We start from the raw sequence: 57281 nt of genomic DNA on the forward strand, positions 1-57281 counted from the left end.
TTATTAAAAGAAGATGGTGTTATAAATTTAACTAAATCATCGAAATATTTAATTGAATTAAACTAAAGCGATGGAGGGATTTTTTTGATAGCAGCAGGTGATTTCAGAAAAGGAGTAACTATTGAGGTTGACGGACAGGTTTTTACAGTTGTGGATTTTATGCATGTTAAGCCAGGAAAAGGTGCAGCTTTCGTGAGGACAAAACTTAAAAATGTGATGACAGGGGCTGTAATAGAGAAAACTTTCAGCCCAACAGAAAAGTTTGAGGAAGCAGTTATAGAAAGAAGAGAAATGCAGTATTTGTACAATGATGGAGAACTTTATTATTTTATGGACACAGAAACTTATGAGCAAATTCCTTTAAATTATGATAAAGTTGAGGACGCAATTAAATACATAAAGGAAAATATGGTTGTTACAGTAAAGTTCTATAAAGGCGAAGCCTTTTCTGTTGAGCCTCCTACTTTTGTTGAGCTGGAAGTTGTAGAAACAGAGCCTGGATTTAGAGGAGATACTGCAACGGGTGGTTCCAAACCGGCAACTGTAGAAACTGGTGCTGTCATCCAAGTCCCATTGTTTATAAACGTTGGAGACAAAATAAGAATTGACACTCGAACCGGAGAATATTTAGAGAGGGTATAAACGCAGCAATTTGTCAAATACTATTTTGTAAAGGAGGGTATGTGGAATATGGAATACTTAAATGAAAGGGTTTCCTACTTAAGAGGGTTAGCAGACGGCTTAGGGATAGATGACAGCACAAAAGAAGGTAAAATAATTTTGGCAATTTTAGATACTTTAGAGGATTTTGCAGATGCTATAAATGAGCTGGAAGCTTCCCATTCCGAATTAGATGATTATGTGGGAGAAATAGATGAAGACCTTTCTGAAATTGAAAACCACATATATGGCGATGAGGACTATGAGGATGAGGATGACGACTATGACTATGATTATGACGATGATGAGGAATATGAGGATGAAGACGAGGATTATGAAGAGTATGTAGAGGTAGAATGTCCTAATTGCCATATGTTGATGAGTGTGGAAGAAGAACTTCTAGAAGATGAAGATGCTGAGTTGGTATGTCCTCATTGCAATGAAACCCTAAAAGTAAAAAATTTGAAAATTGTAGATGATGATGAAGATTAATTTAAAATACCCACTAACGAAAAGTTAGTGGGTATTTTTTATTCATAAATATTTAGCCTTATAAATATAATTTTACAAGAGGAGGGACAGGTATATGAACACAAGAAAAAATTTTGAGGAAGTACTTTATGCTCTTCCTCCGTCAGTAAGAGAGGTAATTACAAAAATTCCTGATGACCTGTTGCAAGAAGTAGAAGAAATACGTCTTAGAGTAAATAGACCTCTCACAGTTTATTTAAAAAATGAAGAAAAGTTTGTGTCAAAAGAAGGGACTATTTCTTTTTCACCTTCTTTGGCCTATATTGTTACTTCTGAAGATTGTGAAAAAGCTCTTCAATTAATATCTAAATCTTCTCTTTATGCTTTTGAAGAAGAAATAAGAAATGGATATATTACTTTAAAAGGTGGTTACAGAGTAGGTATAGTTGGAAAATGTGTGTTAGAAAATGGTTATATAAAGACTTTAAAGAATATTTCTGGATACAATTATCGAATATCAAAAGAGATAATAGGAGTGGCAGAGGAAATATTAAAATATTTAATTACTCCTTCTAACGGTGTACATAACATTTTAATAATATCACCTCCTCAATGTGGCAAAACAACTCTCTTAAGAGATATTACAAGATGGATAAGTAATGGAATAGATTTTTTGGGATTTAAAGGTAAAAAAGTAGGCGTAGTAGATGAGAGGTCAGAAATTGCCGGCTGTTACAATGGTATACCTCAAATGGATGTGGGACTTAGGACTGATGTGTTAGATGGATGTCCTAAGGCTTATGGCATGATAATGCTTATAAGGTCTATGTCTCCAGAAGTAGTAGTGACAGATGAGATAGGTAAAAAAGAGGATATAGAAGCGATTCATGAAGTGCTGAATACTGGTGTTAAGATTATAACTACAGTTCATGCAAATGACATTGAAGACCTTATGAAAAAACCTGTTTTAAAAGACGTTATTTCTTTAAGATATTTTGAACGTTATGTAATTTTAAGCAATCGTTTAGGGGCAGGTACAGTAGAAAAAATATTAGATGAGAATTTTAATACTTTGTTTAAAGGGCCATATAGGAGAGGAAGGACTGAAAAATGAAATTACTTGGAATAGTTTTAGTTATTTTTTCTACCAGTAGTTTAGGGTATTTGTTTGCTTTGAAATATAAAATGAGGCATTGGATACTTAAAAGCATGATATCTTCATTAAATCTTTTTAAAATAGAAATCACATATTCAAAAGCTCCTTTAGGAGAAATACTCATGGCAATTTCTCGCTCTTCAGATAAAAGTGTAAAATTTGTTTTTTCTAAGACAGGAATGATATTATCACAAAATGAGGGTTATACTGCAGGAGAAGCTTGGGAGATAGCTTTAAAGGAATGGGACAATGGCTATCTTAAAAAAGAAGATATAGAAATTTTGAGGTCTTTTGGGTTTGGACTTGGCAATTCTGACGTATACAATCAAGAAAAAAATTTTGATTTAGCCATTGAGCTTTTAAAAAGGCAACTTAGTAACGCAGAAGAAGAGAGTAAAAAGAACGAAAAGCTGTACAAAAATATTGGAGTTTTAGCAGGACTGGCGATAATCATATTGTTTTTATAGAGGAGGATTATAATGAACATAGATATAATTTTTAAAATTGCGGCAATTGGCATTCTGGTAACAGTATTAAATCAAGTATTAATCCGTTCAGGGCGAGAAGAACAAGCAATGATGGTGACACTGGCAGGAATAGTAGTGGTTTTGATGATGGTGATAAATATGATAAACAATTTGTTTAATGCAGTAAAAACAATATTTCAACTTTATTAGGTGATAGAATGGAAATATTTCAAATTGTTATTTTAGGAATAGTGGTTTTGATTATTTTGACAGTTCTAAAAGAAACAAATCCTGAAATGGCAATAATTTTAAGTTTGGTAGCCGGAGTCATCATCTTTATGATGATTCTTCCAAAACTCAGCGCAATTGTAGAAGTCTTGAATACTCTTGCTAGAAAAAGTGGACTTGACAATATTTATTTTATGACAACTTTAAAAATCATTGGTATAGCTTATATAACGGAATTTGGAGTTCAGCTATGTCTCGACGCAAATGAGAAAAATTTGGCTTCCAAAATAGAGATAGCAGGAAAGGTAATCATAATTTTTTTATCAATACCTATAATTGTTGCATTAATGGAAACAATTCTTTCAATAATGCCGTGAGGTGTAAAAGATTGAAAAAGGTACTTTTTATAATTCTAATGATTATGACTTTATTAACAACTGCCAAAGCGGATACAGGACAACAAGATATAGAAAACCAATTGAAAGACATTGATACTTATCAGATTGACCGCTTTGTAAAAGAAGCTAATCAAAAAAATGGCAATATACTTCCCTATGTTGATATAAAGACTTATATACAAGATGTGATATCAGGAAAACAACCTTTTAATATAAAGGAACTCTTTGAAAATTTATTAAAATTGTTTTTCAAAGAATTATATTCCTCTGTAAGACTTTTAACACAACTTTTAATTTTGGCTGTAATTGGCGGCATATTAATGAATTTGCACAGTTCCTTTGAAAATGAAAATATAAGTGAGATTGCTTTTTTAGCGGTCTATATGGTTTTTATAGTAATAGCGGTTAAAAGCTTTACAGAAGCTTTAGGAATTGGCAAAGAGGCAATTGACAGTATGATTGATTTTATGCAATCGATGCTGCCTGTACTTATAACTTTACTTGTTTCAGTAGGTGCTTTTACCTCTGCAGCGTTTTTTCACCCTGTTGTCATTGTGACAGTTGAGTTTATAGCCCATCTGATGAGGGATTTTGTGTTGCCTATTATTTTGCTCATGACAGCTGTAAAAATTGTAGGAAATATTTCTGAAAAGTTTAGCTTGAATAAAATGGGGGATTTTTTTAAGACTTTGTCTACAGCTTCTATTTCAATTTTATTGAGTATTTTTTTAGGAGTAGTAACTATACAAGGTTTATCTTCTTCAATGGCAGATGGTGTCATATCGAGAACGGCGAAGTATACAGTTGGTGCTTTTTTGCCAGTAGTAGGAGGGCTTTTATCTGATAGTGTCGATGCAGTTATAGGGGCATCATTATTGATAAAAGGAGCAGTAGGCACTTATGGGCTTATAGCAATTGTGATAATTTCTGCAGTACCTTTAATAAAGCTTTTTTCTCTCATAATCATTTATCGCTTTGCAGCAGCAGTGATTGAACCAATCTCCGATAAAAGGATAGTAAATTGCCTTTCAGATGTGGCAACTTCTTTAACTTATGTTTTTGGGGTATTGGCTTCTGTTACTGTGATGATGTTCTTTACAATAACAGCTATTATAGGAACAGCTAATATTACCACTATGCTGAGGTAGGTGAAACAATGGAGTTTTTAAAAGACTGGATAACACAGATAATTTATATTGCAATCCTTTTGATAGTTTTAGAACTTTTAGTTCCTTCCTCCAGTTTAAAAAAATATGCTAAAGTTGCGATAGGGTTTGTAATCATGATTACTATCTTAAATCCTTTGATAAATTTTTTAAAAGGAGGAGCAAATATAGAAGCCTACGTATTTAAAAATGATTACTTTTTAAAAAACATAAATATTGAGCAAATCTCAAAAGAAGCAGAAAAGCAGAGGGATAATCTAATTGTGGCAGAATATAAAAAAAGGCTGATTGAACAGATTAAGGAAAAGCTTTTAAATCTGTATGAAATTGAGGGAGTGGAAGTAGAGGTTTCTTTTGTAGAAGACTTAAATGACAAAGAATTTGGGAAAATCAAAGAAATAACCTTATCTTTTAGAAATGCGAGAAGGGTTTCTCAAAATTCAGAAAAAATAGCAAAACCGACAGAAGATAAAAAATTTAACTATGAAGAGATTAAAAAAACAATAAGTGCATTCTATAATGTACCATTAAAGAATATATCTATAAAAGAGGAATAAATTGAAAGGAGGTACTTGAGTGGATTTTGATAAACTTAAAGATAAGCTTTTAAAAGATAATAAAAAGTTGGTTGAGAATTTGACTGTTATCTTTTTAATAGGTTTAATTTTGTTAATAGGTGCGAGTGCTCTTTCAAAACCTCGCCCTTCAAATAACAACGATAACAAAGAATTGGTATTAGCTCAAAAAGAAAGTAGTAGTGAAGATTATGCTCAAAAATTAGAAAAGGATTTAAAAAATATATTGTCAAAAATTGAAGGGGTGGGAAATGTTGAGGTCCTCATAACACTAAATTCAGATGAAGAGGTAGTAGCGGCAATGGATGTAGTAGAATCCAGTACTACTACAAATGAAAAAGATAGTAGTGGAGGAATACGAGAAACCATTCAAACAGAATCAAACAACAGAGTAGTTACCTCTCAAAATACCTCTGGGCAAAATGCTCCTATTGTATTAAAAAGAATAATGCCAGAAATAAGGGGAGTGATTGTAGTTGCTGATGGAGCAAAAGATCCAAGATTAAGATACGAACTTTCTTCGGCAGTTCAAACTGCTTTGGGGATTCCTGCCTATAAAGTAAAGGTAATATCTTCAAAATAAAAGTGGGGAGGAGTTTTTATGGTCTATATGGGAAAAAAGCTTGTGGCGATTATATCCCTTGTCTTGCTAATTGCTATTGCTTTTGTTTTAAACTATGGGTATACCAATAAAAAAGAAGAAGCTGCTAAAAATGAGTACAGTCAGAATTCGCAAGTTATTCAAACAAGTACTTCTTCTGCAAAGGAAACTAGTACAGAAAAAGATAAAGTTTTCACTGGAATATTTACCATTTATAGAGAAGAAAGAGAAATAAATAGGAGCAGAAGTATTGATGCTTTAAAAGAAATAGTAGAAAATAAAAATACCAGTGAAGCGACAAGAGACGAAGCTCAAAGGCAAATAATAAAACTTACAGAAATAACAAATCAAGAGATGATAATAGAAAATTTGATAAAAGCTAAAGGGTTTCAAGATGCAGTTGTGATGATAGATAATGGTATAGTAAATGTAATTGTACAGACAGATAAACTGTCAGAAGAAGAAGTGGCACAAATTGTAGATATTGTCTCCAGACAAACAGGAGTTTCATTAGATAATATAAAAATTATGACGAGACTGGAATAAGAAAACTTAATTGTTTTTGTATCTACAATTATGATATAATTTATTTGACAAATATTTATTTTCTCTAAAAATTTTTGCTTTTTAAGGGGGTGAAAGAATCAATGGAAGAAAATTTAAATGCAAATAAAAATCAAGAGCTAGGAACTATTAAAATCTCTGAAGAAGTAGTTAGTGTAATCGCAGGCTTGGCGGCAACGGAAGTACCTGGAGTAGCTGGAATGAGTGGGGGAGTTGTAAACGGCATTTCTGAAATGTTAGGAAGAAAGAATCTAGGTAAGGGCGTAAAGGTAGAAGTAGGAGAAAAAGAAGTATCAATAGATTTGTATTTAATTGTGGATTATGGTGTTAGAATTCCTGAAGTAGCTTGGAATGTACAAGAAAATGTTAAAAATGCTGTAGAAAATATGACAGGATTAAAAGTTGTTGAAGTTAATATTCACGTTCAAGGGGTAAATATGGATAAGGAAAATAAAAAGCAAGAGCAACAAGTTAAAGAAGAGGAAAATTAAAACATCTACTTAAACTAACCCTCTGTTAGACAGAGGGTTAGTTTAAGTAGAGTTATGGTACAATATATGTAAGAGGTAAAATTCAAGGAGTTGGGACAATGAACAGAACAGAAGCTAGGGAATGGGTTGTAAAAATGCTTTATCAATACGACGTTTCAAGGTTACCTATAAGCAAAATACTTGAAAATTTTTATAAAGAAAAGGACCCAGGCGAGCAAAAAGAGTATATAGAAAATACCGTAATAGGGGCTATTGAACATTTAGAAGAAATTGATAAGGAAATAGAAAGATACTCTCAAAATTGGGCTCTTAACCGCATGCCAAAAATAGATTTGGCTATTTTAAGGTGCAGCATTTATGAGATGCAATACGGGAATATTCCTGTAAATATTTCTATAAACGAAGCAGTAGAAATAGCCAAAAAATACAGCACAGAAGATTCTCCTGCTTTTATAAACGGTTTGTTGGGAGCATTTGTAAGGGATGAAGGATTGGAGGAAGGTGAATCAAATGATAATTGATGGTAAGGAGATTTCTAAAAAGATAAGAGAAGAGGTAAAAAGAGAGATAAAGAAGTTTGGCTACAAGCCCAAATTAGCGATATTGATGGCGGGAGATGATGAGTCTTCAAAGGTTTACGCAAACTCTAAAGTTAAAGCCTGTGAAAATGTGGGGATTGAAGCTAAAATCTATTATTTTTCAGAAAGTGAAGAGTCAAAATTTTTTGACACCTTAAAGTTTTTAAATGAAGATAAAAATACTCACGGCATAATGATAGAAATGCCCCTTCCTAAAAACTTTAATGCTGAGTTGGTCTACGATACTATAAACCCTTATAAAGACGTTGATTGCATATCTAATTATAATATGGGAAGGCTATTTGCAGGGAAACCACTTTTTGTACCTTGTACTCCTAAAGCAATTTTACATATACTGGAAGGTATTAATACTCAATTTGAGGGAAAACATGCTGTTGTAATAGGAAGAAGTAATATCTTAGGAAAACCTGTAGCTAAGCTTTTATTAGACAAAAATTGTACGGTTACTGTGTGCCATTCAAAAACAAAAGACTTGGCTTATTATACTAGACAAGCGGATATTTTAGTGTTAGCGGCTGGTAAGATGAATTTGGTCAAGGGAGATATGGTTAAGGAGGGAGCAATACTTATAGATGCGGGTATAAACGTTTACCAAGATAATATATATGGAGATGCAGACTTTGAAAGTGTAAAAGACCTGTGTTCTTACGTAACACCAGTTCCAGGAGGAGTTGGACCTGTGACGACAGCTATGATACTTAAAAATACCCTGGAGGCTTTTAAATATGCAGTTAAAGGCGCTTGAAGTCAGAGAAATTACAGACTATATCAAAAAAATGATGGATAATGATATAATTTTGAGAAATGTGCGGGTTAAAGGAGAAATTTCTAATTTGAAATACCATAGCACAGGAATATATTTCACTTTGAAAGATGAAATAGCCTCTTTAAAATGTGTGATGTTTAATGAATATGGAAAGCTTTTAAATTTTACTTTGCAAGATGGTATGTCAGTGATTGTGACAGGTAGAATATCTGTATATGAAAGAAATGGAACTTATCAACTGTACGCTCAAAGTATACAGTCGGATGGAATTGGAGCTTTATACTTTGCTTTTAATAAACTTAAAGAGAAACTGCAAAAAGAAGGACTTTTTGATTCTGATAAAAAGAAACCTATCCCTAAACATCCTAAAAAAATTGCTGTGGTGACTTCTCCAACAGGGGCTGTAATACGAGATATAATAACAATTTCGAGAAGGAGAAATCCAACAGTAGACATTTTAGTAGTTCCAGTTTTGGTACAAGGTAGTTCGGCAGCGGATGAAATATGCAACGCTTTTCGAATTTTGAACAAAAGGGAAGACATTGATGTAATTATTTTAGCAAGGGGTGGAGGTTCATTAGAAGAAATTTGGCCTTTCAATGAAGAAAAAGTGGCAAGATGCATTTATGCATCTCGCATACCAGTTGTTTCTGCAGTAGGGCATGAGACAGACTTTACTATTTCTGATTTTGTGGCGGATTTGAGAGCTCCTACCCCTTCTGCAGCTGCTGAAATTGTAGTACCAGACATAAAAGTTTACCAAAGGGAATTGTTTTTATTAAAAACGAAATTATTAACATTGATGACTGCTGAATTAAATCGCAAGAAAAAAGAATTTGAAGGGCTTAAAAGGGCTTTGTATCTTAATAGCCCCACTAAGAAAAGTGAAATTTTAAGGCATAAAGTTGAAAATTTAACAGCCTCTTTATACAATGAAATGCTTTCTATATACCAGCATAAAAGAAATGATTTTTTAATTTTAGCAGAAAAGTTGAATTCTTTAAGTCCTTTAAAAGTACTTACAAGAGGTTATACAATTGTTTTAGATAAGCAAGAAAAAGTTATTTCTTCTGTGAGAGATATAAAACCTTATGATGAAATAAAAATCTTATTTAAAGATGGCAAAGCTAAAGCGATTGTACAAGAGGTGAAAGAGAATGAATGAGGAATTGACTTTTGAAGAAGAAATGATGAGATTAGAAGAAATTGTAAATACACTAGAAAAAGGAAATTTAATGTTGGAAGAGTCTTTTAACTTGTTTAAAGAAGGTGTTGAAATTTCTAAAAGATTAGAAAAAAGGTTAAGTGAGGTTGAAGGAAAGATAACCCTTCTCATCAACGAAAATGAAGAAATTGATTTTAAAGAGGAGGAAAAGGATGTTTAAAGAAAAGTTAAGAGAAAAACAACAGCTTGTTGAGAAAGAACTACACAGAATACTTGATATAGAAGAAAAACCAGAGATAATTTATGAAGCAATGAGATATAGTGTGTTTGCGGGAGGGAAAAGGTTAAGACCAGTTTTATGTCTTTCTTCTTGTGAGCTTTTAGGAGGAGATATAAAAAAAGCTCTTCCTGTAGCTTGTGCGATTGAACTTATTCATACTTATTCTCTGATTCACGATGACCTTCCAGCCATGGATAATGATGATTTAAGAAGAGGAAAGCCCACGAATCACAAAGTTTATGGAGAAGCTATAGCAATTTTAGCTGGCGATGGTCTTTTAAATTTAGGGTATGAAGTGTTAGTAAGACATGCTTTAGAACATCCGGAAGATTATGAAAGAATATTGAAAGCTACCAATGAGATTGCGACAGCCTCAGGATGTAAAGGAATTATTGGTGGGCAAGTGGTAGATATACTTTCACAAAACACGAAACTTACCTATGAAGAATTAAAATTCATTCATGAACACAAAACAGCGGCTTTGATAGAAGCGTCTGTTTGTGCAGGAGCTTACATTGCTGGTGCTACAGAAGAAGATGTTCATGCCTTAAGGGAATATGCACGCTTAATAGGTTTTGCTTTTCAAATAAAAGATGATATATTGGATGTAATAGGAGAAGAGGAAAAATTGGGTAAAAAAGTGGGCAGTGATAGAGAAAAAGGTAAGTTTACTTTTGTCAATATTTTTGAATTAGAAAAATCTCAGGAGATGGTTGTAGAACTTACACAAAATGCTGTAAAGATTTTAGATAGATTTGGGGAAAAAGCGCTCTTTCTTAAAGAATTGTCTAATTATTTAATTGAGAGAGTAAACTGAAGAATAGAGGAGTATTGACAATACTTTTCAAAAGAAATGAGTTTTTTGACATTTAAGGGATTGTAGCAACCTTCTAACGACTTTGTAGCGGTTTGATATTGTCATTTTTATTATGTTATAATTAATATACCTTGAAAAGAAAGGCAAAGTGGTGCAGTATCCTAGTCAGAGGTGCTAATTCCGAAGACGGGCCTAAAAATCCGTCAAGGGCACATCGATGAAGTTCCTGGTGCTGGCTTTCAACGCCCAGTTGGGGGCTGGTGCTGGGAGTTAAGGAGGGGGGGCGATCCACAATGGCATGTGGGCGTTGACCCTTCCTCCGCGGAGACCTACCTGCGTGGCTTTTAAGCTACGGGGTAGGATGAACCTGTCTCGCGGCCATAAAGCTGCGGACAGTGTAGCCTGCCTTGAGTGATTCGGGTGGATATCAGTTGTAAGCCGTAATTCAAAGAGCTCTTGAATTACTGGCTATTGCTGATGAAACCCGAATTGCAAAAGAGGATAGGGGTTAGTCCCTCTGTTGAGGAAAACTCCTAGGCTGCGCCTTGCCGGGCGGCATATTGGGGATTACAGTGCGGACTAAGTGGTAATCCAGTCTTACCTTTGGTGACAAGGTAAAAGCGGGCTTAAAGGGGAACCGCTGAACGGCGACGTTCAGTGCCCGCTTGGGAAATCCTACTGGACCTAAGCCGCAAAGTTTACTCAATATGCTACCACTTTGCCTATATATTACATAGGAGGTTCTTTTTTTTATTATGAAAAACAAAAACATAAATACGAATTATAAGTGGATTTTACATATAACTATTATAACCTTTTTTCTTGCCACTATATTAAATTTTTTTTCTGATGTTGCATTAAAAGAGAGCAATCTCCTTGTAGCCTTTTGTATTCTTGGTTTTATAGTGTTAATTGGTATAATTTTTGATATAATAGGTACAGCAGTAATTTCAGGCAGAGAAGAACCTTTTCATGCAATGGCGGCTAAAAAAGTATTTGGAGCAAAGGAAGCCATAAAACTTCTTAGAAATGCTAATATTGTGGCTAATTTTTGTAATGACGTAGTAGGAGATATTTCTGGAATTGTTTCTGGTGCCGCTCTGATGGCAATAATTGTAAAATTAGCTTTTGAGGGGCCCAAAGGTTCTATTTATACTGCGATTTTAGGAGGTTTATTATCTGCCATTACAATTGGAGGAAAAGCTATTGGTAAAAATATAGGTATAGCTAAAAGACAGTCTATTGTTTATGCGGTTGCTGTGATGCTGGCTTGGATAGAAAAAAACACGGGTATAAAGATTTTGCCAGATTATAAGAATAATAATAAGAATAATAAAAGGAAGAAAAGAAAGTGAGGGTATTTAAATGCTGGAACAAATTGATAGCCCTTATGACTTGAAAAAATTAGACAAAAAGGACTTTCCGCTGATTTGTGAAGAAATACGCCAGTTTTTAATAGAAAAAGTGTCTAAAACAGGTGGGCATTTAGCATCAAACCTTGGAATCGTTGAACTTACAATTGCACTTCATTATGTTTTTAATTCGCCAGTTGACAAAATAATCTGGGATGTAGGACATCAGTGTTATGTACATAAAATGCTTACAGGTAGGAAAGACCAGTTTGATACTTTGAGGAAATTCAATGGCCTTTCTGGTTATACTAAAAGAACGGAAAGTGTGCATGATATATTTGGAGCAGGACACAGTAGTACCTCTATATCTGCAGCATTGGGCATTGCCAAGGCAAGAGATTTAAAGGGCGAGAAATATTCTGTTGTAGCGGTAATTGGGGATGGAGCTTTAACTGGTGGCATGGCTTTTGAAGCATTAAATAATGCAGGAAGGTCTAAAACAGATTTGATTGTCGTGCTAAATCACAATGAGATGTCTATTTCGGAAAACGTAGGTAGTTTATCTTTGTATTTAAGTAAACTTAGAACTGACCCTACTTACAACAAATTAAAACAAGAGGTTGATAATTTACTCAATATTGTACCTCCAATAGGAAAAAGCCTTCATAAATACATTGAAAGAATTAAGGATTCTGTAAAACAGTTAGTAGTGTCAGGAATGTTTTTTGAAGAGATGGGTTTTACATATTTAGGACCTATTGACGGACATGACGTTGGTAGCCTTATAGAGGTTTTAGAAAGAGCGAAGAAAATAAAAGGACCTATTTTAGTACATGTTATCACAAAAAAAGGCAAAGGTTACAAATTTGCAGAAAAATTTCCTGATAAATTTCATTCTGCAGCTCCTTTTGACATACAAACAGGTAAGTTTGTAAATGAGGGGCAGGCGACTTATTCTGATGTATTTGGGAAGACTCTTACTGAAATGGCCTTGCAAGATGACAAAATTGTTGCAATAACTGCTGCCATGCCAGAGGGAACAGGGCTTATTCATTTTGCAAAATTGATTCCTGAAAGATTTTTTGATGTAGGAATAGCAGAGCAGCATGCTACTACCTTTGCAGCAGGAATGGCAGTACAAGGATACAAACCTTATTTTGCAGTGTATTCTACCTTTTTACAAAGAGCTTATGACCAGCTTATACACGATGTATGTATACAAAAATTACCTGTTGTTTTTGCAATTGATAGAGCAGGAATTGTAGGAGAGGATGGAGAAACCCATCAAGGAGTTTTTGATTTGTCTTATTTAAGGCCAATTCCTAATATAACGATTATGTCTCCAAAAGACGCAAATGAATTAGTTGAAATGGTTAAATTATCAAGAAATCTTGAGTTCCCTGTTGCCATAAGGTATCCAAGAGGAAAAGCAGGAGAATTCGATATTACAAGAGAATGCAGTATAGAGTTTGGAAAGGCAGAGTTAGTTACTGAAGGAAAAGAAATAGCAATTTTTGCATTAGGAAGAATGGTAGGAAAGGTGTTAGAAGCAAAGGAAATTTTAAAAGTTTCTGATTTGCAACCCTTTATTGTCAATTTGAGATTTGTTAAACCTTTAGATGAAGAGCTAATTTTGGATATCTCAAACAAAGTCAAATTTATTGTTACAGTAGAAGACAATGTCATAGCTGGTGGCGTTGGAAGCGCTATATTAGAACTTTTAAATTCTAACGGAATTTATAAGCCAGTTTTGCGTTTGGGGTTTCCCGATAAATTTATTGAACACGGAGATGTGGAAAACTTGTTTAAAAAATACAATTTAGATGCTGAGTCTATCGCAAATACTATACTACAAAAATATAAGGAAATGAGGTAAATATGGCTTCAAAAAAAGAAAGATTGGATGTTTTGCTTGTTCAAAAAGGTTTTTTCTCCTCAAGAGAAAAAGCAAAAGCTTCTATTATGGCAGGAGAAGTATATGTTGATGGCAAGAAAATTGAAAAAGCTGGAGAGTTTGTCAACATAGATTCTTCAATTGAAATAAAAATTAATTCTTTACCTTATGTAAGTAGGGGTGGGCTAAAGTTACAAAAAGCAATAGAAACTTTTAATATTAATGTGACTGGCAAGATTGCGTTAGATATTGGAGCTTCTACAGGAGGTTTTACTGATTGCCTTTTAAAACATGGTGTTATAAAAGTATATGCTGTAGATGTAGGATACGGGCAATTGGATTGGAGTTTAAGAAATGACCCTCGGGTCATAAACATGGAAAAAACTAATATAAGATTTTTAGAAACATTGCCTGAAACAGTGGACATGGTGACAATAGACGTTTCTTTTATTTCACTTGAACTTGTTATACCTTCTGCAGATAAATTTTTAAAACCAGAGGGAGATTTGATAGCTTTAATAAAACCTCAATTTGAAGCAGGAAGAGAGAAAGTAGGTAAAAAAGGCGTGGTGAGAGACCCGGCTGTTCATAGGGAAGTGATTGAAAAAATTGTGACTTTGTTTCAAAAGTTTAACTACGGTATAATAGGTATTACCTATTCTCCTATAAAAGGGGCAGAAGGCAATATAGAGTATTTAATCTATAGCAAAAAGTGGATCGAAAATCAACACAATATTGATATTACAAAAATTGTAGAAGAGGCATTTAAAAATTTGAACAAATAAAATATTAGCAGGAAAATTTGTTTTTTTGTAGAATATGATAAATGTGGTGAGATTGTAATGAAAAAAGTCGGAGTAATTCCAAATATCAATAAAGATAAAGACTTAGAAGTGACAAAATCTGTAGTAAAATGGCTATTGGAACATGATTCTGAACCATATCTTAATGAAATAGTTGCCTCTAAAATGGGTTATGATGAATATGGTAAAAAATCCACAGATATATATAGTAAATCTGATTTCATAATTGCTTTAGGTGGAGATGGTACTATTTTAAATGTTGCAAGGCTTTGTGCACCTTTTGGGACGCCTATTTTTGCTGTGAATTTAGGTCATCTTGGATTTCTTACAGAAGTAGATATGAATGAGGTGTTTGTTTCTTTAGATAAAATATATAAAGGAGAATATACAGTAGAAAAAAGGATGATGCTAGAGGCAAATGTAGTTAAAAATGATATGGAGATTATTAATTTTAGAGCTTTGAATGACATTGTCATTACAAGAGGAGCTTTTTCAAGAATGGCTCGTATAAATGCCTATGTCAATAATAATTATGTAGATACTTATTTAGCAGATGGAGTAATAATTGCAACTCCTACTGGTTCAACTGCTTATTCACTTTCAGCAGGAGGACCTATTGTATATCCTACAGTAGAAGTTATAATAATAACACCTATCTGTCCTCATACTTTATATTCGAGGTCTATAATAGTTTCACCAGATGATGTAATTAGGTTGGAAATAAGCGAAGAAAATCAAGATTTAATGATAACAACAGATGGGCAACAGGGATATAAACTTGATTATAGAGACATAATTTACATTAAAAAGAGCAATGAATATACCAATCTCATAAGAGTAAAAAATACCAATTTTTTTGACTTGTTGAGGGACAAACTTACAGAAAGATAAAAAGTAAAAAGAGGTGAAGACTAATATGATGAAAATAGCTCGACACGCTAAAATTCTTGAAATAATCTCTGAAAAAGAAATTGAAACACAGGAAGAGTTAGCAGCTGAACTTCAAAAACAAGGTATTGATGTGACTCAAGCGACTGTGTCAAGAGATATAAAAGAATTGAGACTGATAAAAGTTTTAACAGAAGATGGAAAAAGATATAAATACGCCCCGATGGGAAAAGTAGACGGCCATATTACAGATAGACTAATGACTTTATTGTCTGAGTCTATAGTGAGCGTTGATTATGCCGGAAATATCATAGTCATAAAAACGTTATCAGGCACAGCTCCTGCAGCAGCAGAGGCCATTGACACATTAAATTGGAAGAATATAGTAGGCACATTAGCGGGAGATAATACCATTTTTGTTTTAGTGAGAAATGAAGAAGCTCTTCAAGAATTGTTGGAAAAATTCAAAAAGTTAGTCAAGTGATTTCTGGGGGTTTTGCTATGCTTTTAGCACTTAGCATCCAAAACGTTGCACTCATTGACAAGGTAGAATTACAATTCGAAGAAGGATTCAATGTATTAACTGGAGAGACAGGGGCAGGGAAATCTATAGTTATTGATTCGGTTTTGCTGCTTTTAGGTAGTCGAGCCAGTAGAGATATAATACGTACTGGTGAAGAAAAAGCTATCGTAGAAGGAATATTTTTTGTGGATTCCAACAAGGATAAAATTGTAGAAATTTTAGAAGAAGTAGGTTTGAATTTAGAAGAGGATGATACTTTGATAATAAATAGAGAAATTACAAGCAGTGGAAGAAGTTATTGTAGGATAAATGGCAGAATAGTGCCTCTTTCTTTTTTGAGTAAAATAGGTGCTTTCTTGGTAGATATTTTAGGTCAACATGAGCATCAGTTTCTTTTAGACAATACAAAACATCTTTCTATTTTAGATAATTTTGGTGACCAAGAGTTTAAAAGTTTAAAAGAAAGATTTAAGGAGGTGTTAGAAGAATATAGAAAGATACAAAAAGAGATTTCAAGTTTTTTTAAAGATGAAAAAGAAAAGAATGAAATAATTGACCTTTTGAAGTATCAAATTGAAGAGATTGAAAAGGCGAATTTGAGTGTAGAAGAGGAAACACAGTTGTTAGAAAAAAGAAATTTGCTTATGAATTTCGAAAAATTATTTACCGCTATGAATTCTAGTTACAAAATTTTGTATGAAGGTAGTGGAGGCTTTTCTGTTTTAGATAATTTACATGTTGTAATAAAAAATTTAGAAACAGCCCTTTCTATAGATGAAAAGCTAAAAAACTTAAAAGATAAGCTGGAGAATATTCTCTATGAATTAGAGGATTGTGCCTTACAGGTACGGGATTACTTGAATGGCTTAGATTTTAATCAGCAAAGTTTAGAGGAAATAGAAATACGATTAGATCAAATAAATTCCTTGAAAAGAAAATATGGACCTACAATACAGCATATTTTAGAATTTAAAGAAAATAAAAAAAGAGAATTAGAGAATATATTAAATTTTGAAGAAAAGCAACAAGAATTGAAGCTTAAGCAGCAAAAGTTATGGGAAAAAATTTTAGAAGTTGGTGAAGCATTACATCTCAAAAGGAAGCAAATAGCAGATAATATAGAAAAAAATATAAATCAAATTTTAGTTGAACTTAATATGCCAAATGCTTATTTTAAAGTGAATATAGAAAAAATGGAAGAACCTACTGAAACAGGATTTGATAAAATTGAATTTTTAATTTCTACAAATAGAGGAGAACCTTTGAAGCCTTTATCTAAAATTGCTTCTGGTGGCGAGCTTTCGAGAATTATGCTGGCGTTAAAAACTATTCTTGCTTCCGCAGATGGAATTTCCACTTTGATTTTCGACGAAGTTGATACAGGAATAAGCGGGAAAACTGCCCAATTAGTAGCTGAAAAAATGGCATATCTTTCTAAAAAACATCAATTGATTTGTGTTACTCACCTACCTCAAATTGCCTCTATGGCAGATACACATTATCGAATTTCCAAAATTACAAAAAATGAAAGAACTTATATAAATATGGAAAAACTTGACTATCAAGGCAAAATAAATGAATTAGCTCGTATTATGGGAGGATCGCGTGTTACTCAGACTACTTTAGAACATTCAAAAGAATTATTAGATATTGCATCTCAATTTAAAAGCAAAATTTAATATTTTAGTTTAATCTCACTTCCTTTTACTATCGGATAATATATTGACAGTATATAAAGCTTTAAAAAAGGTTAAGTTAATTTTAGATTAAATAAGCAGCAAAAAAGGAAGTGAGAAGATGACAAAAAATACAGTAAAATTGTTACTTTTTATATTCTTAAGCTTTTTTTTAGTATTTGCAAATTATTTTACTCCTATACAAGATATAGCGAAAACTCCCTCAAGTTTTAAATTTTTTCAAGGAGAAAAAGTTAATTATAACTTTAATATACCAATAAAAGTAAGTTTTCAAGCTGATAAAAAAGGTTTTTTAAAAATTAATGATACAGAAGATAAAAATGTTTTAAATTTGAAAGAACCTATTACTATAGAAGCAGTAAACACTGGCACAGTAAATTTGGATTTTAAGCTCTTTGGAATATTTCCTATAAAGCATATCAGTGTTGACATCGTTCCGACCATAAAAGTAGTACCGGGCGGCCAAGCGATAGGGGTTAATTTAAATACCAAGGGAGCATTAGTAGTAGGCTATTCAGATATAATGGGTGAGGACGGTAAAATTTATAGTCCTTATAAGCAAGGAAAAATACAGATAGGAGATATAATATTAGAAGTCAACGGCAAAGAAATAAAGCAAGCAGAAGATATCACTAACATTGCAAATGAATTACAAGGGAAAGCTTTAAAATTAAAAATAAACAGAAAAAATAATATTTTTTATACTACTATTTATCCTATAAAGTCAAAAGAGGATAAACAATACAGAATAGGTCTTTGGGTGAGAGACCACACTGCTGGTATAGGTACTTTAACCTTTTATTATCCTGCTAGTAAGATGTATGGAGCTTTAGGTCATGCTATAACTGATATAGATACTGGTCACATGTTATCAGTAGAAAATGGAGAAATTATGAATTCTCGAATTACTTCTATTGACCATGGAAGAAGAAGTAAACCCGGGGAATTAAAAGGGATTTTTTTAGAAGAAGTTGATACAATAGGTAATATATTAAAAAACACTGAATTTGGAATTTACGGGAATATGTATGAAGACTTTAAGAACGATTTGTATGGAGAAATTCCTATAGCATATCAAAGCCAAATAAAAGAAGGGCCAGCTAAAATATTGGCTACCATTGATAATACAGGTATACAGCAATTTGATATTGAAATTATCAAAAAAGTGTATCAAGAAACTCCTAGCCCTAAAAGTATGATAATTAAAATTGTTGACAAGAATTTATTAAAAAAGACTGGAGGCATAATACAGGGTATGAGTGGTAGTCCTATTATACAAGATGGAAAACTGGTAGGAGCAGTTACTCATGTTTTTGTGAATGACCCTACAAAAGGATATGCTGTTTATGCAGAATGGATGATTAATGAAATGAATACGCTGCTTAATAATAAGCAGGTTTTTACAAATAACTAAAAATTTTTAAGGGAAAAAGAAGGAAATTCAAATATTATGTAGAATAAATATTATATACTAATATTAGCAATGGGAGGTTAAATAATTGGTTAAGAAGATTAGAGTAGGAATAGCAGATGATAACAAAGAGTTTGCTACTATTTTAGCTGAGTATTTATCTACTCAAGAAAATATTGAAGTGGTAGGTGTTGCCAATGATGGCAACCAAGCGATTGAACTCATTAAAAATCAATCGCCAGATTTGTTAATTTTAGATATTATAATGCCCTATTTAGATGGCATTGGTGTTTTGGAAAAGATAAATGAAGAACAATTAAAAAAGCCTAAAATTTTAGTTTTATCTGCAGTAGGCCAAGAAAAAATAACTCAACGGGCTATTGCATTAGGAGCAGATTATTATATTTTAAAACCTTTTGATTTAGCTATGTTGTCAAAAAGGATTTCTGAGCTTATGGAACCAGAATTAAATGTAGTATCAAAGACTGTTTTTCCTGTGGTAAAAGCGAAGAAAAATTATGACCTTGAAGCAATGATTACAGAAATTATTCATGAGGTAGGAGTACCAGCTCATATAAAAGGCTATATGTATCTAAGAGATGCTATTTCTCTTGTTATTAGCAATATGGAATATTTAAATTCTGTAACTAAAATGTTATATCCTAAAATTGCTGAAAAGTACAATACTACTCCTAGCAGAGTAGAAAGAGCTATAAGGCATGCAATAGAAGTTGCGTGGAGCAGGGGCAAAACAGAGGTTTTAAATGAACTTTTTGGATATACTATAAATGACGAAAAAGGTAAACCGACAAATTCTGAATTCATTGCGCTTATTGCTGATAAATTGAGGTTGGGGATGAAAGCAGGGTAAAAGGGGCAGATACCTGCTTTCTCTTTTTTAACCTCCCATTTAAAAATATGATAAACATAAAAGTAGAGCCCAAAATCCTTCTATTTGTTGAGGATTCAACAAGTGGAAGGATTTTTATGTAACTGAATAAAATGACTTTTTTATTTCATGTAAAAATTTTTTATGCTATAATAATAAGCGATGTTACTTTATGGAGGAAGCTTGTATGCAAATAACAGGGACAATTAAAATGGATAAAAGAACTAAAAATTTAGTAAAAAGACTAAATCCTGGAGAAATAGCTATAATTGATCATAGAGATATAGATGAAGTGGCTGCTGAATCCTTAGTTGAAAAAAAAGTTTTGGCAGTCATAAATGCTGATAAGTCTATAAGTGGCAGATATCCTAACATGGGACCTTCTATCTTGTGTGAGGCGGGAATTCCAATTATTGACGATGTAGGAAAAGACATTTTTGTTTTATTGAAAGAAAATGACAAAATAACTATAATAGATAATGAAATATATAAAGACGGTGTGTTTATAAAAAGCGGGAAACTTCTTACAAAAGACGTTATAAACTATAAATTGCAAGAAAGCCGCGAAAACATAGGTGTTGAATTAGATAAATTTATTGAAAATACATTGGAATATGCAAAAAAAGAAAAATATTTTATTCTAGGGGGAGTTGAATTACCCAATATTAAAACTCGTTTTAAAAATAGACATGCTCTTGTAGTCGTTAGAGGAAAGGATTACAAAGAAGATTTATTTACAATAAAACAGTATATCAACGATGTAAAACCGATTTTAATAGGAGTAGATGGAGGGGCAGATGCTCTTTTAGAGTTTGGTCTTATTCCTGACATAGTCATTGGAGATATGGACAGTGTAAGTGATGAGGCTTTAAAAAAGGCTCGGGAAATCGTAGTTCATGCCTATCCCGACGGAAGAGCACCTGGCTTGGAAAGAGTAACAGCATTAGGTCTTAAAGCAGAAATTTTTAAGGCCCCAGGTACAAGTGAAGATATAGCTATGCTTTTGGCTTTTGAAAAAGGTGCTGACTTAATTGTTGCTGTAGGGACCCATTCCAGCATGATTGATTTTCTGGAAAAAGGAAGAAAAGGAATGTCCAGCACTTTTTTAGTGCGATTAAAAGTAGGAGAAAAATTAATCGATGCTAAAGGAGTAAATAAACTGTACAGGGAAACTTTCAAAATTTCTTATATATTTAGCATTATACTAGCAGCATTGATTCCTCTTGGAGTAATAGCGTATTTTTCTCCACCTATGCAGCAGTTATTGAAGCTATTACAACTTAGAATTCGCCTTTTAATCGGATTTTGAGGAGGATTTTTATGAATATAAATATTAAATACTATGTTTTAACAATTGCTTCTATTTTTATTGCTTTAGGAATTGGCATTTTTATAGGTTTTATGTTAGATGGACAAAAAGTTTTTTCAGAGCAACAAACTTCAATTATAAACGAGTTAGAACAAAAGTTTAAGGATTTACAAACAGAAAATAATAATTTAAAAAACACTGTTCAAGAGTTAAATAAACAGATAGGGTATTACAATCAATATCATCAAATTATTTTTCCTGAGTTAGTAGCTGATAAGTTAAGTGGAGTTAAGGTAGCGATTATTGAAACTACAAATGAGTTTATATATTCTGGCATGAGAAATGCTCTTTTAAAGGCAGGAGCTACTATTGAGTCGATTACTGTTATAAAAGACAGTTTTGATACTGGCGATGAATTGGAAGTGCAAAATTTAATAGACTTCCTTTCTAATAAATATGGAGTTACAGTAGACGAAAAGCATTTGAATGAATTTGTAGCTTCAAAATTAGCTAATGCAATTGTAACAGGTCAGGATGTCGACCTTATTGATTATTTAAAGACGAATGGTTATATAGATTTTACAGGGATTCCAGGTAATACAGATTTTGTAATTATAGCTGGAGGAAGTAATAATAAAGATAATAATATAGCTTCTATAGATATTCCTATTATAAAACAAGTGAAACTACTTAATGTTCCTATTATAGGTGTTGAACAAAGTGATACTAAATATTCGTATATTGATGTGTATAAAAAACAACATATTTCCACAATAGATAATGTGGAGGATATAATAGGGCAGACGTCACTTATAATGGTAATGGAGGGTAAAGAAGGCAATTATGGAATTAAGCAAAGTGCAATGAGCTTAATGCCAGATTCTTTTATGAAGGCTGACAATTCTACTCATAATTCCGCTGCTAATTCTAAAAAGTGAGGGTAGATAGATGAAGAAAAAAGTTAGTGTGCTGATACCTGCTTACAATGAAGAAGAAAGAATAATTGATACCATAAAAGGATTAAAAGATGTTGAAGAAGTTGATGAAGTCATCGTAATAAATGATGGCTCAACTGACAATACTGCTGAAAAGGCAAGAAAAGCAGGGGCTAAAATAGTCAATATGAAGAGAAATGTTGGCAAAGGAACAGCTTTAAAAGAAGGTTTAAAATATGTAAAAAATGATGTTATAGTTTTTTTAGACGCAGATGTAGGCCTTTCGTCACGAGAAGTCAAAAAACTTATATTACCTGTTCTTGATGGAGAAGCAGATGTTACAATTGCTAAATTTCCAAAGACAAATGTAAAAGCTGGATTTGGCTTTGTTAAAACTTTAGCCAGAAAAGGAGTAAAATACTTTACAGGATATGAAATTGAATCTGTCTTATCAGGTCAAAGGGCTTTTAAAAAAGAAGTTTTAGAGAGTTTAAAAGCTTTTTATAAAGGTTTTGGAATAGAAGTTGGTATGACAATAGATATATTAAAAAAAGGGTATAAAATAAAAGAAGTAGAAGTAAATATGACTCACTCTGTTACAGGTAGGGACTTGAAAGGCTTCCTGCACAGAGGGAAGCAGTTTTGGGATATACTAAAAGTATTAGTGTATAAGTTATTTTCAAAGAATATTAAAGAATAGCAGGTGAGATAGTGTTTTGGGCTAAAATATTAATTCCTTTAATAATGACAGTTATAACAAAGAAGCTTTTTTATAGCATTATTAACAAGCCTTTGTGTTTGAAGGAAAACTATAAAAAAGTTATGATACCTGTTTGTGGTGGTATTGTATTTGTTCCTGCTTTATTTGTGTCAATTGTACTTCTCAATTTATTTGGAGTTAGAATAGAATATCAAGACATAATTTTATTGAGCTTATCACTGATTTCTTTTGTCGGTTTTATAGATGATGTATTAGGAGACAGAAGTGTAAGAGGGCTAAAAGGGCATATAACTATGCTTTTAAAAGGAAAGCCTACTACAGGCAGTTTAAAGGCTTTATCAGGAGTTTTAATTGCTTTTTTTATAAGTTTTAATGTTGGAAAAAATAATATAGAGGAATTGATAATAAATACCTTGTTAATCGCACTTTTTACGAATTTTTTAAACCTTGTAGACTTACGACCAGGAAGATGCGGAAAAACTTTTTTGGTTATTTCTTTAATTTTTCTAATAATCGGGAAAACTCATCCCCATTTCTTAGTCTTGCTGACTATGACTCTTTTAGTGTATTTGCCAGAGGATTTAAAAGCAAATGTGATGATGGGGGATACTGGATCAAATGTTTTAGGGATGTCTTTGGGAATAAGCAGTATTCTTATTTTTGATTTATATGGCAAGTTGATAATATTGGCATTGCTAATTTTATTACATATTTTTGCAGAAAAATATTCTTTAACTGCTTTAATCGAAAAAAATAAATTTTTAAATTACCTCGATATGTTAGGAAGAAAAGGAGAAAGATAGTGTGATTAGTGTTTATTTAGCTAAGGTAAGTAAAATTGTGTCACAAAGAGAAGGTATAACTGTTGTAGAGGTTGAGTCAGAGGGAGAAAAGGTATTAGCTTTAAATTATGACGATGTAACTGGGAAAATAGAAGTAGGAGATAAAGTTTATGTAAACCGAACTGCTCGCCTTTTAAATCTTGGGACAGGTGGCTATGACTTTATAATTGTAAATCTCAAATACTCTGAATACGATGCTGTGGGAAATGGGCATATTATGAAATTGAGATATACGCCTTTTCAGATAAATGTATTGACTATGGAGGAGCAAAACAGTCCTTATCATACTGCTTTTGAAGAGTTTAAAAGTTTAGAAGATTTACCTGTAATAGTTGGAGAACTTCACAGCATGGTAGCCCCTGTAGCCTTAGCGCTAAAAAGTACAAATCCTGACCTTAAAATTACATATGTGATGACAGATGGAGGGTGTCTGCCTATTAGTTTCAGCAATACAGTTTTTGAGCTTAAAAAGAGGGGAATAATAGATAAAACAGTTACAATTGGACATGCTTTTGGAGGAGATTATGAGTGTGTAAATATTTATACTGCTTTGATAGGTGCAAAGGAAGTGTTAAAAACAGATGTTGTTATAGTAGCGATGGGACCGGGAATAGTAGGCACAGGCACCAAATATGGGTTTTCAGGGGTAGAACAAGCCCATATAATAGATGCTACAAATAAATTAGGAGGTAAGCCTGTACTTATCCCAAGAATTGGGTTTAATGATAAAAGGCAGAGACATCAAGGGATTAGTCACCATACTATAACTGTTTTAGAGCTGTGTAACAGTTCCTGTGTTTTGACTTTTCCTACAATGGAAGAAGAAAAAGAAAAAATAATAAAGGAGCAGATAAATTCAAATCCTGTATTTTCGCGATATAAAATAGAATTTATTGAAGCTGAAATTATAAGAAAATACATAGAAGAAGCTGACTTTAACTTGTCAACAATGGGAAGAGGTTATGAAAAGGAGCCAGACTTTTTTAATGCTTGTGGAGCTGCAGCCCTTTATGTGTCTTTTAAATTATTGGAAAGCTGATTTAATTACTTCTCCTAAAGTTTTGTATTTTTTATTTAGTTCCTTTAATAAAAATAATAGAGTAGAAAATTTTCCAGCATAATAAAGAGTGTTTCCCACTATAATCATTTTTCTCACCTCATTTCTATAGTATATATTTATTGCTAAAATTATACATAGAAAGGAAGATGAATTTTGGAACAAAAAGAAGTTACAGTTAACACCAACAAGATTTTTGAAGGGAAAATAATAAATTTAAGAGTAGATGAGGTAAAACTGCCTAATGGAAAAGTTACTACGCGAGAAATAGTTGAGCATCCTGGCGGTGTATCCATAGTAGCAGTTAATGAAGAAGGAAAGATTTTATTAGTCAAACAGTATAGAAAACCTGCAGAGGAGTCTTTATTAGAAATACCTGCAGGAAAATTAGAAAAGGGTGAAGACCCTTTGATTTGTGCTAAAAGAGAGTTATTAGAAGAGACAGGTTATGAAGCAGGTTTTATAAAGCAGTTGATTACTTTTTATACTACTCCCGGTTTTTCTAATGAAAAAATGTATTTGTATTTTGCAAAAGATTTAAAAAAATACACTGCTCAACCTGATGAGGATGAATTTTTAGAAGTATATGAATATACTCCAGAGGAATTGTGGGAAATGATTTTACAAAATCAAATAAAAGATTCTAAAACGATAATTGGAATTTTATATTATTTAAAAATGAGGAATAGTTTATGAAATTTTACGGAGATTTGCATGTTCATGTTGCAAGGAGTATAAAAGGAGCTCCTGTAAAAATTGCGGCCTCAAAAAATTTAACTGTTTTAAATATATTAGAAAAAAGTATATTAAAGGGAATTGACATAGTTGGCATTGTAGATGGTGCTTCTCCGCTTATTTTGGAGGAGCTAAAAGAATATATACAAGAAGGAATATTATTCTCCCTTGAAGAAGGAGGATTTAGGTATAAAAATAAAGTTACTTTGATTTTAGGCAGTGAAATAGAAATTGGCAAAGAGGAAAAGGGTTCTCCTCATTTAACATGTTATTTTAGAGATATTGAGAGTATTTCTTTGTTTTCTCAAGAAATTTCTAAATACATTAAAAATATAAATCTAAGCTCTCAACGAGTAAATCTTACAAGTGTGCAAGTTGTTGAAATCGCAGAAAAATACAGCGGGGTTGTGATTCCCGCCCATGTTTTTACTCCCTTTAAAAGTTATTATGGCAGTTCTACTGATAGGCTTAAATATGTCTTTAAAGATTTTTATCAATATATTTATGGAGTAGAGTTAGGCCTTAGCGCGGACTCTGATATGGCTGATCAGATTGAGGAGTTACAAAATAAAACTTTTCTTTCCAATTCAGATGCCCATTCTTTAGAAAAAATAGGCAGAGAGTTTAATGTTTTTGATATAAAAGAGGCAAATTTTGAGGAGATTTTGTTGGCTATAAAAAGAGAAAAGGGAAGAGAAATTGTAAAAAATTATGGCTTAAATCCTAAATTAGGGAAATACCACAGAACTTTTTGCTTGGATTGTGGCTATATTGCAAAGGAAAAACCACCAGTTAAAAAATGCTTAAAATGTGGAAGCACAAATATAGTTTTAGGTGTAAAGGACAGAATAGAGGAAATTAAAGATTATGATACTACCCATCCTTCTTTTAGACCTTTATATATTTATCAAATCCCTTTAGAATTTATTCCTAATATTGGAAAAAAGTCTATCGAAAAATTAGTAAATTATTTTGGCAGTGAATTGTATGCTTTGCATGAAGCAGCTTATGAAGAATTGGAAAAAGTAGTGGGAACTTCTAATGCCCTAAATATTTTAAAGGCAAGAGAAGGAAAATTGGAGGTTTCAGCGGGAGGAGGGGGAATATACGGGAAAGTTACTATAACTTAAAGGAATATTGTCCCCTTTTGACTCATAAATTTAAATTAGCTTTATAAAAATAGGGGGCAATATTCTTGAAGTTTTTAAAAGGAAACCTTCATCTGCATATTAAAAATAATTTTTTGCTGTATGTGTTAGCTGTAATGTCATTAATGATAGGAGTAGCAGCGGGATCTTTTACTGTTAATAATCTAACTGATATACAGATGGAGCAAATAATAGGGTATATCTCAAAATTTTATCAAATTGCAAAATCTGTAAACTTGAATTCTACCCAAATTTTTAAACAATCTCTTTTAAATAATTTTGTCACTGTGTTTGTTTTATGGATTTTAGGGGCTACAATTATAGGAATTCCTTTTATATTTTTGCTTGTGGGGATAAGAGGCTTTATTTTAGGATTTTCTATTGGAGTTTTAATAAAAGAATTTGAGACAAAAGGGATACTACTTGTATTTATGGGAATTTTACCTCAAAATGTTTTTATCTTGTTGGGAATTTTGTTTATATCTATAACGGCTATTAATTTTTCTTTATATCTTTTAAAAAATCGTAAATTTTATTTTGAAGAGTTAGTATCACAATTTGTTTCTTATACTTTTATGGTATATGCAGGGTTTTTAGTTATATTAATAGGTTGCTTAATAGAATCTTATCTTTCACCCTATGTATTGCTTTTACCGATTTTTTCACCATAAAAGAAGGAAAATGACGATTTATGTTGAATATTTATAATTAAATGCTTTATTATAAAAATTCATGAATTGTAGGGGTAAAGAATATGTTAAATAATGTGGTTGGGGAGTTTCTGGATTTTCTAAAAAAGAACAAAAAACTGTCCAAAAACACTCTAGAATCTTATAACAGAGACATAAAACAATTTTTAAATTATCTTGAAGAAATCGAATTTGAATATTATAATGTCAAAAAATCGACAATATTAAATTATCTTTATTACTTGAAGAAAAAAGGAAAATCACAAGCAACTGTTTCGCGAAATCTTTCTTCTCTTAAAGCCTTTTATCATTATCTATTTATGAAAAAGAAAATAGAAGAAGACCCAACATACATGATTAATACCCCGAAAGTAGAAAAAAAGCCGCCTGCTACTTTAACAGTTGAACAGGTAGATATGTTACTTTCAATAGACTTTGGGAATGATGAAAAAGGACTTAGAGATAAGGCTCTTATTGAATTACTTTATGCTACAGGACTTAAAGTCTCTGAAGTTATTTCTTTAAAATTAGAAGATGTGAATCTCTCTTATGGTTATGTAGTTATTCGTTCTAATAAAGAAAGAGTTATTCCTATAGGCTCTCATGCAATTGAAGCTTTAAAAAATTATATTGAAAAAGGAAGAAAAGCAAAAAATGGAGAAAATACTCTTTTTTTAAATTTGCGTGGAGAAAAACTTACAAGACAGGGATGTTGGAAAATAATAAGAGAATACACTGATAAAATTAATCCTGGATTTCCTGTTACTCCAAATACATTAAGACAATCTTTTGCGCAACATATGCTTCAAAATGGTGCGGATATTAGAGCTGTCCAAGAAATGTTAGGGTATCAAACAGATCTAAATACAAATTTACTTTCTTTAATTTCAAAATCGAAAATAAAAGAAGTATATAATAAATTTCACCCTCGTGCTTAAAAATATAAAAAGTATAATATTCACCCTCCAGCGCAAAATAAATAGTGATGAGGAGGGTGATTTTATGTTTAAAAGGCTTTTAACATTATTAGTGAGTGTGATACTAGCTATTTCTTTTGTCTTAAATGGCACAGTATATGCTGATACTTTAAATTTAAAGTCAAAATCTGCTATTTTGATAGAGACTAATACTGGACAAATTCTTTATGAAAAAGATAGCCATAAGCCCTTGCCGCCTGCCAGTGTTACCAAAGTAATGACTCTTTTACTGGCGATTGAAGCAATAGATTCTGGTAAAATTAAAATAACAGATAAAGTTGTCACAAGTAAACATGCCTTTGATATGGGAGGTACACAAATATATTTAGAAGTAGGAGAGGAAATGACAGTAGATGATTTAATGAAGGCTATAGCGATGAATTCGGCAAATGATGCTTCTGTTGCTTTAGCTGAGTATATTGCGGGTACAGAGGAAAATTTTGTTGAAATGATGAATAAAAGGGCTAAGGAATTGGGAGCAAAAAATACTACTTTTAAAAATGCAACTGGACTACCTGAGGAAGGGCACTTGACAAGCGTATATGATATTGCAATGATTTCAAGGGAATTAGTAAAGCACGAGAGCATATTTAAATATCTAACCAATAAATTAGATTCTTTAAGAAATGGGAAATTTAGTCTCATAAATACTAATAAATTACTATGGCGCTATAAAGGAGTAGATGGAATTAAAACAGGATCTACTTCGGAAGCACTTTATTGTATGGCAGCAACAGCTAAAAGGGGAGATACAAGGCTAATAGCGGTGGTGTTCGGAGCACCTGATTCTGAGACGAGGTTTAGTGAAGCGGCTAAGTTATTAGATTATGGATTTGCTAATTATGAAAGCGTAAAAGTAGCTTCAAAAGGGCAAAGTTTTGGCAATGTTAAAGTTTTAAAAGGGAAAAGAGAGGCTGTTAGTGTTGTGTGCCGCGATGATGAGTATATACTGATTAAAAAAGGAGAAGGTAAAAATATAAAAACAGAGGTGGAGCTAAAGAATGCTGTATTAGCTCCTCTAGCCAAAGAGGTCCCAATAGGCACTGTAAAAATAACACAGGATGGCAAGGTTATAAAGAAATTTAACATATATCCTCAGGAAGTAGTAGAAAAAGCGAACTTTTTTGAAAATCTCAATAAAGTTTTTATTGGTTGGCTAAAATATCAGTAATTTACTTTAAGCACTAAACAGTCGTTTAGTGCTTTTTTATATTTTTTAGAAAAATATCACAAAAAAGGAGGAATTTTAAAATTTATATCGAATATAATAGGGGGGAGGTTGATAAAATGGGAGTAAAATTTGCAAAAAAAAGGGATACCTTGATAGCCAAAATTGAAGGTGAGTTAGATCATCATGTGGCGGAGAGCATAAAAAATGTTATTGATGAAGAGTATGAAAAAAAGTCGTGTAAAAATTTAATTTTTGATTTTAAAAATGTAAATTTTATGGATAGTTCAGGAATTGGCGTTATAATAGGAAGATATAAAAAAGTCAAAGAGAATAATGGCAAGGTAGCTATAGTAAATTCCAATAAGCAATTACATAAAATTATTGAAGTTTCTGGGTTGTTGCGTATAATTAAATGTTATAATGACATTGAAGAAGCCTTAAAGGAAATATAGAAGGGGGATTATCATGGAATACACAAACATGATGGAGTTAAATTTTTTAAGTAAGTCGCAAAATGAGTCTTTTGCAAGGACTGTTGTTGCAGCTTTTGCTGCTCAACTAGATCCGACAATTGAGGAAATTGCAGATATAAAAACTGCTGTTTCAGAAGCAGTTACTAACTGCATAATTCACGGATATGAGAATAAAATCGGCATCATTACTATTAAAGCTTTTATTTCAGGTAACAAAATAACAATTGAAGTCATAGATGAGGGAAAAGGGATTGAAGATATTGAGAAAGCTATGCAACCTCTTTTTACTACTCGCTTAGAAGAAGAGCGAGCAGGAATGGGTTTTACTGTCATGCAGACCTTTATGGATGAATTAGAAGTTGAATCAACTCCAGGAAAGGGAACTCTTGTCCGAATGACAAAATATATAGGGTCTGATAAATGAGGTGACTTTATGAAAGAAGGGAATTTTGAAAAAAGTGATGAGAATTTGGAATTGATAAGAGCAGCACAAAAGAATGATAAAGAAAGCTTGGAAAAATTAATTTTAGAAAATAGTGGCCTTATTTGGAGTATTGTTAAAAAATTTTCTAATAGAGGGTATGAATTGGAGGATTTATATCAAATAGGTTGTATAGGTTTTGTAAAGGCAATTCAAAAATTTGATGAATCTTACAATGTAAAATTGTCTACCTATGCAGTACCTATAATAATGGGAGAAATTAAGAGATTTCTAAGAGATGATGGATTAATAAAAGTGAGTCGTTCTTTAAAGGAGCTTTCTACAAAAGCTTTTTATGTTAAAGAGATTTTAAGCAATGAATTAAATAGAGAGCCAACTATTAATGAAATTGCTGAAAGATTAAATGTAAGTCCTGAAGAAATTGCTATGGCTTTTGAATCGGCTGCTACTGCTGAGTCATTATATGACAACGCAACTCATGACGAAGATGACAGGCTTTTAATTGAAATGGTGAGTGAAGAGGAAAAAGAAGTTGATATAGACGATAAATTAGCTTTACAGATGGTTATAAATAAACTTAAACCACGAGAAAAACAAATAATATTTTTGAGATATTTCAAGGATATGACGCAGATGGAGGTGGCAAGTGTTTTAGGAATTTCCCAAGTGCAAGTATCTAGAATTGAGAAAAAAGTTTTACAAAAACTAAGAAAAGAATTGGAAGAAGTGTAGTATTTTAACACAAATACTACACTTTTTTTGAATTAATTTTGCTTATCTTCACATACTAATAATGGCTGGTGAAATGAAAATGAAAAAGATGTTAATTATAATCGTGGCAATATTGCTAATTTTTGCTGTTAGCTATTTTTATATGCATAAAACCAATAAAAAAATACCTGACAGTGCTGATTTGGTATATAAGGGAGGAGGAAAAAGTATGGCAGTTGTTAAAGTTTTAAATGTAGTAGGAGATTCAACAGTGAGCTGGGAAGATGCAATACACAAAGCTGTAGAAGAAGCAGCTAAGTCTATTGACAATATATCAGGAATTGAAGTTGTCAACCAAACAGCTAATGTAAAAAATGGCAAAATAGTAGAATATAAAGCTAATATACAAATAGCTTATAGAGCAGATAAAGAATTAGATTGAAAATAAAGGAGCACCGTCTATGGTGCTCTTGTCATAAGAAAGGGTGAAATTAATGGAAAGAGATGTAAAAAAAGAGCAAGAATATAAAAACATAGCACAGAAATATGAGCCTAAACCTGCTTTGCTTAAAAACGTAGTAATGGCTTTTGTAGTAGGAGGATTGATAAGCGACATAGGGCAGTTCTTTTTAAATTTTTACCTATCAAGAGGTTATTCTATGCAAGATGCCAATACTCTTGTATCAATTACTATGGTATTTCTTGGAGCTTTTTTAACTGGAATTGGGGTCTATGACGATATAGGGAAGTTTGCAGGGGCAGGTTCTATAGTGCCAATAACAGGTTTTGCAAATTCTATTGTGTCACCGGCAATGGAGTTTAAAAGGGAAGGTTTTGTTTTTGGGGCGGCAGCTAAGATGTTTACAATTGCAGGACCTGTTATTGTATATGGTGTAAGTACTTCAATTATTATAGGTTTGATATATTATTTTTTGAAGTAAAAGGGGAAGTTAGATATGGCGGAGAAAAAATTAGGTACACAAACTGTTAAGTTTAAAAATCCTCCTTCTATAATAGCTGGAGGCACTATTGTAGGACCTAAAGAAGGAGAAGGACCTTTAAGAGATTATTTTGATATGATTTTAGTAGACGATACATATGGAGAAAAAAGTTGGGAAAAAGCAGAGTCAAAAATGTTTCAAGATGCTGTAAATTTAGTATTAAAAAAGGCAAACCTTAAAATTTCAGACATTGATTACCTGCTAGGTGGTGATTTGTTAAATCAAATTATAAGTGCAAATTTTGCTGCGCGACAATTGAATGTGCCACATTTCGGATTGTATGGTGCTTGTTCTACTATGACAGAGGGATTGACTTTAGGGGCTATGCTTATTGATGGAGGCTATGCTGACTATATAATAGCGGCAACTTCCAGCCATTTTTCTACTGCAGAAAGACAGTTTAGATATCCTTTAGAACAAGGCATTCAAAGGCCTTTTACTTCACAGTGGACGGTGACAGGTGCAGGAGCTACAATTTTAGCCTCCACAGGAAAAGGCCCTTATATTACCCATGCTACTACTGGCAAAGTTGTAGATTTGGGGATGAAGGATGCCAATAACATGGGAGCAGCAATGGCACCTGCTGCAGCAGATACAATTATCACTCATTTTAAAGATACAGGTTTTACAATAGAAGACTATGACCTTATTATGACGGGAGACATGGGGAGAGTAGGGAGAGATATACTTTTAGAGTTGTTGTATAAAGAGGGGTATGACATAGAGAGCAAGTATAAAGATTGTGGAATAGAAATTTTTGATGAATCACAAGACGTCCATTCTGGTGGCAGCGGTGCGGCTTGTTCTGCAGTGGTTTTGAATGGATGGCTGTTATCTCAAATACAAAATGGAGTCTATAAAAAAGTTTTATTTATGGCGACGGGAGCTCTTTTATCTCCTACCAGTAGCCAGCAAGGGGAATCTATTCCTGGGATTGCCCATGCTATTACAATATCGACAACATTATAAGGAGGTCAATATGGATTATATAAAAGCGTTTTTAATGGGAGGTTTGATTTGTGCTATTGCACAAATTTTGATTGATAAGACTAAATTAACTCCTGCAAGAATATTAGTAACATATGTAACATTAGGAGCAATACTTGGAGGTCTTGGAGTTTATAAAAAATTGATAGATATAGGTGGTGCAGGAGCTACAATACCCCTTTTGGGCTTTGGAAATTCTCTTGCCCAAGGTGTAATAAAAGCTGTTGAGAAAGATGGATTGATTGGAGTTTTTACAGGAGGATTGACAGCCACTGCCGGAGGAATTTCTGCTGCAGTATTTTTTGGGTACATTTTTTCTTTAATTTTTAATTCAAAGACTAAGAAATAAGTATAGGTTAATGAATTTTAACTTATACTTATTTTTTTATCTTTTCCTATGGTATAATATAAAAAGCAAGGAATTATTTTGTTGGTAAAAGGGTGATTTTTTGCGTATAGAGGTTAACGGAATAGATTTAATTAAACTGCTGAAGGAAATTTCTTCAAAAACAAAAATTAAATCTTATATTGTAGGTGGAGTGGTAAGAGACTTTTTATTAGGGGTTAAAAACCTTGATATTGATGTAGTAGTGGAAGGAGACGGTATTAAGTTTGCCTATACATTGCTTTCTTATTTAAAAGGTGATATTGTAGTGTATGAAGCTTTTAGGACTGCTACCTTAAGTTATGACAGTATTTCTATTGATGTTATATCTGCTCGTAAAGAATATTATGAACGTCCTGCTGCACTGCCAACAATCGAATTTTCAAATATATACGATGACATGGCAAGAAGAGATTTTACTATAAACACTTTGGCTTATGATGTAATAGAAGAGAAGATTTTGGATTATTTTAATGGATTAGAGGACTTAAAAAAGGGTTTCATTAGAGTCCTTCATCCTAAAAGTTTTATTGATGACCCCACCAGAATATTTAGAGCTATAAGATATGCTACTAGATATTCTTTTGAGATTGAAGAAAAGACACACAATTTGATGAAGGAATCAATAGAAAATATTAGACTTTTGTCTGCTGATAGAATAAGGAATGAGATCTTTTTAATTTTGAAAGAAAGTAAAGTCAAAGAAATGATTGAAAAACTTATTTCTTACGGTATTGATAAAGTTATTTTTGATGGAATTACACTTAATACTCAAAATCTCGATACAGTAGATGTAAATTTAGAAGTTGAATTATACAGATTTTTAGTGCTTTTTTACTACCTAAAAGAGAGTGATATTAATAAAATTGAAAAGAGGTTGCGAGTAAATAAAATTTATCTCAAAGCTTTAAAAGACTTGGTTTTTTTAAGAGAGCAACTCAATTGCCAAAATAAAAATATCAGAAAAATAAGAGAAACTATAGAAGAAACAAAAGAGGAAGTTTTAAGAGCTATTGAAGTAATGGAAGGAGAAAAAGCCGAAAAAATTATAAAAGGTAAATTGACTGTAAAGGGAAAAGACATAAAAAATTTAGGACTTCCTCCCAGTCCTTTATATGGGGAATTAATGGATAATGTGTTTGAGGCGAAAATTAATGGAATTATTGCTACAAGAGATGAAGAAATTGCATTTTTGAAAAAACTGATAGAAAAATTAAAGAAAGGAGAATAAATTTGATAGATTTTATAGATTTTTTATATAGAATACCTGCACTTCTTATTGCGATGAGTTTCCACGAATTTAGTCATGGTTATGTGGCAGATAAATTGGGGGACCCTACTCCAAGGCAAAGTGGTAGGCTTACATTAAATCCGTTGGCTCATATTGACCCCATTGGTCTTTTAATGCTTTGGCTTTTAAGGTTTGGGTGGGCGAAACCTGTTCCTATTAATCCTTTATATTTTAGAGATAGAAAAAAAGGTGTATTGCTTGTATCTTTAGCAGGCCCTCTTTCCAACGTCTTGTTGGCTATCGTTTCTCGAATATTGATGATAGCATTTAAAGATGTCCCAATATTGTATCCACTTTTATATCTATTGTACATTTACAATTTAGTTTTTGCTGTTTTCAATATAATACCTGTGCCGCCTTTGGATGGTTCAAAAGTATTGTGGAGTTTATTACCCCCAAGAGAAGCTTATATGATTTCTCAATATGAAATGTATGGGCAGGTTATTTTGCTCCTTCTTGTTTTCACTGGGGTTATAGGACAAATTATGGGGCCTCTTATGAATGCTTTGGACTCTTTTATAACTCTTATTTTAAAGCCTTTTGGGGTGTGAAGATGTACAACGTAAAATTAGAAGTGTTTGAAGGACCTTTTGATTTACTTTTTCACCTTATAGAAAAAAATGAAATTGATTTGATGGATATCCCGATTTCAGTTATTTTAGATCAATATATGGAATATATTAAAACTTTGCAGGAAATGGATTTAAATGTGGCATCAGAATTTATTGTAATGGCAGCTACTTTATTAGAAATTAAATCTAAAATGTTACTTCCCAAACAGAAGTTTGAGGGACAACAATTGGAAATGGAAGAAGTAGACCCAAGAGAAGAATTGGTAACTAAATTGATTGAGTACAAGAAATATAAAATTATTGCCCAGACTTTTAAAGAAATGTGCAAAATTGGTTCTCGTTTTTTTAGAGAAGAGCCTGAAGTAAAATACATAGATAAAAAAATTGCTTTTAACTACTCTAGTGAAGATATATATAAGGCGTATCTTAAAGTTATTTCAAAAAATAATGCCAAAGAAGATGAAATAGAAATAAAAAAAGATGAATATACTGTAGAGAGTAAGATTAAAGAGTTATTAGTGAAATTGGTAAAAAAAACTGTCCTTTGGTTTAGTGAATTTATTAAGAAAAGTCGGGCAAAAGGAGAAATTATTGTATCTTTTATTGCTGTTTTAGAGTTAGTGAGATTAAATAAAATTATAGCAGAACAAAAGACTACTTATGGGGATATACTTATTAAATCCTTTGGGAGAGGAGAAAAAAATGAGCAATGAAGGAAAAATAGAAGCTATATTGTTCGCAGCAGGGGGACCAGTAAAATTAAGAACCCTATGCGAAGTGGTAGGACTTTCTCAAGAGGAAATAGTAGATGTTGTAAATAAATTAAAAGAATATTACGACCGAGAAAATCGCGGTTTAGATATTATATTTTTTGAAGATAAAGTTCAAATGTGTACAAATGATAATTATGGAGAAATAGTTAGACAAGCTTTGGGATTAGAAATAAAACAAGGACTTTCTCAAGCAGCATTAGAGGTTTTGGCTATAATAGCTTATAATCAACCTATTACGAGGGCAGAAATTGAAAGAATAAGGGGGGTAAAAAGCGATAAAGCTATAAATACTTTGCTGGAGTATAATTTGATCAAGGAAAGTGGAAGGGCTTTATCTGCTGGTAGGCCAATACTGTACACTACTACAGAAGACTTTTTAAAGTATTTTGGAATTAAATCTTTAAAAGAATTGCCGCAAATCGAAATCACACCTTAAAAAAGGAGGAGGTTTTAATGTATGAAAAGAAGCATAGTGTCTTTACTTTTAATTTTAATAGGGCTTACTTTTACATTTCTTTCAACCACTTTTGCCTTTGCAAATGAAAAAGAGATAGTAAGTTTAGGTGCAGACCTTACTCCTAAACAACAGGAAGAAATGATGGAATATTTTGGGGTCAATCCAAACACGACTAAAGTTATCAAGGTTACAAATGAGGAAGAAAGAAAATATTTAAAGGGATTGGTACCTGATAAACAGATAGGTAGCAGAGCCATTTCTTCAGTGTATGTGAAACTTCTCCCACAGGGAGAAGGAATTATGGTTGATACTCACAACATAAGCTGGGTCTCTAAAGAGATGTATGCCAATGCAATGGTGACAGCAGGCATTAAAGATGCAAAGGTGGTAGTAGCTGCTCCCTTTGATGTATCAGGCACGGCAGCTCTTACAGGGATAATGAAGGCATTTGAAGAAGCAACAGGGGAAAAATTAAGTGACGAGGCAAAAAAGACAGCTAATGAAGAATTGGTTATAACAGGTACTTTAGGGGAAAAGATAGGAAAAGATAAAGCAGCTGAACTTATTCAAAAGGTTAAAGAAGAAGTAATTGCAAAAAAACTTGCAGATGAAAATGAGATTGCAAATGTTATAAGGGATATTGCTAAACAGCTTAACATTAAACTAACTGATGAGCAGATATCTCAGATTGTACAACTTATGAAAAAGATAAATCAACTCAATCTAAATGTTGAAATGATAAAAAAGCAATTAGAGAAAATAGGGGTAGATGTTGATAAAATAAAGAAGACAGTAGAAGAGAACAAAGGTATATTAAAAGCAATTTTAGACGCTATAAAAAGCTTTTTCGATTGGTTGGCATCCCTTTTTAAATAAAATGAAATGTTAAAAAAAGCAGGTGCTCTTTTATAAAGAGTTACCTGCTATATTTATATTATTATAAGTACAATTTTACATAGAAGTTTTTTACAATTGTACTTGCTATTTTTTTAAAAAGAGGTTATCATATATCAAGATACTATATTTTCTTTATATGGATAAAAATACAATATAGGCAGTTTTTAATAACTATCAATTTTTTTACCAAAACTATAATAAAGACCCAAATCTTGCTTAGAAAAGGCTTATAAACAGCGTGATATGAGGTGAAATGATGAAATATTTGTCTGTTGTTTTTATAATCCTTATTTTTTTGATTTTACTGTATTTTTTACCTCTTAAAATTAAAATAAAAGCGAATAAAGAGGAGAAAAATATTTCCCTGGAAATAGTAACTAATATATTTTTTGTAAATTTTTTGACCTTTAAATTACAGAAAGAGCCCGAAAAAGAGGAATTGTATTTTAAAGTTTTAGGTGTCAAGATACTTAAAAGTACAGGAGCAAAAAAATTAGAGAGAACTAAAAAAGAGGGAAAATTTTCAGCTTTAGATATAGAGTATAAAGATTTTTTTAAGATTATAGAACTTTTAAGAGATGTGTTAAAAGATACTGTTGTTTATAAATTTTATTTAAATGTAAAAATTGGCTTAGAAGATGCAGCTTGGACTGCTATATTGAGCGGTTCTTTATGGGGCGTAATATATACAGCTCTTATGCCGATATATAATAACGCTACCTTTACTACTGCACCAGAGCTTTATATCACGCCTTGCTATGGTCAAAATAAGTTAGAGGGAAATTTAATTTGCATATTTAAAATAACCTGTGGTAATATTATTATTAATGGAATAAAGTTTTTGGAGTTTTTGGGTAGTTTAAAGGGGAGGTGAAAATAAATGAGTGACCACCCAATCGATGCATTGATGAAAACGACTATGGAAAGCTTAAAAGACATGATAGATGTCAATACAATAGTAGGAGATGCTGTAGAAACTCCTGATGGAACGATAATAATCCCTATTTCCCGTGTGACCTTTGGCTTTGTCGCTGGAGGCGGTGAAATTAACTTGCCAAAGAATGATAAAAAAGGTACAGAACAAGATTCATCTCAAAGCATGCCATTTGCAGGTGGCAGTGGTGCAGGGGTTTCTGTACAACCTGTTGCCTTTATGGTGGTTGGACAAGGGCAAATCAGACTCTTGCCAGTTACTCAAAGTGCTATGTTAGAGAGAATAATAGACTTGACGCCTAAATTGATAGAAGAAATACAAAACTTGTTCAATAAAAGTAAGTCGACAAAAAAGACACAAAATCCAATAATAAATAACAATGTTGATATTTAAAAAGTGGGAAACCCCACTTTTTTGTGTATAAAGCATTCCTTTTGTATTTTTAAAAAACATGCCTTGCTTTGAGTTATCATTAAATTCCACATAGATAAGATAAAATCTGAGGTAATCAATAAGTTCAAAAGGATTTCTTGTGTTATATTTCTGTACGAGAAATTTAACCGTCTCACGTATTTTTTGTTGTGTACAGCATATTTTTAAACAAAATCTTCTGCAAGACAAATAAAAACATGGAAGAGATACCATAAGAGCCTTCCCACTCAGTAAAGGTTCATGCCCTAATAAGAAAAACAAGCATAACAGGAAAGCGTTGATTTAAGATATTTCAGGGGTTGTCGTTAAAAATTATCCTACGTATCTTGACACCATCGTTTAATAATTTATCATTGACAATGTATAGTAGTGCCTGGTATAATGTGTAAAAAGGGTTTGGGAGGAGGTAGAATTTTAACTAACTTTATTGTGACGATACAAAAATGAAATGGGGGTTAACTGGTGAAAGTGAAGTTTGGCATCGCAACCAAAATCTTTATCGCTCTAATTGTCGGTGTCTTTGTCGGCCTTTTACTTACACCGGCTCCCGATGTGGCCAGTACTTACATTAAACCCTTTGGAGAGCTGTTCCTCAACCTCATCAGAATGATGGTAGTGCCGCTGGTCCTTTCCTCGCTGATAGTGGGAACGGCCAGCCTCGGCGATGTTAAGAAATTGGGTAGAATAGGAGCCAAGACTATTGCATATTACCTCCTCACCACCGCCCTTGCCATAACCATTGGCATCATTCTGGCCAATATCATTAAGCCCGGCACGGGTATAACGCTGCCTGTGGAGGAAGTGGAGATCAAAGGAGAGCCTCCTTTGATAACTCCTGCGGATCTCGTCCCGTCAAACCCGGTAAAGGCAATGGCCGAAGGCAATATGCTCCAGATCATAGTGTTTGCCATCTTCTTGGGAATAGCCATTACCTTAGTCGGTGAAAAGGGCAAACCGGTCCTAGACTTCTTCAACAGCCTAGCTGAGATCAGTTATAAAATAGTCTGGATAATCATGGAGTACTACGCACCCATAGGCGTTTTTGCACTTATTGTACCCGTAGTTGCCGATCACGGTCCATCGCTACTCCTTCCTCTGGGGAAGCTAATAATAACGGGCTACCTGGGTTTTGCCATCCAACTCTTTATGGTATACTCCGCTCTGGTCTGGATATTTACCAGGATGAACCCTGTCAAATTCTTTAAAAGCGCCGCACCGGCGATGCTGACGGCCTACACCACCAGCAGCAGTTCGGGGACCCTGCCGGTCACCATGGAGGTGACGGAAAAGAAGCTGGGCGTTTCAAAGTCCATCTGCAGTTTTGTGTTGCCGCTGGGTGCCACTATTAACATGGACGGTACCGCCCTTCACCTGGGGATCTCCGTTCTGTTCACCGCCCAGCTTTACGGCGTCGAGCTCTCGCTTTCGCAACAGTTGGCAGTACTACTGACCGCCACTATGTTTTCCATAGGGACTGCCGGAGTCCCCGGCGTGAGCATCTTTTTCCTCCCAGCGATACTGCAGACGGTGGGTCTGCCTCTGGGGAGCATAGCACTCATAGCGGGAATAGACCGCATCCTGGACATGGGCGGGACCTTGGTCAACGTGACGGGTGATATGGCCGGTTCGGTGGTGATAGCCGCTACCGAAAAGGAACTTAACCGAACTTAACCGGTTCTGTACGGGCAGGTAGATATGCAGTAAATAATGGTAACAGGGAAATTGAAGAAGCTGAAGATGAAGCAGTAATCAGGAACGTAGATGAATATCCCGAAGCTGAAGATAAAAATGAAGTAGCTGAAAACGGAGAACGAGATGTTTTTTATATCCTTATTGCGGCGGAGATCGAGAGTACGGTCCTACTGTAGAAACTATATCCGAAACCAGGGGGTAAAAACGCTAGATATTATAATAGGCACTCACTCATAGATATATTTAACCGCTCTAAATTGTGATATAATTAAAACAATAAAGGGCTTGAAGAAACGTCAGTTGTTAACCAAAAATTAAGCAATAGAGGGTGGTCCGGTGAGATCCAGGGTAGGAACTTTTGTTATTTTTCTAATTACGGCTTTATTGTTTTTTTCGCTTTTTACAAACGTTTCAGGTTTGCCGAAGGAAAAGGGAGAAGTCCTTTTCGTACCAATAAGGGGCACGGTGGACCCTGGCATGGCCAAATTTGTAAAGAGGGCCGTTGAAGAAGCAAAGGAAACAGAAGCAGCCCTTTTGGTTTTCGAAATAAATACGCCCGGGGGGCTGGTGGATGCCGCCGTTGAGATAAGTCAGACCATTCTGAACTCCCCCGTGCCGACGGCGGCCTATGTCAACAGCCAGGCCACGTCGGCGGGAGTGCTGATTGCCATTTCCTGCGAAAACCTATACATGGCTCCCGGCTCCACAATAGGCGCGGCGGAGACGGTACCCAAAGAAGAGAAAACCATATCCTACTGGAGGTCGAAGCTGGAAGGTGCTGCGGAGAGAAGAGGAAGGGACCCAAGGATTGTTGCGGCTATGGCCGATGCCGATGTGGAAATAGAGGGTTTAAAGGAAAGGGGAAAAATTCTTTCCCTTACCGATAAAAAAGCTCTGGAACTGAAACTGGCCGACGGTATCGCCGCCGACAGGAAGGAACTCCTGACCGTCCTTGGAGTCGGTGACAGGGACGTAAAAGAGGTAAAGCCATTTTTTTCAGAGAGGATTGCCAGCTTCGTGACCAGCCCCTTTGTGGCTCCGATGTTCCTCACTATTGGGTTCATAGGGATTATCACCGAAGTCCTGACCCCGGGTTTCGGGGCACCCGGTCTTATCGGTATAATCTCCCTGGTGCTGTTTTTCGCTGGTCACATGATAGCAGAACTTGCCGGCTGGGAATCGGTCATATTCTTTCTGGCCGGCCTGATCCTGCTCACCGTCGAAGCCCTGATGCCGGGGTTTGGCGTTTTCGGGTTGCTGGGCATAACAGGTATAATCACTGGTATAGTAACGGCTTCGGCCACCGTGAAGCAGGGTCTTATAACAGTCACCATATCCATGGTGGTAAGCATGGTCATCCTCGCCTTCCTCATCAGGAGGCTGGCCCGGTCGCCGCTTTTCGACCGGCTGGTGCTCTTTTCGCGGCTGGATAAATCTTCGGGATACTCCGCCACTGAGGAAAGACATGAATTGATAGGGCGTACGGGAGTGACGATTACCCCGCTCAGACCCGCCGGCATAGCTGATTTCGACGGCATTAAACTGGACGTGGTGTCCGACGGAAAATTTATAGAAGCCGGCGAGAGGGTAAGGGTGGTAAGGGTCGAAGGCATCAGGATCGTGGTCGATCAGGATTCATTAAAATAAAAGGAGGGGTTTATTTTGACAGAATTCATATTTTTGCTGGTAGTAATCGGTTTAATTTTCGTTTTCTTATCGGTTATTTTAAGTTTCATACCTCTGGGTCTTTGGATCTCGGCCTTGGCGGCGGGAGTTAAAATCGGTATTTTTACCCTCGTAGGCATGAGATTAAGGCGCGTTCCGCCGGATAAGATAGTGAAACCGCTGATCAAAGCCATCAAAGCAGGGCAGGATGTGGAAATAAACAAGCTTGAGGCCCATTACCTGGCCGGGGGTAATGTGGACAAGGTCATAGATGCCTTGATAGCGGCCCAGAGGGCGAACATCTCCTTGGAGTTCGAGAGGGCGGCGGCCATAGACCTGGCGGGGCGGGATGTGCTGCACGCCGTTCAGATGAGTGTAAACCCTAAGGTCATCGAGACTCCGGTAGTAGCTGCTGTAGCCAAGGATGGCATCGAGGTGAAGGTAAAAGCACGGGTTACCGTGAGGGCTAATATCGACCGGTTGGTGGGCGGTGCCGGTGAGGAGACCATAATAGCCCGTGTGGGCGAGGGTATTGTTACTACCGTGGGCTCATCCAATAGCCATAAAGAAGTGCTGGAAAACCCGGACTCTATTTCAAGGACTGTGCTGAATAAGGGTCTTGATGCCGGAACCGCCTTTGAGATTTTATCAATAGACATTGCTGACGTGGATGTGGGAAGGAATATCGGTGCGCGGCTTCAGATCGATCAGGCCGAAGCCGATAAGCGGATTGCCCAGGCCAAAGCCGAGGAGCGAAGGGCTATGGCCGTGGCGAGAGAACAGGAAATGAAAGCTATGGTTCAGGAAATGAGGGCGAAGGTGGTCGAGGCGGAGGCCGAAGTTCCCAAGGCTATGGCCGAAGCTCTGCGCACCGGAAAGATCGGAGTTATGGACTATTACAACATGAGAAACGTTATAGCCGATACCATGATGAGGGAATCCTTCTCAAAACTGGGGCAGGAGAGGCAGCAGGAGGAAAAAGAATAAAGGCGGTGAGTCTTCGTGGATTTTGATAACCTTTTATCCTTGATCGTTTTTGTATTTTTAGTAGCCAATTGGGTGCGCAAGCTGCTGGGCAGGAAGCAAAAGCCCGGCAGACCCCGGAAGATTCCAGTAGGAACACCTCAATTGGGGGAAGAAATTAAATCCTTTAATGATGCCTTTCCGAAAAAGCCAGAATATGCTTCTGAACCCATTGCAGGAGTAAGTGCAGCGGACGAACCCTATAACGGCCTTGAATCGAATATTAAAACAGAGTCTGGATCTAGTTTTGAAGATTACGAATTCGAATCCGAACTAATTGGTGAGGGCGAAATGGAAAACTATATGCCCCATAGACAGGCGGAAGTAGGGCAGGAACCGATAGTGCTTACCAAAAAAGAAAAGCAGCTCTTCGCCCGTGAAGAGGAAATTATAAAGGGTTTCTTATTCCATGAGCTATTCGGCAGCCCCCTTTCCAAAAGGGTTCATTCCGGCCGTTGAAGGAGACAAGGAAAGCCTCCATACTTTACAGAGGCTGGACGTGTTCAGAAAGGTAAGGGATGAAATTAAAATCAGGTTAAAGGGTAACAACACCATGCAAAAAGAAAAAATTAAAAAAATTGTGTAAAGTACAAGTTCGTAAAAAAGAGGCTTTTATAGCCTCTTTTCTGTGTGCGCCCAGCATGGGTGATAGCTAGACTGAGGGGATAAGATCGAGACAGTAACTTGTTAATTTTCGGCGAAGGTAGGCTTATCTTGGGAAAATAATTTTTGCCGCGATATCATAGATGACAAATATATTAGCTTTCTACATAATAATACAGCTTAGAAGTTACAGCATGAGTGACATAGCTTATAATATATGAATTTTAAAGGAAATTTTGGAGGAACAAAGTATCACTGTATCATTGTTGACTATAAAAAAATCTAAACCAAAAGCTTGAAGGGACAACAGTAAAAGAATACATTGAGCAAAAGAAAAAGCAGCTATGCAGAGATATAAAATATAACAAGTACAGCTCCTTTTTTCCCAAAGAGGTATAAGATAATTAGTTTATGGGTAAAATAAAAACACCTCATATTCCTATTTATAACACTAGAGTTTAGTAGTATGAGGTGTTTTAAACGAAGGCAAATTTTTTTTTGGTGCCCAAATATACTAAACTAAAAATTGACAAAGTCAATATTGATGTGGAAAAGAAGCATCATAAGTGAGGTGTAAAAAACTATAACTATAACATGTATAAAATGAAAAAATTTGTGCTTTATCTTTTTATTTTGCTGTATTTTATGTCTTCTGTAAAAGTGTATGCTGAGAGCTATCCTTCTATCTCTGCTAAAGCAGCAATTGTAATGGACCAAGAGACAGGGAGAGTGTTATATGAAAAAAATCCTCATGAAAAGCTGCCAATGGCAAGCACCACAAAAATAATGACTTTATTGGTGGCTTTAGAAAAAGGTAATTTAAATGATATTGTAACTGTCAGCAAGAGGGCTGCAAGTGTTGGAGGTTCGTCTATTTGGCTTTCGCCAGGAGAAAAAATTGATATGGAAAGCTTGCTTTATGGACTTATGCTAAACTCAGGGAACGATGCTGCCACAGCTATTGCAGAACATATAGGTGGTAGTGTAGAAAATTTTATCGAAATTATGAACCAAAAAGCAAGGGAAATAGGGGCATATAATACACATTTTGTGACACCTTCTGGTTTAGATATTGGTATTGATGACCATTATACTACCGCTTATGATTTAGCCTTAATAACGAGGTATGCTTTTAGATATCCTAAATTTGCAGAGATTGTATCAACAAAAGAAAAGACAATTCCTTGGGAAGGGAAAGAATGGGATAGATATTTGAGGAATAAAAATAAGCTCTTATGGATATACGAAGGAGCCGATGGGGTAAAAACTGGATTTACTAATAAAGCAGGTAGGTGTCTTGTATCTTCTGCTACAAGAGATGGAAGGAGATTTATTGCAGTTGTTTTAAATAGTCCTCCTATGTGGGAAGATTCCATGAAAATATTAGACTATGCTTTTTCAAAGTACAAACCCTATAAAGTTTTAGAAAAAGGGGAATTAATTAAGAAGATAAAAGTAGAAGGTGGAAAAGAAAATAGTGTATCGGTTGTAAGTGAGAGAGAATGTATCATTCCGGCATTAGAAGATGAGAAGCAGGATGTGAATTTAGAATTTCATTTTCCCAAAAGTGTGAAAGCTCCTGTTGAAAAAGGTGAAAAAATAGGTTATGTGACAGTAAAAATAGGAGAAGAAAAAATTTGTGATGTTAATTGTGTAGCCTTAAAGAAGGTGGAACAAGAAGATTTTGGTTACAATTTTCAAAAGATAATAAAAAATTGGTTAAAGGTGCTAAATCCCTCTTGAGTATAACTCAAGAGGGTTATTTGTTTTGTAATAGTTTTTAAGTTTAAAGAATATTTTATTAGTGTGAAATTGGAGGTGAGATAAATTGGCAAATAGATTAGAATGCATTGACGCAGGTACCGATTATTGCCCTTGCTATTTGGCTGAATTAAATGAGTGCATAGTATGTTCACAACTTCAAGGGAAAAATTTTTGCGATTGTAATTGGCGAGGAGTTTGTATTTTTCAGGAATTTGTTTGGGCAGGATACAAGGCTAAAGCTACCCGCAGCACGATTTTTTCTAAAGTATTAAAAAGGGAAGAAATTAACGAAGAAGTTATAATTTTGACTCTTAAAGTACCAAATAAGATGGCACGAGATTTGAATGAACCAGGTTCTTTTGTTTTTTTAAGAGGAATTTCAAGCCCACCTTTTTTTGATACTCCAATGTCAGTAATGTATGCAGACGAGCTTGAAGGAATAATCAAGATAGCTATACAAGTAAGCGGTCCAAAGACAAAATTGATTCAAAAAGCTGAGGAAGGAGAAGAGGTCTATTTAAGAGGGCCTTATTGGAATGGACTTTTAGGTTATAGGTATATTAAAGGAACTCACAATTCTAAGGCTTTAGTTGTTTTGAGAGGAATTGCACAAGCTCCGGGGGTAATTGTTATTTCAAAACTAATAAACAACAAAAACAAAGTTATTGCTATTGTAGACAAGGGAAAAGTAGGAGTGAATTTTATAAATGACTATTTGAAAGAGTTTAATATAACGATAATTGAAGCAGAACTTTTAAGTGAGGAAGGACAAAGAATTTTAAAGGAGTTAATTAAAGATAAAGAGATAACGGTTGTATATAGTGGAGGTTCTGATGAACAGCATGTGAATATTTTAAATTATTTGGACTTATATAATCAAGAAGCCTATTTAGCGGTTTCAAACAATAATACCATATGCTGTGGTGAAGGAATATGTGGTAGTTGTGAAGTTCAGATAGGAGACCAAAAAGTAAGAACCTGTAAGGTTCAAGTGGATATTAGAAAAGCTTTGGAAAGGAAGATGTTACATGGTTAAGGTTGTTGTAATAGGTGGAGGTTGGGCTGGTTGTGCAGCTGCTTTAACAGCTCGAAAAGCAGGAGCAGAAGTAGTGCTTTTAGAAAAGACTGATATGCTTTTGGGATGTGGACTTGTGGGAGGCATAATGAGAAATAACGGGAGGTATACTGCTGCAGAAGAACTTATATATTTAGGAGGAAATGAACTTATTGAAATAACAGACAAGGCAGCAAGACATATAAATGTAAAATTCCCTGGTCATGCTCATGCAAGTCTGTATGATGTGACAATGGTGGAACCAATGATTAGAGAGACGTTACTTGAAAAAGGTGTTATTATTAAATTGATGGCGAGGGCTACAGATGTGGTAATGGAAAACAGCAAAAGAATAAAAGGAATAGTTTTAGCAGATGATACTATAGAGTATGGAGATGTTTTTATAGAGACTACTGGTTCTACAGGACCTATGGGTAATTGCCTAAGATATGGAAACGGATGTGCTATGTGTATTTTAAGATGTCCTTCTTTTGGCCCTCGAATTAGCATAAGTTATAGGGCAGGGGTAGAAGACCTTTTAGGAATGAGGGCAGATGAAGTTTATGGTGCTTTTAGTGGTTCATGTAAATTAAATAAAGAATCTTTAAGCAAAGAGATAAGAGAAAAGCTAGAAAGAGATGGAGTAGTAGTATTGCCTGTGCCTAAAGAAGATATTAACATGGAAAAATTGAATTTGAAGGTGTGTCAACAATATGCATTGCCAGAATACGCGGAAAATGTTATACTATTAGATACTGGTTATGTAAAGCTCATGACTCCTTTTTATCCATTAGAAAAACTTAGAAAAATTCCGGGCTTAGAAAGAGCACGTTATGATGACCCTTATTCTGGAGGAAAAGCTAATTCTGTAAGATATTTGTCAATGGCACCACGAGATAATACAATGAAAGTTATAGGTTTAGATAATTTATTATGTGCAGGAGAGAAGTCTGGCTTGTTTACTGGGCATACTGAGGCAATGGTGACAGGATGTCTTGCTGGACATAACAGTGTAAGATTAGCTCTTGGCATGCCTCTTTTGGAGTTACCGAGGAATTTAGCTTCTGGTGATTTGATAGCATATGCTAATGAAAGCATAAAGACGAAAGAAGGCTTGAAAAAGAGGTATACTTTTGCAGGGGCAGAATATTTTGAGAGGATGAAACAATTAGGCCTTTATACTACTGATACCAACTTGATAAAAGAAAGGATCATGAGAAATAATTTATTAAAAATTTATGACGAAAAACTTGTATAAACGAAAAAATGGGTGAACACAAATGGAAAGGTTGCAAAAATACTTAGCAGAATGTGGAATAGCCTCACGAAGAAAGTGCGAAGAGTATATTTTACAAGGCCGTGTAAAAGTAAATGGAAAAGTAGTAAAAGAGTTGGGAGTAAAAATCAATCCTGATGTTGACATAATTGAATTTGATGATAAAATTGTGAGAAGAGAAAAGAAAAAAGTTTATATTATGTTAAATAAGCCAACAGGATATATTACTTCCGTAAAAGACCAGTTTGGCAGGCCTACAGTGATGGACTTAGTTAAAGTTAAGGAAAGAATATATCCTGTTGGCCGCTTAGATTATGATACATCAGGGCTTCTGTTACTCACAAATGATGGGGAGATAGCCAATATCTTAATGCATCCTCGACATGAAATTGTGAAGACGTATATTGCAAAAATCAAAGGAATTCCAACACAAGAAGAGTTGGAAAGGTTTAGAAATGGACTTTTGATAGGAGATTATTTGACTTCGAAAGCAGAAATAGAGATTTTAGCAGTTAAAAATGGGACAAGTGTTGTAGAAATAAAAATTCATGAAGGGAAAAATAGACAAGTTAGAAGAATGTGTGAGGCTATTGGACATCCTGTTATTTCTCTTACAAGAACTAAAATTGGTGACTTGTCTTTAGAAGGGTTAAAACCAGGAAAGTGGAGGTATTTGACACAAAAGGAAATAGATTATTTAAAAAGCTTGAGGTGAAGTATGTTTTCAGTTAACTTTGCTAAAGCAGAGGATTTCGAAATTATTAAAAAAATTGCTAATGAGTGTAATTTAAAGGGAACTTTAAATTTTTTTGAAGAGATTTTCATGATTGCAAGAGAAGACAAGCCTTTTGGTTTTATTTCTATGAAAGTAGAAATTAATAATGCTATAATAACTAATTTGGCAATTTTGCCTTCCTACAGGGATAAGGGGGTTGAAAATTTAATGGTAAGAGTAGTACTTAATCATGCCCTAGATATGGGGTTAGAAAATGCTTGTGTCAATATACCTTTTTATAAAGATTTTTTTTGTAAATTAGGTTTTAAAGAAAAAGGCGATTTTCAGATAGTTAAATTAAGAGAGTTTTTTGGAGAGTGAGATATTTTTTTAAATATATTATTAAAAATCTTGGAGGTGTTTTCAATGGAATTATGGTTTACAGAAAATCAGGATGAAAATTTGAGATTTTCTTTGAAAGTTAAAGAAACATTGGTGGTAGAAAAAACTCCTTATCAACATTTAGCAATACTCGATACATATCAATTTGGAAGAGTATTAACTTTAGATGGTATACTTCAAACCACTGAAAAAGATGAATTTGTATATCATGAGATGATAGTACATGTACCCCTCTTTACTCATAAAAATCCAAAAAGCGTATTAATTGTTGGAGGCGGAGATGGAGGCTCAGTAAGAGAGGTCTTAAAGCACCCTTCTGTAGAAAGAGTAGTTTTGGCAGAAATTGACGAGGCAGTAGTGAGAAATTCTAAAAAATATCTTCCTACAATAAGCCAGGCATTAGATGACCCAAGAGTAGAAATAATGATTGGAGATGGAATTAAATATGTTAATGAACACAAAAATGAATTTGATGTGGTAATAGTGGATTCTACTGACCCAATTGGGCCAGCTGTAGGTCTTTTTACTTCTGATTTTTATAAAGCCGTATATGAATGCTTGAAAGAAGATGGTATTATTGTGGCTCAGACAGAATCACCTTTTATTTATGGAAAATTGATAAACAAACTCAGCAAAATGTTCAAAGAAATATATCCTATTACAAAAGCATATATAGCAACAATACCGACTTATCCAGGAAGTTTGTGGACTTTTACCATGGGTTCAAAAAAATATGACCCTGAAGAAGTGGACATAAATTCTATTCCAAGAATAGATACTAAATACTATACACCTGAAATTCACAAAGCGGCCTTTGTACTGCCTAAATTTGTGAAGGATATTTTTGATGAGGTGTAATATGATAGAAGGAAAATATTTTGTTGATCCGGGAAAGTTTTTAGGGGCTACTGAAGATTATGAAAAGGCAGAGGTAGTTATACTAGGTTTGCCTATGGATTACACAGTGAGTTTCAAAGCAGGAAGCCGCTTTGGACCTGCTGCCATAAGGCAAGCCTCTTATGGTTTAGAATATTATAGTGTGTATTTAGATAGGAGGTTGGAAGATAAGAAATTTTATGATTTAGGAGATTTAGTACTTCCTTATGGGAATGTGAAAAAGAGTCTAGATTTAATCTCAAAAGCTACAGAAGACATTTTGAAAAGTGGAAAAAAAGGATTGTTCTTGGGTGGAGAACATTTAGTGACTTATGGAATTTTAAAAGAGTACTTAAAAAAATATGGGGATAACCTTGTAATCCTTCATTTTGATGCCCATACTGATTTAAGAGAAGAATTTTTCGGTGAAGCTTATTCTCACGCCACAGTAATGAAAAAAGTATGGGATATTGCTAAAGGTATTAAAATGTATAATTTTGGGATAAGGTCAGGTGAAAAAGAAGAATTTGAGTTTGCAGAAAAAAATACCCACATGTTTTTGTATGAAGTAGTTGAACCTTTGAAAGGTGTAATTGATGATATAAAAGATTATCCAATTTATATTAGCTGGGATATAGATGTTGTAGACCCTGCTTTTGCACCAGGCACTGGTACACCAGAACCAGGGGGAATAACCACAAAAGAGGCATTAGAGGCAATTCATATTTTAAAAGATTTAAATGTAGTTGGGATGGATTTGGTGGAAGTCTCGCCTTCTCACGATATAGCTGGTATAACCTCTATTTTAGCAGCTAAACTTATAAGGGAATCTATCCTTTCCTTCTTCTAAAAATTTTGAGCCTTTTGGCTCTTTTTTTATTTTGTTTCTTTTGAAAAAATAGTATAATATATTATGAGGAGGTATTAATATGAGTAATAAAATTAAAATTACAGAAACTGTATTAAGAGATGCCCATCAGTCACTCTTGGCTACTCGAATGTCGACGGAAGAAATGCTCCCAATTGCAGAAAAATTGGATGCAGTAGGATATTATTCTATTGAAGCGTGGGGAGGAGCTACCTTTGATGCTTGTATGAGATTTCTTGACGAAGACCCTTGGGAAAGATTGAGAAGATTAAAGAAGAGGATAAAAAATACCCCTCTTCAAATGCTTTTGAGAGGACAAAATCTATTAGGATATAGGCATTATCCTGATGATATAGTAGAAAAATTTGTTGAGAGGGCTGTTGCTAACGGAATAGATATAATAAGAATTTTTGATGCTTTAAATGATGTACGAAATCTTGAAGTTGCCGTTAAAGCTACTAAAAAAGCGGGAGCCCACGCTCAAGGTACCCTTGTTTATACTATAAGTCCTGTTCACAACATTGACCATTATATTAAAGTAGCAAAAGAGCTGACAGAATTAGGAGTGGATTCCATATGCATAAAGGATATGTCAGGAATATTAACTCCTTATGTTGCTTATGAGTTAGTAAAAAGCCTTAAAGATGCAGTAAATATTCCTATACAGTTGCACAGCCATTATACGAGTGGAATGGCGGCTATGACTTATCTTAAAGCAATAGAGGCTGGAGTAGATATAATAGACACTGCTATTTCACCTTTGGCATTAGGAACTTCTCAACCTGCTACAGAAACAATGGTAGCTATTTTAAAAGGCACTCAATATGACACTGGTTTGGATATGGAGTTATTATCAGAAATTGCTTCATACTTTAAAGAAGTAAAACAAAATCACAGTAAAGAAATAGATTTATCTATGGTTATGGGCGTAGATACAGATGTATTAATTTATCAAGTTCCAGGAGGAATGCTATCAAATTTAATTTCCCAATTAAAACAACAAAATGTTTTAGATAAGTACCCAGAGGTTTTAAAAGAAATTCCTAAAGTTAGAGAAGAATTAGGATACCCACCTCTTGTTACTCCTATGAGTCAGATGGTAGGGACTCAAGCTGTCTTGAATGTAATAACTGGAGAAAGGTATAAAATGGTACCAAAAGAAGTAAAAGATTATGTGAAAGGACTGTATGGTAGACCACCAGCGCCAATTTCAGAAGAAATAAAGAAAAAAATAATAGGAGATGAAGAGGTAATAGATATTAGACCAGCAGACCTTTTAAAACCGCAATTTGAAGCGATTAAAGAAGAAATTAAAGAGTATTATGAACAAGAAGAAGATGTTTTATCTTATGCTCTTTTCCCACAAGTAGCAAAGAAGTTTTTTGAATACAGAAGAGCAAAAAAATATCAAATAGATGCAACTCTTCTTAATATGGAATATATGACATATCCAGTTTAACAGGGAAAATTATTTCCCTGTTTTTTTGTGTATATTTAAATTCCTCCTGTAACATATATTTTTATCCTTCATAACATGTAGTAGAAAGTTTAAAGGAGGGAAATAGGATGACAATAGATGGATCTTATTATAATCCTAACTATCCTAAGTATCCTTACCATCATCCCTATTATCCACATCATCCTCATCCGGGACATTGTAAGACTTTTTATACAGTGCAGCCAGGAGATACTATGTGGTCTATAGCGAATATGTTTGGAATAAGTCTTGACTGCTTAATAAGAGCTAATCCTCAGATATCGGATCCTAATTTGATATATCCAGGACAACAAATTTGCATACCTTTCTATTGTCCACCAGTATCTCCAGAAACCTGCAAAACAATATACACAGTAAAACCGGGAGACAGTATGTGGTCTATAGCTAATATGTTTGGTGTAAGTCTTGATGCATTGATAAGAGCAAATCCACAAATACCAGATCCCAATTTGATATACCCAGGACAACAAATATGTATACCTTCTGCGAATTGTTAAGGCACCTTTTAAGGTGCCTTAACAATTAATGTGAAGATATATAGTATTAGGATAATTGCTTGTATATTTTATAACTTTTACAGTCCCTGGTTGAATATTTTTTCCACATTTTAAGCATAGGTAATTTTTGTTTTCTTGCAAATAAGTGTAGCTTATTTCTACCTCTAATTTTCCGTATTTTTTCCAGCTATTCCACCCAGTTTTGCACAATTTGGCTCTGTTTTCATAATCGGCATATACCCATCTCAGCAATCGATGAAAATGAAAAGGATATTTTGTGTATCTTAAAAACTTTTCTGGCAATCCTAAAGATAAAGCGTAATTTTCAAAAGAATTTTCTATTATATCCTGAAGAGGATTTAATATTTGTGTACTTTCCCAATTATACTCTTCTTGTTCTAACCATTTTCTAAAAGTGTCAAACATGTAACCTCTACAAACTTGTATTTTTTCAGTTTTACTTACTTTAAGTTTTTCTAAAAGTTTTTTCCCAATTTCACAGGCTTTTCTTAAATACAATTTATTTTTAAAGTTTTCTTCATTATAATATTCTATGGGAATTATATCATAGAAAAATTCTCCAGTTTCTACTCTCATAGCCCCAATACACGTTCCGCCTACCAAACTTCCACTTCCCGCGTCGTCTATTTGTATCACTGTATCACTCCTTGCCTATATATAAATTTTGTAATAAAATCAAAGTAATTATACGTTATTAATTAGAGGAGGTAGAAAATGAAAATACTTCTTACTAATGACGATGGAGTACAAGGATTAGGGATGTTAAAATTAGCAGAATATCTTAAAGATAAGTATAAGGTAACGGTAGTAGCTCCTGAAAAAGAAAGAAGTGCTATAAGCCATGCTATAACTTTACATAAACCTTTAAGGCTTAAAAAAGTAAAGGAAGAGGATAGTTTGAAAATATATGCAATAAATGGTACACCGTCTGATTGTGTAAAATTAGGGATTGAAGTGGTGTTGAGAGAAAAACCTGATATTGTAATTTCTGGCATTAATGAAGGCTTAAATTTAGGGACAGATATACTTTATTCTGGTACTGTTTCTGCGGCTATAGAAGCCGCAATTTACGGCATTCCTGCTATTGCAGTTTCCCGTGCAGAAACTGCTGATATTGAAGATAGGCGTATATATAAATTTTTGGAGAATTTAATAGAAAAAGTTTTAGAAAAAGGATTACCTAAAAACACATTATTGAATGTAAATATACCCGATTTTAAGAAGGGAATAAAGGGAGTAAAAGCTACAATACTCGGCAAGAGTATCTATATTGAGACTTTTCAAAAAAATTATGACCCAAGAGGGAAAGAGTACTATTGGATGGCAGGGAAAATTTCGGAAATAGAAAAGGATGAAAGGACAGACATTGTTTCTGTAAAAGAAGGTTATATTTCTATTACTCCAATTCATTTTGATTTAACAGAGTACAATATGATAAACATCTTAAACTCCTGGGATATAAAAATAGAGTAAATATTTGTAACATTCTATATGATGCAAGAATTGTATCAAAAATATTCATGACATTTATTATTCATTTTATGGAGGATTTTTTATTTTTATATAGAATATTATATATTGCAAATAAAATTTAATGAGGGTGATAGATTGGTAAAAAATAAAGAGCTCGTAATAATAGAAAAATGGTGCAAAGGCTGCGGTATTTGTGTAGAATTTTGCCCTGTTAAAGTATTGGAACTAAAAAATGGTAAGGTTAGACTGATAGATGCGGATAAATGCACTAAATGTGGCCTTTGCGAGCTCAGGTGTCCTGATTTTGCCATATATTTAGAGGTGAAAGAATGATGCCTACGGTATTGATGCAAGGAAATGAAGCGGTAGTCGAAGGAGCTATAGCTGCTGGACTAAAATTTTATGCAGGATATCCAATAACTCCCTCTACTGAGATTGCTGAGTTTTGTGCCGAAAAGCTTCCTTTTGTAGGAGGGAAATTTATTCAAATGGAAGATGAAATCGCCAGCATGGCAGCAGTTATAGGAGCCTCCCTTACTGGATTAAAAGCAATGACTGCTACATCGGGTCCTGGGTTTTCTTTAAAGCAGGAAAACATAGGTTTTGCTGCTATGGTAGAAATTCCTTGCGTTATAGTGGATGTTCAGCGAATGGGTCCGAGCACAGGAATGCCTACTTCTCCTGCACAAGGGGATGTAATGCAATCCAGATGGGGAACTCATGGAGACCATCCTATAATTGTTTTATCACCTTCTTCTGTAAAAGAAGCCTATTATATTACTATTCAAGCTTTTAATCTTTCTGAAAAATACAGGACACCTGTAATTCTACTTATGGATGAAGTTATAGGTCATCTAAGAGAAGCAGTTAATTTAGATGAATATAAAGATATAGAAATTTTTGAACGACCTATGCCCCAAGATAAAGATAATTACTTACCTTATGAGGATATAGAAAATGGAGTTGTCCCTTTAGTACCCTTTGGTAAAGGTTTTAGATTTCATGTAACAGGACTTGCTCACAACGAAAAAGGATTGCCTACAAATGACCCTAAAGTAACTGAAAAACTGATAAAAAGATTGATGGAGAAAATTGAAAACAATAAAAAAGACATACTGATGTTTGAAGAAAAAGATACTGAAGAAGGAGATGTACTTCTCATATCCTTTGGTTCTTCTGCCAGAGCTTGTGAAGTGGCAATGGAAGAACTTAAAAAAGAAGGGATAAAAATTGGACTTTTCAGACCTATAACCATATGGCCTTTCCCTGATGAAAAATTGAGGGAAATATATCCTAGATTTAAGAAAGTGTTTGTAGTTGAAATGAATACAGGGCAACTTTACTATGAAGTAGATAGAATAATCAAAGGTAATACCTATGTAGGGAAAATTAACAAATTTAATGGAGAGTTTTTCACTCCTTTTGAGATTGTAGAGAAAATAAAGGAGAGTTTTAAAAATGGCATCTGAATTAGTAGAAAAATACATTAGGAAGGAAACGTTACCAAATATTTGGTGTCCAGGTTGCAGCAATGGAATAGTAACGGCAGCTATTGTAAGAGCAATTGACAACTTAGGACTTGACCAAGACAAGGTATGTATTGTATCTGGAATTGGTTGTTCTTCAAGGGCATCAGGATACTTGGATTTTAATACTTTGCATACTACCCATGGAAGAGCTATTGCTTTTGCAACAGGTATTAAATTTGCTAATCCTGAGCTTACAGTAATAGTTATTACTGGAGATGGAGATAATGCGGCTATTGGAGGTAATCACTTTATTCATGCTTGCAGAAGAAATATAGACTTAACTGTAGTGATGTACAACAACCATATTTATGGAATGACAGGAGGACAATATTCTCCAACGACTCCACGGTTTGACAGAGCTACTACTGCACCTTACGGAAATATTGATAGGTATTTTGATATTTGCAAATTGGCCATTGGAGCAGGTGCGACTTATGTAGCTAGGGGTACTGCTTACCATGTTCAACAATTGACAAAACTAATTGAAAGAGGAATTTCTCATAAAGGTTTTTCCTTCATTGAAGCTTTGAGTATATGCCCTACTTACTATGGAAGAAAAAATAAAAAAGGAACACCTGCAGATATGCTAAAGTGGTTAAAAGACCATGCAGTAGACATAAAACAAGCTAGTAAAATGGACCCTGAAGAGCTTCATGACAAATTTATTATTGGAGAGCTTTTAAATATTGATGAGCCTGAATTTGTAGAAGAATATCAAAAAATGTTAAATAATTTGAAGGTGAATTACAAATGAGTTCAATAGAAATAAGATTAGGTGGTTCAGGAGGGCAAGGTTTAATCCTTGCAGGAATAATTTTGGCGGAAGCTGCAATATTGGATGGTAAAAATAGTGTTCAAAGTCAGTCCTATGGTCCTGAGGCAAGAGGAGGATCCAGCAAAGCAGAAGTAATAATAAGTAATGAATATATAACGTATCCTAAGGTATTAAAACCAGACATACTACTTACTCTTGCGTCTTCTGCCTATTTATGCTATAAAAATGACATGAAAGAAAATGGGATAATTATAATAGACGAATCAATAATTCCTAATGATGAAGATACCCAAAAAGTTGTCCGACTTCCCATAATAAAAACTGCGCAAGAGATAATTGGAAGAGCTTTTGTGGCGAATATAATATCTTTAGGTGTAATAGCAGAGTTAACTAATGTGGTAACAAAAGAATCTTTAGAAAGAGCTGTTTTAAATAGAGTACCTCCAGCCACAGAAGAGATTAACAAAAGAGCATTGAGAGAAGGCTATAATCTTGTAAAAATGAGGGGTAGTGAAATATGGCAAAAACAGATGATTTGATAAAAAGGATACAAGATAATTATACAAAATTAAGCAAAAGCCAAAAGATAATAGCAGAGTACATTATAAATCATTATGATAAGGCAGCTTTTATGACAGCTGCAAAATTGGGAGCCAGCATAAATATAAGTGAATCAACTGTTGTAAGATTTGCTAATACTTTAGGCTATAATGGATATCCAGAACTTCAAAATGCACTGCAAGAGCTTAT

Annotated in this window: 70 protein-coding genes (2 of these 70 only partly in view); 68 read left to right on the plus strand and 2 right to left on the minus strand. The window is 34.0% G+C overall.

All coding sequences use genetic code 11. The features are described 5' to 3' along the window. From TETH514_RS07675 to TETH514_RS07820, 30 genes are all read left to right on the plus strand, one after another. On the plus strand, nucleotides 1–66 hold the final stretch of the coding sequence (locus TETH514_RS07675; RefSeq protein ID WP_009052329.1) for a Xaa-Pro peptidase family protein. The gene continues 999 nt to the left of window position 1, outside the view; the window shows 66 of its 1065 coding nt (coding positions 1000–1065); its start codon lies off the left edge, out of view; the stop codon is at nucleotides 64–66. 18 nt (nucleotides 67–84) lie between these two features. Further along, on the plus strand, nucleotides 85–642 hold the full coding sequence (efp, locus tag TETH514_RS07680; protein WP_009052330.1) for an elongation factor P: 558 nt from the start codon (nucleotides 85–87) through the stop codon (nucleotides 640–642). Between the two features lie 48 nt (nucleotides 643–690). Beyond that, nucleotides 691–1152, plus strand: a complete 462-nt coding sequence (locus tag TETH514_RS07685) for a CD1247 N-terminal domain-containing protein (RefSeq protein ID WP_003868440.1) — start codon at nucleotides 691–693, stop codon at nucleotides 1150–1152. A gap of 94 nt (nucleotides 1153–1246) precedes the next feature. Continuing rightward, entirely contained in the window at nucleotides 1247–2245 is a 999-nt protein-coding gene (gene spoIIIAA / locus TETH514_RS07690) for a stage III sporulation protein AA (protein ID WP_009052331.1), read from the plus strand. After that, nucleotides 2242–2754 (plus strand): stage III sporulation protein SpoIIIAB, encoded by a 513-nt coding sequence (gene spoIIIAB, locus TETH514_RS07695; RefSeq protein ID WP_003868789.1) that lies wholly within the window; start codon nucleotides 2242–2244, stop codon nucleotides 2752–2754. Before spoIIIAA ends, spoIIIAB begins: the two co-directional genes overlap by 4 nt. Before the next feature lie 12 nt (nucleotides 2755–2766). Next, the gene (gene spoIIIAC, locus TETH514_RS07700) at nucleotides 2767–2964 is read left to right on the plus strand and encodes a stage III sporulation protein AC (protein ID WP_003868788.1); all 198 of its coding nucleotides are present in this window, start codon (nucleotides 2767–2769) and stop codon (nucleotides 2962–2964) included. Nucleotides 2965–2972: 8 nt separating this feature from the next. Beyond that, nucleotides 2973–3359, plus strand: a complete 387-nt coding sequence (spoIIIAD, locus tag TETH514_RS07705; protein ID WP_003868787.1) for a stage III sporulation protein AD — start codon at nucleotides 2973–2975, stop codon at nucleotides 3357–3359. An 11-nt stretch (nucleotides 3360–3370) separates the two neighbouring features. Beyond that, nucleotides 3371–4528 (plus strand): stage III sporulation protein AE, encoded by a 1158-nt coding sequence (gene spoIIIAE, locus TETH514_RS07710; protein ID WP_009052332.1) that lies wholly within the window; start codon nucleotides 3371–3373, stop codon nucleotides 4526–4528. Nucleotides 4529–4536: 8 nt separating this feature from the next. Next, on the plus strand, nucleotides 4537–5103 hold the full coding sequence (gene spoIIIAF / locus TETH514_RS07715) for a stage III sporulation protein AF (protein ID WP_004396366.1): 567 nt from the start codon (nucleotides 4537–4539) through the stop codon (nucleotides 5101–5103). Nucleotides 5104–5122: 19 nt separating this feature from the next. Continuing rightward, a complete protein-coding gene (spoIIIAG, locus tag TETH514_RS07720) occupies nucleotides 5123–5704 on the plus strand; it encodes a stage III sporulation protein AG (protein WP_003868784.1) in 582 nt (193 codons plus the stop codon). 18 nt (nucleotides 5705–5722) lie between these two features. Next, a complete protein-coding gene (locus tag TETH514_RS07725) occupies nucleotides 5723–6268 on the plus strand; it encodes a SpoIIIAH-like family protein (protein WP_003868783.1) in 546 nt (181 codons plus the stop codon). Nucleotides 6269–6369: 101 nt separating this feature from the next. Next, nucleotides 6370–6777 carry an Asp23/Gls24 family envelope stress response protein gene (locus TETH514_RS07730; RefSeq protein ID WP_003868782.1) on the plus strand — a complete coding sequence of 136 codons (408 nt, stop codon included), beginning with the start codon at nucleotides 6370–6372 and terminating at the stop codon, nucleotides 6775–6777. A gap of 98 nt (nucleotides 6778–6875) precedes the next feature. Further along, entirely contained in the window at nucleotides 6876–7298 is a 423-nt protein-coding gene (nusB, locus tag TETH514_RS07735; protein ID WP_003868781.1) for a transcription antitermination factor NusB, read from the plus strand. Beyond that, nucleotides 7288–8121, plus strand: coding sequence for a bifunctional 5,10-methylenetetrahydrofolate dehydrogenase/5,10-methenyltetrahydrofolate cyclohydrolase (locus tag TETH514_RS07740; RefSeq protein WP_003868780.1), 834 nt, complete (start codon nucleotides 7288–7290; stop codon nucleotides 8119–8121). The genes nusB and TETH514_RS07740 overlap by 11 nt, the downstream gene beginning before the upstream one ends. Then, the gene (gene xseA / locus TETH514_RS07745) at nucleotides 8102–9307 is read left to right on the plus strand and encodes an exodeoxyribonuclease VII large subunit (RefSeq protein ID WP_009052333.1); all 1206 of its coding nucleotides are present in this window, start codon (nucleotides 8102–8104) and stop codon (nucleotides 9305–9307) included. The genes TETH514_RS07740 and xseA overlap by 20 nt, the downstream gene beginning before the upstream one ends. Continuing rightward, a complete protein-coding gene (xseB, locus tag TETH514_RS07750; protein WP_003868778.1) occupies nucleotides 9300–9527 on the plus strand; it encodes an exodeoxyribonuclease VII small subunit in 228 nt (75 codons plus the stop codon). The genes xseA and xseB overlap by 8 nt, the downstream gene beginning before the upstream one ends. Continuing rightward, nucleotides 9520–10404 carry a polyprenyl synthetase family protein gene (locus TETH514_RS07755; RefSeq protein WP_009052334.1) on the plus strand — a complete coding sequence of 295 codons (885 nt, stop codon included), beginning with the start codon at nucleotides 9520–9522 and terminating at the stop codon, nucleotides 10402–10404. Before xseB ends, TETH514_RS07755 begins: the two co-directional genes overlap by 8 nt. Nucleotides 10405–11159: 755 nt before the next feature. Beyond that, nucleotides 11160–11759: a hypothetical protein gene (locus TETH514_RS07760; RefSeq protein ID WP_003868023.1), complete on the plus strand. Its 600-nt coding sequence runs from the start codon at nucleotides 11160–11162 to the stop codon at nucleotides 11757–11759. A gap of 10 nt (nucleotides 11760–11769) precedes the next feature. After that, nucleotides 11770–13632 carry a 1-deoxy-D-xylulose-5-phosphate synthase gene (dxs, locus tag TETH514_RS07765; RefSeq protein ID WP_009052335.1) on the plus strand — a complete coding sequence of 621 codons (1863 nt, stop codon included), beginning with the start codon at nucleotides 11770–11772 and terminating at the stop codon, nucleotides 13630–13632. A 2-nt stretch (nucleotides 13633–13634) separates the two neighbouring features. Continuing rightward, nucleotides 13635–14435, plus strand: coding sequence for a TlyA family RNA methyltransferase (locus tag TETH514_RS07770; RefSeq protein WP_003868021.1), 801 nt, complete (start codon nucleotides 13635–13637; stop codon nucleotides 14433–14435). 57 nt (nucleotides 14436–14492) lie between these two features. Beyond that, nucleotides 14493–15344, plus strand: coding sequence for an NAD(+)/NADH kinase (locus tag TETH514_RS07775; protein ID WP_003868020.1), 852 nt, complete (start codon nucleotides 14493–14495; stop codon nucleotides 15342–15344). A 28-nt stretch (nucleotides 15345–15372) separates the two neighbouring features. Continuing rightward, on the plus strand, nucleotides 15373–15825 hold the full coding sequence (locus TETH514_RS07780) for an arginine repressor (protein WP_012268715.1): 453 nt from the start codon (nucleotides 15373–15375) through the stop codon (nucleotides 15823–15825). Between the two features lie 17 nt (nucleotides 15826–15842). Then, the gene (gene recN / locus TETH514_RS07785; protein WP_009052336.1) at nucleotides 15843–17543 is read left to right on the plus strand and encodes a DNA repair protein RecN; all 1701 of its coding nucleotides are present in this window, start codon (nucleotides 15843–15845) and stop codon (nucleotides 17541–17543) included. Between the two features lie 118 nt (nucleotides 17544–17661). After that, the gene (gene spoIVB / locus TETH514_RS07790; RefSeq protein ID WP_009052337.1) at nucleotides 17662–18975 is read left to right on the plus strand and encodes a SpoIVB peptidase; all 1314 of its coding nucleotides are present in this window, start codon (nucleotides 17662–17664) and stop codon (nucleotides 18973–18975) included. 85 nt (nucleotides 18976–19060) lie between these two features. Then, nucleotides 19061–19843, plus strand: a complete 783-nt coding sequence (gene spo0A, locus TETH514_RS07795; protein ID WP_003868016.1) for a sporulation transcription factor Spo0A — start codon at nucleotides 19061–19063, stop codon at nucleotides 19841–19843. A gap of 205 nt (nucleotides 19844–20048) precedes the next feature. Next, on the plus strand, nucleotides 20049–21170 hold the full coding sequence (gene steA, locus TETH514_RS07800; RefSeq protein WP_009052338.1) for a putative cytokinetic ring protein SteA: 1122 nt from the start codon (nucleotides 20049–20051) through the stop codon (nucleotides 21168–21170). Between the two features lie 11 nt (nucleotides 21171–21181). Beyond that, complete coding sequence (locus tag TETH514_RS07805; protein WP_003868014.1) at nucleotides 21182–22108, plus strand: copper transporter; 927 nt, start codon at nucleotides 21182–21184, stop codon at nucleotides 22106–22108. 10 nt (nucleotides 22109–22118) lie between these two features. Then, the gene (locus TETH514_RS07810; protein WP_003868013.1) at nucleotides 22119–22805 is read left to right on the plus strand and encodes a glycosyltransferase family 2 protein; all 687 of its coding nucleotides are present in this window, start codon (nucleotides 22119–22121) and stop codon (nucleotides 22803–22805) included. Between the two features lie 11 nt (nucleotides 22806–22816). Then, on the plus strand, nucleotides 22817–23629 hold the full coding sequence (locus TETH514_RS07815) for a UDP-N-acetylmuramyl pentapeptide phosphotransferase (protein ID WP_003868012.1): 813 nt from the start codon (nucleotides 22817–22819) through the stop codon (nucleotides 23627–23629). A gap of 1 nt (nucleotide 23630) precedes the next feature. Further along, complete coding sequence (locus tag TETH514_RS07820; RefSeq protein ID WP_009052339.1) at nucleotides 23631–24707, plus strand: DUF3866 family protein; 1077 nt, start codon at nucleotides 23631–23633, stop codon at nucleotides 24705–24707. On the opposite strand, the gene TETH514_RS13050 is transcribed toward TETH514_RS07820, so the two are convergent. Then, nucleotides 24693–24815, minus strand: a complete 123-nt coding sequence (locus tag TETH514_RS13050) for a hypothetical protein (RefSeq protein WP_009052340.1) — start codon at nucleotides 24813–24815, stop codon at nucleotides 24693–24695. The genes TETH514_RS07820 and TETH514_RS13050 overlap by 15 nt on opposite strands. Nucleotides 24816–24881: 66 nt before the next feature. Between TETH514_RS13050 and TETH514_RS07825 the strand changes: the two genes are divergently transcribed. The 32 genes from TETH514_RS07825 (at nucleotide 24882) to safA (ending at nucleotide 52733) form a co-directional block, all read left to right on the plus strand. Beyond that, complete coding sequence (locus TETH514_RS07825; protein WP_003868009.1) at nucleotides 24882–25421, plus strand: NUDIX hydrolase; 540 nt, start codon at nucleotides 24882–24884, stop codon at nucleotides 25419–25421. Next, a complete protein-coding gene (locus tag TETH514_RS07830; protein WP_009052341.1) occupies nucleotides 25418–26590 on the plus strand; it encodes an endonuclease Q family protein in 1173 nt (390 codons plus the stop codon). The genes TETH514_RS07825 and TETH514_RS07830 overlap by 4 nt, the downstream gene beginning before the upstream one ends. A gap of 65 nt (nucleotides 26591–26655) precedes the next feature. Continuing rightward, nucleotides 26656–27279: a stage II sporulation protein M gene (spoIIM, locus tag TETH514_RS07835; RefSeq protein WP_009052342.1), complete on the plus strand. Its 624-nt coding sequence runs from the start codon at nucleotides 26656–26658 to the stop codon at nucleotides 27277–27279. An 83-nt stretch (nucleotides 27280–27362) separates the two neighbouring features. Beyond that, nucleotides 27363–28235, plus strand: a complete 873-nt coding sequence (locus tag TETH514_RS07840; protein WP_009052343.1) for a site-specific tyrosine recombinase — start codon at nucleotides 27363–27365, stop codon at nucleotides 28233–28235. Nucleotides 28236–28299: 64 nt separating this feature from the next. Further along, nucleotides 28300–29445 (plus strand): D-alanyl-D-alanine carboxypeptidase family protein, encoded by a 1146-nt coding sequence (locus tag TETH514_RS07845; protein ID WP_003868004.1) that lies wholly within the window; start codon nucleotides 28300–28302, stop codon nucleotides 29443–29445. A gap of 116 nt (nucleotides 29446–29561) precedes the next feature. Continuing rightward, the gene (spoIIAA, locus tag TETH514_RS07850) at nucleotides 29562–29897 is read left to right on the plus strand and encodes an anti-sigma F factor antagonist (protein WP_003868003.1); all 336 of its coding nucleotides are present in this window, start codon (nucleotides 29562–29564) and stop codon (nucleotides 29895–29897) included. A 13-nt stretch (nucleotides 29898–29910) separates the two neighbouring features. Continuing rightward, the gene (spoIIAB, locus tag TETH514_RS07855; protein ID WP_003868002.1) at nucleotides 29911–30342 is read left to right on the plus strand and encodes an anti-sigma F factor; all 432 of its coding nucleotides are present in this window, start codon (nucleotides 29911–29913) and stop codon (nucleotides 30340–30342) included. A gap of 9 nt (nucleotides 30343–30351) precedes the next feature. Continuing rightward, nucleotides 30352–31092, plus strand: a complete 741-nt coding sequence (sigF, locus tag TETH514_RS07860) for an RNA polymerase sporulation sigma factor SigF (protein ID WP_003870636.1) — start codon at nucleotides 30352–30354, stop codon at nucleotides 31090–31092. Between the two features lie 61 nt (nucleotides 31093–31153). After that, nucleotides 31154–31513, plus strand: a complete 360-nt coding sequence (locus TETH514_RS12755; RefSeq protein WP_009052344.1) for a dodecin domain-containing protein — start codon at nucleotides 31154–31156, stop codon at nucleotides 31511–31513. Between the two features lie 52 nt (nucleotides 31514–31565). Further along, nucleotides 31566–32012: a stage V sporulation protein AC gene (spoVAC, locus tag TETH514_RS07870; protein WP_003867999.1), complete on the plus strand. Its 447-nt coding sequence runs from the start codon at nucleotides 31566–31568 to the stop codon at nucleotides 32010–32012. A 15-nt stretch (nucleotides 32013–32027) separates the two neighbouring features. Beyond that, a complete protein-coding gene (gene spoVAD, locus TETH514_RS07875; RefSeq protein ID WP_003867998.1) occupies nucleotides 32028–33041 on the plus strand; it encodes a stage V sporulation protein AD in 1014 nt (337 codons plus the stop codon). 10 nt (nucleotides 33042–33051) lie between these two features. Continuing rightward, the gene (gene spoVAE / locus TETH514_RS07880) at nucleotides 33052–33408 is read left to right on the plus strand and encodes a stage V sporulation protein AE (protein WP_003867997.1); all 357 of its coding nucleotides are present in this window, start codon (nucleotides 33052–33054) and stop codon (nucleotides 33406–33408) included. A 100-nt stretch (nucleotides 33409–33508) separates the two neighbouring features. Continuing rightward, nucleotides 33509–34675 (plus strand): CCA tRNA nucleotidyltransferase, encoded by a 1167-nt coding sequence (locus TETH514_RS07885; RefSeq protein WP_009052345.1) that lies wholly within the window; start codon nucleotides 33509–33511, stop codon nucleotides 34673–34675. 2 nt (nucleotides 34676–34677) lie between these two features. After that, on the plus strand, nucleotides 34678–35286 hold the full coding sequence (locus tag TETH514_RS07890) for a site-2 protease family protein (protein WP_009052346.1): 609 nt from the start codon (nucleotides 34678–34680) through the stop codon (nucleotides 35284–35286). 2 nt (nucleotides 35287–35288) lie between these two features. Next, nucleotides 35289–36020 carry a ScpA family protein gene (locus TETH514_RS07895; RefSeq protein ID WP_012268718.1) on the plus strand — a complete coding sequence of 244 codons (732 nt, stop codon included), beginning with the start codon at nucleotides 35289–35291 and terminating at the stop codon, nucleotides 36018–36020. Further along, a complete protein-coding gene (scpB, locus tag TETH514_RS07900) occupies nucleotides 36010–36516 on the plus strand; it encodes an SMC-Scp complex subunit ScpB (protein WP_009052348.1) in 507 nt (168 codons plus the stop codon). The genes TETH514_RS07895 and scpB overlap by 11 nt, the downstream gene beginning before the upstream one ends. A 21-nt stretch (nucleotides 36517–36537) precedes the next feature. Beyond that, nucleotides 36538–37413 (plus strand): DUF1002 domain-containing protein, encoded by an 876-nt coding sequence (locus tag TETH514_RS07905; RefSeq protein WP_003867992.1) that lies wholly within the window; start codon nucleotides 36538–36540, stop codon nucleotides 37411–37413. A 277-nt stretch (nucleotides 37414–37690) separates the two neighbouring features. Further along, nucleotides 37691–38308: a DUF2953 domain-containing protein gene (locus TETH514_RS07910; protein ID WP_003867991.1), complete on the plus strand. Its 618-nt coding sequence runs from the start codon at nucleotides 37691–37693 to the stop codon at nucleotides 38306–38308. Between the two features lie 6 nt (nucleotides 38309–38314). Further along, nucleotides 38315–38761, plus strand: a complete 447-nt coding sequence (gene ytfJ / locus TETH514_RS07915) for a GerW family sporulation protein (protein WP_009052349.1) — start codon at nucleotides 38315–38317, stop codon at nucleotides 38759–38761. Between the two features lie 501 nt (nucleotides 38762–39262). Next, nucleotides 39263–40471, plus strand: coding sequence for a dicarboxylate/amino acid:cation symporter (locus TETH514_RS07920; RefSeq protein WP_009052350.1), 1209 nt, complete (start codon nucleotides 39263–39265; stop codon nucleotides 40469–40471). A gap of 357 nt (nucleotides 40472–40828) precedes the next feature. After that, nucleotides 40829–42139 carry a nodulation protein NfeD gene (locus TETH514_RS07925; protein ID WP_009052351.1) on the plus strand — a complete coding sequence of 437 codons (1311 nt, stop codon included), beginning with the start codon at nucleotides 40829–40831 and terminating at the stop codon, nucleotides 42137–42139. 15 nt (nucleotides 42140–42154) lie between these two features. Continuing rightward, complete coding sequence (floA, locus tag TETH514_RS07930) at nucleotides 42155–43144, plus strand: flotillin-like protein FloA (RefSeq protein WP_009052352.1); 990 nt, start codon at nucleotides 42155–42157, stop codon at nucleotides 43142–43144. A gap of 15 nt (nucleotides 43145–43159) precedes the next feature. Then, nucleotides 43160–43639, plus strand: coding sequence for a hypothetical protein (locus TETH514_RS07935; RefSeq protein WP_009052353.1), 480 nt, complete (start codon nucleotides 43160–43162; stop codon nucleotides 43637–43639). Nucleotides 43640–44386: 747 nt separating this feature from the next. Continuing rightward, nucleotides 44387–45526, plus strand: coding sequence for a D-alanyl-D-alanine carboxypeptidase family protein (locus TETH514_RS07940; protein WP_038016495.1), 1140 nt, complete (start codon nucleotides 44387–44389; stop codon nucleotides 45524–45526). A gap of 85 nt (nucleotides 45527–45611) precedes the next feature. Next, nucleotides 45612–46583, plus strand: a complete 972-nt coding sequence (locus tag TETH514_RS07945; protein WP_009052355.1) for a sulfide/dihydroorotate dehydrogenase-like FAD/NAD-binding protein — start codon at nucleotides 45612–45614, stop codon at nucleotides 46581–46583. After that, nucleotides 46576–47859: an FAD-dependent oxidoreductase gene (locus TETH514_RS07950; RefSeq protein WP_009052356.1), complete on the plus strand. Its 1284-nt coding sequence runs from the start codon at nucleotides 46576–46578 to the stop codon at nucleotides 47857–47859. Before TETH514_RS07945 ends, TETH514_RS07950 begins: the two co-directional genes overlap by 8 nt. 22 nt (nucleotides 47860–47881) lie before the next feature. Then, the gene (locus tag TETH514_RS07955) at nucleotides 47882–48592 is read left to right on the plus strand and encodes a pseudouridine synthase (RefSeq protein WP_009052357.1); all 711 of its coding nucleotides are present in this window, start codon (nucleotides 47882–47884) and stop codon (nucleotides 48590–48592) included. Nucleotides 48593–48595: 3 nt separating this feature from the next. Next, on the plus strand, nucleotides 48596–48973 hold the full coding sequence (locus TETH514_RS07960) for a GNAT family N-acetyltransferase (RefSeq protein WP_009052358.1): 378 nt from the start codon (nucleotides 48596–48598) through the stop codon (nucleotides 48971–48973). Nucleotides 48974–49018: 45 nt separating this feature from the next. Then, nucleotides 49019–49852: a polyamine aminopropyltransferase gene (speE, locus tag TETH514_RS07965; RefSeq protein ID WP_003867984.1), complete on the plus strand. Its 834-nt coding sequence runs from the start codon at nucleotides 49019–49021 to the stop codon at nucleotides 49850–49852. Nucleotide 49853: 1 nt separating this feature from the next. Continuing rightward, nucleotides 49854–50720 (plus strand): agmatinase, encoded by an 867-nt coding sequence (gene speB, locus TETH514_RS07970; RefSeq protein ID WP_003867983.1) that lies wholly within the window; start codon nucleotides 49854–49856, stop codon nucleotides 50718–50720. Nucleotides 50721–50799: 79 nt separating this feature from the next. Further along, nucleotides 50800–52197: an oxaloacetate decarboxylase subunit alpha gene (locus TETH514_RS07975; RefSeq protein WP_009052359.1), complete on the plus strand. Its 1398-nt coding sequence runs from the start codon at nucleotides 50800–50802 to the stop codon at nucleotides 52195–52197. A gap of 107 nt (nucleotides 52198–52304) precedes the next feature. Then, nucleotides 52305–52733 (plus strand): SafA/ExsA family spore coat assembly protein, encoded by a 429-nt coding sequence (gene safA, locus TETH514_RS07980; RefSeq protein WP_009052360.1) that lies wholly within the window; start codon nucleotides 52305–52307, stop codon nucleotides 52731–52733. Nucleotides 52734–52751: 18 nt separating this feature from the next. Here safA and TETH514_RS07985 read toward each other — a convergent pair whose 3' ends face one another. Further along, nucleotides 52752–53390, minus strand: coding sequence for a hypothetical protein (locus TETH514_RS07985; protein ID WP_003867980.1), 639 nt, complete (start codon nucleotides 53388–53390; stop codon nucleotides 52752–52754). A gap of 78 nt (nucleotides 53391–53468) precedes the next feature. Between TETH514_RS07985 and surE the strand changes: the two genes are divergently transcribed. The 6 genes from surE to TETH514_RS08015 all read left to right on the plus strand — a co-directional run. Beyond that, complete coding sequence (gene surE, locus TETH514_RS07990) at nucleotides 53469–54227, plus strand: 5'/3'-nucleotidase SurE (protein WP_003867979.1); 759 nt, start codon at nucleotides 53469–53471, stop codon at nucleotides 54225–54227. Nucleotides 54228–54362: 135 nt separating this feature from the next. Further along, nucleotides 54363–54560 (plus strand): ATP-binding protein, encoded by a 198-nt coding sequence (locus TETH514_RS07995; RefSeq protein WP_009052361.1) that lies wholly within the window; start codon nucleotides 54363–54365, stop codon nucleotides 54558–54560. After that, nucleotides 54557–55696, plus strand: coding sequence for a 2-oxoacid:acceptor oxidoreductase subunit alpha (locus TETH514_RS08000; protein WP_009052362.1), 1140 nt, complete (start codon nucleotides 54557–54559; stop codon nucleotides 55694–55696). Before TETH514_RS07995 ends, TETH514_RS08000 begins: the two co-directional genes overlap by 4 nt. Further along, a complete protein-coding gene (locus TETH514_RS08005; protein ID WP_009052363.1) occupies nucleotides 55686–56510 on the plus strand; it encodes a 2-oxoacid:ferredoxin oxidoreductase subunit beta in 825 nt (274 codons plus the stop codon). Before TETH514_RS08000 ends, TETH514_RS08005 begins: the two co-directional genes overlap by 11 nt. After that, a complete protein-coding gene (locus TETH514_RS08010; RefSeq protein WP_003867974.1) occupies nucleotides 56507–57070 on the plus strand; it encodes a 2-oxoacid:acceptor oxidoreductase family protein in 564 nt (187 codons plus the stop codon). The genes TETH514_RS08005 and TETH514_RS08010 overlap by 4 nt, the downstream gene beginning before the upstream one ends. Next, nucleotides 57049–57281, plus strand: partial view of a MurR/RpiR family transcriptional regulator gene (locus TETH514_RS08015; protein ID WP_009052364.1) — the 5' end (the start) only. It continues 631 nt past the right edge of the window; the window shows 233 of its 864 coding nt (coding positions 1–233); it begins with the start codon at nucleotides 57049–57051; its stop codon lies beyond the right edge, outside the window. The genes TETH514_RS08010 and TETH514_RS08015 overlap by 22 nt, the downstream gene beginning before the upstream one ends.

This window comes from Thermoanaerobacter sp. X514 (assembly GCF_000019065.1).
Classification (GTDB): domain Bacteria; phylum Bacillota; class Thermoanaerobacteria; order Thermoanaerobacterales; family Thermoanaerobacteraceae; genus Thermoanaerobacter; species Thermoanaerobacter pseudethanolicus.

Bases quoted from the DNA above. Each gene is read 5' to 3' on its own strand.
- TETH514_RS07740 (WP_003868780.1), top strand. From the start codon at position 7,288: ATGATAATTGATGGTAAGGAGATTTCTAAAAAGATAAGAGAAGAGGTA.
- TETH514_RS07780 (WP_012268715.1), top strand. From the start codon at position 15,373: ATGAAAATAGCTCGACACGCTAAAATTCTTGAAATAATCTCTGAAAAA.
- spoIIAB (WP_003868002.1), top strand. From the start codon at position 29,911: ATGGAATACACAAACATGATGGAGTTAAATTTTTTAAGTAAGTCGCAA.
- TETH514_RS13050 (WP_009052340.1), bottom strand. From the start codon at position 24,815: ATGATTATAGTGGGAAACACTCTTTATTATGCTGGAAAATTTTCTACT.
- TETH514_RS12755 (WP_009052344.1), top strand. From the start codon at position 31,154: ATGGCTGGTGAAATGAAAATGAAAAAGATGTTAATTATAATCGTGGCA.
- spoIIIAC (WP_003868788.1), top strand. From the start codon at position 2,767: ATGAACATAGATATAATTTTTAAAATTGCGGCAATTGGCATTCTGGTA.
- TETH514_RS07770 (WP_003868021.1), top strand. From the start codon at position 13,635: ATGGCTTCAAAAAAAGAAAGATTGGATGTTTTGCTTGTTCAAAAAGGT.
- TETH514_RS07905 (WP_003867992.1), top strand. From the start codon at position 36,538: ATGAAAAGAAGCATAGTGTCTTTACTTTTAATTTTAATAGGGCTTACT.
- TETH514_RS08000 (WP_009052362.1), top strand. From the start codon at position 54,557: ATGATGCCTACGGTATTGATGCAAGGAAATGAAGCGGTAGTCGAAGGA.
- ytfJ (WP_009052349.1), top strand. From the start codon at position 38,315: ATGAGTGACCACCCAATCGATGCATTGATGAAAACGACTATGGAAAGC.
- TETH514_RS07755 (WP_009052334.1), top strand. From the start codon at position 9,520: ATGTTTAAAGAAAAGTTAAGAGAAAAACAACAGCTTGTTGAGAAAGAA.
- TETH514_RS07975 (WP_009052359.1), top strand. From the start codon at position 50,800: ATGAGTAATAAAATTAAAATTACAGAAACTGTATTAAGAGATGCCCAT.
- TETH514_RS07685 (WP_003868440.1), top strand. From the start codon at position 691: ATGGAATACTTAAATGAAAGGGTTTCCTACTTAAGAGGGTTAGCAGAC.
- TETH514_RS07725 (WP_003868783.1), top strand. From the start codon at position 5,723: ATGGTCTATATGGGAAAAAAGCTTGTGGCGATTATATCCCTTGTCTTG.
- recN (WP_009052336.1), top strand. From the start codon at position 15,843: ATGCTTTTAGCACTTAGCATCCAAAACGTTGCACTCATTGACAAGGTA.
- sigF (WP_003870636.1), top strand. From the start codon at position 30,352: ATGAAAGAAGGGAATTTTGAAAAAAGTGATGAGAATTTGGAATTGATA.
- TETH514_RS07830 (WP_009052341.1), top strand. From the start codon at position 25,418: ATGAAATTTTACGGAGATTTGCATGTTCATGTTGCAAGGAGTATAAAA.
- TETH514_RS08005 (WP_009052363.1), top strand. From the start codon at position 55,686: ATGGCATCTGAATTAGTAGAAAAATACATTAGGAAGGAAACGTTACCA.
- spoIVB (WP_009052337.1), top strand. From the start codon at position 17,662: ATGACAAAAAATACAGTAAAATTGTTACTTTTTATATTCTTAAGCTTT.
- TETH514_RS07950 (WP_009052356.1), top strand. From the start codon at position 46,576: ATGGTTAAGGTTGTTGTAATAGGTGGAGGTTGGGCTGGTTGTGCAGCT.
- dxs (WP_009052335.1), top strand. From the start codon at position 11,770: ATGCTGGAACAAATTGATAGCCCTTATGACTTGAAAAAATTAGACAAA.
- speE (WP_003867984.1), top strand. From the start codon at position 49,019: ATGGAATTATGGTTTACAGAAAATCAGGATGAAAATTTGAGATTTTCT.
- TETH514_RS07760 (WP_003868023.1), top strand. From the start codon at position 11,160: ATGAAAAACAAAAACATAAATACGAATTATAAGTGGATTTTACATATA.
- spoIIIAD (WP_003868787.1), top strand. From the start codon at position 2,973: ATGGAAATATTTCAAATTGTTATTTTAGGAATAGTGGTTTTGATTATT.
- safA (WP_009052360.1), top strand. From the start codon at position 52,305: ATGACAATAGATGGATCTTATTATAATCCTAACTATCCTAAGTATCCT.
- spoVAD (WP_003867998.1), top strand. From the start codon at position 32,028: ATGGCGGAGAAAAAATTAGGTACACAAACTGTTAAGTTTAAAAATCCT.
- TETH514_RS07895 (WP_012268718.1), top strand. From the start codon at position 35,289: ATGTACAACGTAAAATTAGAAGTGTTTGAAGGACCTTTTGATTTACTT.
- TETH514_RS07940 (WP_038016495.1), top strand. From the start codon at position 44,387: ATGAAAAAATTTGTGCTTTATCTTTTTATTTTGCTGTATTTTATGTCT.
- spoIIIAF (WP_004396366.1), top strand. From the start codon at position 4,537: ATGGAGTTTTTAAAAGACTGGATAACACAGATAATTTATATTGCAATC.
- TETH514_RS07810 (WP_003868013.1), top strand. From the start codon at position 22,119: ATGAAGAAAAAAGTTAGTGTGCTGATACCTGCTTACAATGAAGAAGAA.
- spoIIIAB (WP_003868789.1), top strand. From the start codon at position 2,242: ATGAAATTACTTGGAATAGTTTTAGTTATTTTTTCTACCAGTAGTTTA.
- spoIIAA (WP_003868003.1), top strand. From the start codon at position 29,562: ATGGGAGTAAAATTTGCAAAAAAAAGGGATACCTTGATAGCCAAAATT.
- TETH514_RS07845 (WP_003868004.1), top strand. From the start codon at position 28,300: ATGTTTAAAAGGCTTTTAACATTATTAGTGAGTGTGATACTAGCTATT.
- TETH514_RS07730 (WP_003868782.1), top strand. From the start codon at position 6,370: ATGGAAGAAAATTTAAATGCAAATAAAAATCAAGAGCTAGGAACTATT.
- TETH514_RS07840 (WP_009052343.1), top strand. From the start codon at position 27,363: ATGTTAAATAATGTGGTTGGGGAGTTTCTGGATTTTCTAAAAAAGAAC.
- TETH514_RS07805 (WP_003868014.1), top strand. From the start codon at position 21,182: ATGAATATAAATATTAAATACTATGTTTTAACAATTGCTTCTATTTTT.
- TETH514_RS07955 (WP_009052357.1), top strand. From the start codon at position 47,882: ATGGAAAGGTTGCAAAAATACTTAGCAGAATGTGGAATAGCCTCACGA.
- steA (WP_009052338.1), top strand. From the start codon at position 20,049: ATGCAAATAACAGGGACAATTAAAATGGATAAAAGAACTAAAAATTTA.
- spoVAC (WP_003867999.1), top strand. From the start codon at position 31,566: ATGGAAAGAGATGTAAAAAAAGAGCAAGAATATAAAAACATAGCACAG.
- spoVAE (WP_003867997.1), top strand. From the start codon at position 33,052: ATGGATTATATAAAAGCGTTTTTAATGGGAGGTTTGATTTGTGCTATT.
- TETH514_RS07775 (WP_003868020.1), top strand. From the start codon at position 14,493: ATGAAAAAAGTCGGAGTAATTCCAAATATCAATAAAGATAAAGACTTA.
- TETH514_RS07960 (WP_009052358.1), top strand. From the start codon at position 48,596: ATGTTTTCAGTTAACTTTGCTAAAGCAGAGGATTTCGAAATTATTAAA.
- xseB (WP_003868778.1), top strand. From the start codon at position 9,300: ATGAATGAGGAATTGACTTTTGAAGAAGAAATGATGAGATTAGAAGAA.
- TETH514_RS08010 (WP_003867974.1), top strand. From the start codon at position 56,507: ATGAGTTCAATAGAAATAAGATTAGGTGGTTCAGGAGGGCAAGGTTTA.
- TETH514_RS07910 (WP_003867991.1), top strand. From the start codon at position 37,691: ATGAAATATTTGTCTGTTGTTTTTATAATCCTTATTTTTTTGATTTTA.
- scpB (WP_009052348.1), top strand. From the start codon at position 36,010: ATGAGCAATGAAGGAAAAATAGAAGCTATATTGTTCGCAGCAGGGGGA.
- nusB (WP_003868781.1), top strand. From the start codon at position 6,876: ATGAACAGAACAGAAGCTAGGGAATGGGTTGTAAAAATGCTTTATCAA.
- spoIIIAA (WP_009052331.1), top strand. From the start codon at position 1,247: ATGAACACAAGAAAAAATTTTGAGGAAGTACTTTATGCTCTTCCTCCG.
- xseA (WP_009052333.1), top strand. From the start codon at position 8,102: ATGCAGTTAAAGGCGCTTGAAGTCAGAGAAATTACAGACTATATCAAA.
- speB (WP_003867983.1), top strand. From the start codon at position 49,854: ATGATAGAAGGAAAATATTTTGTTGATCCGGGAAAGTTTTTAGGGGCT.
- surE (WP_003867979.1), top strand. From the start codon at position 53,469: ATGAAAATACTTCTTACTAATGACGATGGAGTACAAGGATTAGGGATG.